Raw genomic sequence first — 57,671 nt, forward strand, 5'->3', positions numbered from 1 at the left:
GCGGGCACCGTCGCCGCGGCCAAGAACGGCAAGGGCGTCGTCGGCGTGGCACCCGGGGTGAAGATCGCCGCGGTCCGGGTCGCCGAGCCGGGCAACTCCTTCTTCTTCGCCGAGAACACCATCTGCGGCTTCGTCTGGGCGGGTGACCACGGCTTCAAGGTCACCAACAACAGCTATTACACGGACCCGTGGCAGTTCAACTGCCCGGACAACATCGACCAGGCCGCCATCATCGAGGGCGTCAAGCGCGCCCAGGAGTACGCCGAGGGCAAGGGCTCCCTCCAGATCGCCGCCGCGGGCAACGAGAACTACGACCTCGCCCACAAGACGACCGACTCCGCGAGCCCGAACGACTCGACGCCGGTCACCCGCACCATCACCAACGCCTGCCTCGACATCCCGACCGAGCTGCCGGGCGTGGTCACGGTCGCGGCCAACGGCACTGGCGTCACCAAGGCCTCGTTCTCCAACTACGGTCAGGGCGTCATCGACGTCGCGGCGCCGGGCAGCAACGTCTACTCCACCGTCCCCGGCGGCGGCTACGGCAGCAAGAGCGGCACCTCGATGGCCAGCCCGCACGTGGCCGGCGTGGCGGCGCTCATCGCCAGCGCCAACCCGGGCATCACCCCGGCGCAGATCCGCGCCAAGCTGGCCACCCAGGCCAACGACATCGCCTGCCCCTCGGACAGCCGCTGCACGGGCACGACGGCCAACAACGCGTTCTTCGGCGAAGGACAGGTCGACGCCCTCAAGGCTGTCGGGGTCACCCCGCCGCCCGGTAAGTACTTCGAGAATCTCGCGGACTTCGCCATCAACGACAACGCGACCGTGGAGAGCCCGATCGCCGTGACCGGTGTGACTGGCAACGCACCTGCCACCCTCAAGGTGGGAGTGGACATCAAGCACACCTACGTCGGTGACCTGAAAGTCGACCTGGTGGCACCGGACGGCACCGTCTACACGCTGCACAACCACGCCGGCGGCAGCGCCGACAACATCGCCCAGACCTACACCGTGAACGCCTCCTCGGAGGTCGCGAACGGCACCTGGAAGCTGCGCGTCAACGACAACGCCGCCTCCGACACAGGCAAGATCGACGCCTGGAACCTGTCTTTCTAAACAGCTGCCGGAACTCAAGGCCGACGGGTCTGGCCTCGAACAGTACGAATCGGACGGTGTCCGCGTGACGTCCGGCTGCGTCGCGCCGCCCCGTGAGGCGCGGGGCATGCCTACTCGTCCTTCTGCAGATGCGCCAGTTCGTCGTCCACATCGACGTTGCCCGTGTCCGCGGCCGTCTCGACCCAGTCGAGCGTAGCCCGGCAACGGGCGACGTTCTCCGGGGCGCGGATCAAGTCCGCGCTTCGCCCCATGTCCCAAGGCCCTGGCCGGTTGCCGAACCGGCCAGGGCCTTGGGACATGGGGCGACCTCCTTGGGCCCTTCCCGCCTACACCTGCAACCAGGGGTCAGCCGCCGTTGAGGCTTGGGTCGAGCATTGCCTCGCGGAGCGCGACGCCGACGGCGTCAAGCGCCTCGGTGACGTCGGCGGGGAGGCGGGTGGCTCGCGCGACGTCGAAGATGCCGAGGACGTGCGTGGCGGCCGTCATCAGCGCGGGATTGTGATCGCGCGCGTAGCAGGCCAAGAGCAGTGTCTCGACCTCGGCCGTGTGAAGCGCCAGTGCGGTCCGCTCGTCGCGAGCCTCACGGTAAGCCGCCTGGGAGAGCCTCCATGTTGACGTACAGGGTGGGGCTTCTCTCAGGTGCTCTCTTCGCTGAGGCGGTCGACTGCCCACGGCATGAGATCCTTGGCCAGCGCAAGGCTGAACGGCCGCACCAGCGAACGGAGTTCGGCGCAGGCGGCAGGACCGATCGTGAGGTAAGGGAGGGCGGCCAGCCTGTCGGTGGTGTGCTCCATCTCCGCCCTGCGCCGCATGCCGTCCTCGGTCAAGGCCAGGTGGGGGCCGTCGTCGAGCCATCCGCGCTCACGCAGGTCCCGCACGGCCTGTTCCCACTGCTCCGGCGTCCATGCCCGCGAGTCGCGCAGCACCCTTGCGTCGATGTCGCCTGTGGCGGCGTGCGTGACGAGAGCCTCGAGCCCGCTCAGTCCGGCAGTCAATAGTGCCGCCACATGACCGTCGCCACGGAACTCCCGCAGCAGGGTCTGCGCGTGCCAGAGCACGAGGTGGGGTGCGCTCGGCCACGGCAGTGCGGCGTGCGCGGCGAAGAGGGGGCGGCCTTGTGGATGACGCACGGTCACTTCAGCCGCGGTGCGGGCCAATTCCGCCGCGCGGGCCATGGCCGGTGAGGCGACGTCCGTGCCGAGGACGCGGCGGAGCGTGGTGTCGATCCCGGTGAGCCGGGCGGCTGCGAACCGCTGCGGCGTGGCGGCTTCCCAGGCTGCGGGTATGGCTCGGCGTACCAGTTGGGGATTGAAGTTGTAGAACGTGGCGATGACCAGATCCGCCGGAGCGGCGCCGAGCGCGGCGGAGCGGGACGCGAAGTACCCCGTCCTGGCGTCCACGCCCAACTCGGTGTACTGGCATGCGGCTTCGGGCGAGAAGTAGACAGCCCCGTGGTAAGGCTCGAGAGTTCTCCAGGTCTGGCGTGCGAAGGCCAGGCTGTCGCGGTCCGTGTTCTGCGTCATGAGGGACTCTCTGTCCTGTGGCGGATGAAACGTTGCGGTTCACCGAGCACACGAGGGTACGTGGGAAACGCCCAGCCGTACCATCTGGTCGGTATGTTATCGGAGGGTGGCTCCAGTGACTACTGCCTGCACCCCGTTGGCCGGTGCCCGGCGACGCGCCGGGTCCGTTGTACAAGGCCGGCCGGCGGCTTTCGGGGGCGCCTAGTTGAGCGGAATCATCGCCGCGCGCGCAGCTCCGAGGGCCCCGTCGTCGGTGCTCCACCTCCAGGTGGGAAGGGAGACGGCAACGTCGGCTGCGGTCATCAGGACCCCTCTGCTGGGGATCAGGAGGGCAGGCATCGGTCTCTCGCAGTAGTGGGGCGCCGGCCGCGCGCCAGGGGGAGGACCACACGCGACCGACCCGTTCCATGCGGGCGGCGTGCCTGTCGCGCTGCCCACGGTCTCGGCGGCGTCCCGCTCCGCCTGCCGACGCCGACCGGCCACGGCGAGCTGGAACACCGCAGCGGGGTCGCCAAGGATGCCGGGGCTGTCCACCGCCACCCACCAGTAACGGCGCGTCCCGCTCGGGTCGATGGCGTCGGGCCGAGGCACGCCGACGACCGCCTCACGTCCGAGGAACGCCGTTCCCGGGAGAGGGCGCTCTCCCGCCACTCCGGACACAGCCCGGCGCTCGCCGGGACGAGGATGTCGTACGACTGGGCGTGCCGGTTCTGAACACCGGGCCGCCGTGCAGCGCCTCCGCGAGGAAGGCGTTGATCTCCTGTTTGGTCTCGGTGGCGGCCGCGGCACGCCCCAGGTCGGCTGTGCTGCACGTCGGCGACCGGTCAGATGCCTTTGCGGGCGAGCGCGGTGAGATACGGTCCGGGGCTCGTCCCAGCCGGTGCGAGGGCGGGGAGATGAAGGTCGACGGCCGCCTCCAGGTAGGCGCAGAAGGTGTCAGTGGCGCGTCGGCCGAGACCAACAGCCACCAGCCACAGCACCGCGCCCGCCACCCCGGCCGGCCACCACAGGGCGCCGGTCGCAACGAACCATGCCGCCCAGGCGCCGAGCAGGAAGGACCGGTGCCAGGACGCACACAGTGAACGCAGATCACAACGGGCGTCGGCGGGGAGAGCAAGCCACACATGAGGGAGCGTCACAGCCAGGTCGAGACCGTGCTCGGACCGCACCCGGCTCTCCAGGGCGGCGACGCGGTCTGCCATCCAGGTGGGCCTTTCCGGCTCGGCCGGGCAGATGGCGTTGCGCCGCCCCGCAAAACGGGCCGTCGCCTCGGAGTCGCCCCTGTCGTGGGCCGCGGCGGCCGCACGGTCCGCCGTGTGCCAGGCACGGCGGCGCCGACGGGTCAGCGCCGGTCCCGCGAGTGGCACCCGGCGCGCGAACCAGACCGAACGGACCAGAGGGGCCCCGGCCCAGGCAGCCAGAGCGGCGACCGCTCCGGAGGCCAGGGCGGCCGAGCCGAGTGTGACCGGACCGTGTCGGCCCAGCCGCCGTATCAGATGCGCCACGCTCTCGGACAGGCCGTCCGGGCCGATCCCGTACCGTGCGCCGACGCTCGCGCCTGCGACGGCTGCCAGCCAGAAGGCGGCGGGCACGGCCAGGGGCACGAACGTCTCCCGCGCGGTCAGGCGTATCGGCAGTCGGATGGTCATCCCTGCCGTCTCCCTGCTCTTCGTCCAGCATTGTCGGACCAAGTCAGGCGGGTCATGTCGGTTCGCTCATGTCCCCTGTGCGGGCTCGGTGGCCCCCCGGCCGGCCGCGGCCGCCGTATCGGACCATCGGCGTGTCGCCGGGCGCGCCCGGATCGCCACAGGGGGCGTCGGCGAGGCCGCACACCGGGCGGGGGCCGCCAGGTGTGCGGCGTTCCCGGCGCCCGCACGGTTCGGCCCGGGGGCAGGCGTGGAACTCACCGGGTCCGGCCACGCCGCGCATGCCGGGGACCCCGAAGCGGGGGAAGGGTTCCGGGCCGCCCAACCGTCGGACCAGGTCGACGTATGCGGCGGACCGGTCCTCGCCCGCGCGCGCCGCGCACAGCAGCGTGCGGATCTCCTCCCGCTCCTCAGGGCCGGCCACGTCCAGCATGTCGGCCAGGTTGGCGCAGAGACCGGCGATCCACGGCTGGGCGGTGGCCGTCCCGGCGGCTCGTGGGGCGGGTACGACGCCCTCCGCGACGCCCGCCGGGGTGATCCCGCGAACGTAGGCGTCAGCCGCGCGCGCGGCCAGTCGGAAGAACCACGGCCGGTCCTCCTCCCGGGTCGATCCTCGGCCGTACAGCACCAGCGCGCACTCCACGAGGGCGAGCCGCCGCTGGTCCTCCCAGAGGAAGTCGAGCGAGGACTCGGTGAGCCACTGCTCGACGGTGCCGTCCACCCGTTCGACGACGGGGCGCAGCCAGCCGGGCAGATCCAGAAGGTCCCGCTCGTCGGCCTGACCTGCCCCCGCGGTCAGCACCCTGAGCAGCGCCTCCCGGCTGGGCGGTGTCAGGTCGCGAAGAGTACGCCCCGCAAGATGCAGCAACAGATGCACCGGGTCATAGGCGAGGGACCCCGCAGGGTCGTACTTGGCGAGGTCGATGAGGACGTGGCGAGTGACGTCGACCATGGGCCGGACCCGGACCAGCACGTTCTCGATGTGCAGGTCGCCGTGGACGGGCCCGGTGGCCACGCGCACCGGCTCCCCGGCGGCCGGCAGCCTGCCGAGAGCCAGGGCGAGCGGGCTGGCCAGCGGGGCGGGTTCGCCGTCCGGCTGGACCGTGGGCCCGGGATACCGGGACACGGCGGCACGCAGGTCACCGCCGGGTCCCAGACGCTTGGCCAGCCGGCTCCCGAGCAGTTTCGCCGCCGTTGTCGTGGTGGTGCGCGGCTTGCTCACCCATCCGGCCAGGATGTTGAGGACGACGGTGTGGCAGGCGTCGGCGAACTCGACGGGCCTGGACGGGCGCAACGAGGCCAACGACGCGTACGAGCGCAGCCCTCCGGCGACCTGTTGGAGCACGATCCAGGTGCCGTCGCCCACCCGTATCGGTCCGTCGTCCAAGGGTTTGGCCAGGTGTTTGGCGGCGAAGTCCGGCGGTGCGTCGCGGTAGGCGCGATGGTGGCGGGCGTACTCGGACCTGGCGAAGTCCGGCTCCTTCGTGGCGGCGCTGCTCGGCACCCGGTCGTGCTTGAGGACGACCGCCCGGTCCGAGCCGCTGAAATCGTCGGCCTCGATCACGGCCGCGACGAAGGCGGTGCTGAGCCCTTCGGAGAATACCTTCACCGTGGTGTAGGTCCGTTCGCGTAAAGCGGCCCATTCCTCCAGTGCGTCGCTCGCACGCTCGCCCAGACCTTTCCTGAGCGCGTCGTCCACCACAGGTGCTCCCGTTGTCCGGATTTTCTCATGTTCCGACTATCTGACAGATGGTGAAATGCCATGATGCGATGCGCCTCTTGGCTCATTTCCGGTAAGGGGCGATCGGTCCAGGTCGTCGGTGGCTTCACAGGGTAGGACAGTATGCGCGACAACGGGGAGTTCGACGTCGGCGGCCGAAACACCGCGGCAGTCCAACCGGCTCTGTCCCTTGAGGAGTTGGACGGCATCGTGTGCGTCCGGGACTTCGGCAGGGCGCTGACGAGACTGCGCCACCGGGCCGGACTGAGCGTGCGTGAAGTGTCGGCCGCGTCAGGTATCGCACTCAGCACGCTCAGCGGATACTTCGCCGGAACCCATCTGCCCGCCGTAGGACAGGAGTTACGTCTGAGCCGGCTCCTCACCGCCTGCCGCGTCGGCGGGTCGGAGCAGGACGGCTGGCACGAGGTGTGGCACCGGCTTCGGGACGGCACCCGGACAGCGCGCCCGCACGGCCCGGTCCTGCCGACACCGGGGGCGACGCCGCCCCAAACCCTTGGAGCGGCCGAACCATCCGCACACCTCGATCCCTTCATAACGGCCGAGCGGCACGCGCACTCCGGGCCCGTGCCGGAGCACGAGCCGGTCGACGTGCCCGCGCGCCACGCCGCCGCCCAGCCCAGCCCAGGCGGACCCACCCCCCGGACCCGGCGGACCGGGAGCGGCGGCGGCCGGGCGGGCCGGGCGATGCTGCGCAGTATCCGGCCGCCGCTCGCCCGGCTGTCGCACGAACCCGTTGTCCGGGGGCGGGACGGACTCGTCGCCCGGCTCGCGGCTGTCCTGGGCGCCGCCCGCGCCCCGCGTGTGCATGTCCTGTGCGGCCTCGCCGGAGTGGGCAAGAGCACCGTCGCTCTCGCACTGGCCCGGGCGGCCGCGGCACGCGGCGCACAGGTCTGGTGGGTGGGCGCCGACAGCGCCGCAGCCACGGCCGACGCGATGTACGCCCTCGCCGCCGAACTGGGCGCCTCCCGCAACCAGTTGGAGCACACCAGTTTGCCCGACCTGGTATGGCGGCTGCTGAGCGCCCAGCGCCGTCCCTGGCTGCTGGTCGTGGACGGCGCGGACGACACCGACGACGTGCTGGCCCCCGGCGGCGGACGGGTGGTGGACGGCACCGGCTGGGTCCGTCCGGTGCCCGGCACACAGGGCATGGTGCTGGTCACCACCCGGGACGGGCGTACCTGGCGCCGTCCGGGTCACAACGCTCCGGCCAGGGGCGCCTGGTTCGCCGCTCACCTGGTGCCGCCGCTGGCCAGCGGGGACGCCGCGCGAGTGCTGCTGGAACTGGCCCCCCGAGCGGGCGGCCCGGCCGAGGCGCTCGCCCTCGCCGAACGGCTCGGTGGTCTTCCACTGGAACTGCGGCTTGCCGGCGGCGTCCTCGCCGCCGCAGCCCGCATACCGGCCGACTTCGCCGACGCGCACACCCCCCGCACCTTCACCGCCTACGCCGCGTCGCTCGACCGGGGCGGCGACCCCACCGCCCTGGCCACGCCCCACCGGCCGGCGTCGATGGGCCGGAGCTGGCCGCTCTCCCTGAACATGCTGGAGCGTTGCGGACTGCAGGCGGCACGTCCCCTGCTGCACCTCGTCGCCTGTCTGGCCCCGGGCCCGTTCCCCTGGACGAGACTGCTGCGCCCCCACGTGCTCGCCGCATCGCCGCTCTTCCCCGGTCTGGGCGCCCTCTCCCTGTGTGAACTGATGGACGCCCTGGTCGACCTGGGCTTCGTCACCCGGCACCGCGAGGGTGACACTGAACTGCTGGCCTTGCCCTCCCCGGTGCGCCGACTCTTCCGGGACATGGCCGAGGTGCGCACGCGGCTGGCGGACTACTTCGAGCTGGTGAACCGGCTTCTGGTGGCCGCCGTCGCCGAGTACGAGGCACGTGACCCGGACACCTGGCCGGCCCTGGAGACCCTCGCGGGCCAGGAAGAGGCGGCCCTCGACCTGGTCGACGAACTAGCCGGCGACACCGGTGTCCCGACGATGCCCGAGGGCCTGCTGCTACCAGTCCGGCTCGCCTCCTGCCACCGGCGGGCGAGCGGACGCCTCCGGGAGGCCGAACGCATCTGCACCGACGCCCTGCCCAAGAGCCGCCGCCTGCTGGGCCCCGACCACCCCGACGTGCTCGCCCTGGAACACGACCTGGGCCGCATCAGACTCGGCCGGGGCGACGCGGCACGCGCCGTACGCGAACTGCGCGCCGTGCTCGACGCCCGGGTGCGCCTGCTCGGTCGGGCCGACCCTGCCACCCTCACCACCCAGCACTACCTCGCCCGGGCCCTGCTGGAACTGGGCCGAGTCCAGGAGGCGCATGTGTGGTTCGCCCGCACCCTGGCGGCCCGCACGCGCGTCCTCGGACCCGACCACCGGGACACCCTGACGAGCCGCAACAACCTGGGCCTGGTCCTGCTGGAGCAGGGCAGGCACGCCGACGCCGCAGAGATACTGCGGACCGTCCTCGCCGAACGCACGGCGCTGCTCGGCGTGGACCATCCGGCCACCCTGGTGACGCGTCAGCACCTGGCCCGGCTCACCCTGCAGACCGGAGGACGCGACTCCGCCCGGGACGCCTACCGTGAACTGGCGGACGACTGCGCACGCGTCCTCGGCCCCGCCCACCCGCGTGCGGTCAGAGCCCGCGCGGTCCTCGAGGACCTCACCGGGAAACCGGCCCTGGAGGAATCCCCTGAGAAACCCGGGCGTCCACCTCAGTCCGCCGGGTCGAACTGAAGCTCCGCCCGTTCCATCGTGAGCACGGTGCGCAGCTTCCCGCGGCCCGACGCGCCGACGAACCGCCTACGGCCCGGCGACACGGCGTGCGCCATCACCGACTCCAGATAGCGCGCCGGCAGCGTGCCCAGCTCCGCTGCGAGCGGACCCGTGAGCCCCGGCGTGTCCAGCGCCCGCGCGGCCCGTGCCGCCCAGGCTCGCGCGACGGCCAACGCCGGAGCCACCCCTGACCGTCGCACGATCCGGTACGCCGCCGCGACCTCCCGCCCCGTGGCCCCCGGCCGCAGCAGCCCGGCGAGCCGCTCCCCGCCCGGGGCACGGGCGGCCAGCAATACCGGGAGTGTGTACACGCCCTGCGGTATGTCGTGCTGCACGGGCTTGCCCCACCGCTCGGACGTGGACAGCACGTCCATGAGGTCGTCGGCGATCTGGAACACCACGCCCAGGCAGGTGCCGTACCGGGCCGCCGCGGCGGAGCCCGCGGCCTGTGGCCGGCCGCGGAGCGCGCCGAGCACGCAGGCGGCGCTGATCAGCGCGGCGGTCTTGCCCCGTACCTGGCGCAGATACTCAGCGGGCGGAACCAGCCGGTGCCGGTGGGCGGTCTCCCGTGCCTGACCGTCGCACATCTCCAGGAACGCCGCGGACCACACCCGGTGCGCCTGCGGCCCGGCGTCCGCGAGGAGCACACCCGCCGCCGCGAGCAGCCGGTCGCCGCCGACGACGGCCCCGGCGGCGAGATGGGTGCGGTGGAGCGTCGGCAGGCCGCCGCGCGTGGCCGCGTCGTCCATCAGGTCGTCGTGCACCAGGGAGGCCAGGTGAAGCAGCTCCACCGCGGCGGCCCGGAGCAGCAGTTCGGGCTCCGCTCCGGTCCCGGCGGCCCGCGCGAACGCCAGCAGCAGTCCCGGCCGCAGCCGTTTGCCGGTGCGGCGCACCGTGCTGCTCAGCGCCGCGCTGAGGGACGGCACCGGGCCGAGAGCCGCGCCCGCCAGGAGCTCCTCCAACGTCTCGGCCTGCGCCCGTGGCAGCGCCAGACACGCCAGCACCTCAGCCGGTGTGTCGCTGTCCGGCGGGGCCAGTAGGGACTGCGTCATGACGAGGCTCCCGTCGCCCCGGCGTCGAGTCCGGCACGCCGCGCCCGCCGGGCCAGCACCGTGCGCAGCCGCGCTACCGCCAGCACCGCCGCGAACCAGCCCGCCACCGCCATGGCCAGCCGGGCCGCGGAGGGCCCGGGCAGCACGGCCGCGCAGCCCAGGAGGAAGGCGAGAGTGTTGCCGAACGACCAGCCCCCGTTGCGCAGCCAGCCGGGCGGCAGCTGCCCCCGCCGTGACGGCGCCGTCAGCTCGGACCGCGACACGTCGGCGAACGGACCGGGCCCGGTGAGCAGCCGCGCCAGTCCCGCCGACGAGGCGAGCGCCAGCACGGCCGCGCCCACGGCGAGCACCGCCTGGCGGACGTCCCAGCCACGCAGCCCGAGCACCACGGCGGCCGCCAGCGTGCACCCGGCGACGCCCGCCTGCGCGGAGAGCACGAACGCGAGATACCGCCGCGGGAAGTGGAACCCGCCCTCGTGACGCGTGTGCACACCGAGCACGATCGCCGTGGTGCGCGACCCTGCGGAGCGGTCCGTGGCAATGTCCTTGAGATTGCCCACCGAGCTGTTGGTGGCGACCATGTGGAACCCGAAACCGATCACCAGCAGGCAGACGGGCAGACCCGCATGTCCGCCCCGGGCGAGCGCCACCAGCGGAAGGGGCGCGGCCATCGCCACTCCGAACAGACAGTCCCAGAGCATGGGAGAGCCCCTCCCCTGGGACTTCTGGAGGATGTTCAGCCAGGCGGTGAGCACCACGACCCCGACCAGCCCGGCCCGGGCGACCGTGCCGTCCGCGAGCGCCCACGCGGCGGCGGCCAGGACCGCGGCCTCGGTCACCGCCCACCCCGCGACCGTCGCCGGGGCCACCGCGCCGCGCACCAGCGGGCTGCGCAGCCGTGCCGGGTTCAGCCGGTCGGAGGCGAGGTCGGTGAGGTCGTTGACGTGGCAGGCGAACGCCTGGAGCAGGGTGCCCGCGCCGATCAGCACCAGCCAGCCGCCGACGCCGAGACCGGGCACGAGCAGTCCGCCCACCACGTACGGGATCCAGGTGAACACCGCGACCGGAACGCGTGACAGCGTCAGGTAGTGGGCGACGGCCCCGAGGGTGGGCGATGCCGTGGCCCGGGTCTCGGTCCAGGCGAGGTCAGCGGTCATGATCGTCCTCCGGTGGGTTGGGGCGGTGCGCCGACCGGCGCGACCTCGAAGAAGGGGACCCGGGCGGCCAGCGTGCGCCGGCCCCGGTCGAGGGCCCTGCGAACCGGGCCCGGCAGACGCCGCTCGACGGTCTGGCAGGCGGCGCCCAGGAGCACTCCGGCATGGAAGAGCGTCAGCCAGGCCAGCAGCATCCGGTGGCGCGCGCCGGGGCCGCGGCCGTAGAAGCCGGCCAGGTCGCGGCGTGCCGCAGCGAACCGGCGGCCCGCCTCGCGGGCGGCACTCAGCCCCGGGCCGACGGGCGAGACACGGCCGTCCGCGCGGTCCTCGAAGCGGTCCTCCAGGTCGTCCATGTACTGGAGGTAGGAGCCGAACGCGCGCAGGGCGGCCTCCTCCGCGGGACCGAACCCGGCGTTGACGGCGGCGAAGTAGAGGCACAGCGAGTGGTGTCCTTTGTCGCTGGTCAGCTGCTCCAGCACGGCCCGTTCCATGGGCTTCGGGCCCATCTGGGCGCGGGAGCGCCGCTGGGTCGCGAGCATCCGGACCAGGTGCGGGCGGACCGCGTCCGGGTCGGCGACCGAGGCCCAGCACCGAGCGGCCAGCTCCCCGAGGACGGTCTGCCAGACGTCGTCGGGATCGGGGGTCCGGGTACCGAGCACCACCTCCTCCAGTGGTCCGGTCCGGGCCGTGGCGCCCGGATGGTCGTAGACGTGGTCCAGCAGATGGGTGACCGTGCCCAGCAGGACTCCGAGCCGGGTGTCGTGCGGGGCCCGGCGCAAGGTCGCGTAGAGGAAGAGCAACGCGTTGATCCGATGGACGGTGTGGGTGAGGTGGCGTCGCTCCGCGAAGCTGATACGGGGGAGCAGGTGGTACAGCAACTCATGGTGCAGAAGGGCGAGTTCGTGTGCGGCGCGGGCACACTCGGCGTTGGCGGTCCGCCAGGGCAGAGCGCGGCGGTGGCGGGTCGTTGTCAACGGATCACCTCACGTCGGGTGAAGAGGGCGGACACGGTCGGCGGTCCGGCGACGCCCGGCCCCGCTGCCGGCGGGGGCCTGCGGCCGCGCACCAGCCGGGTCACTGCGGCCAGGTGCAGCCAGCAGGCCAGCCCGTCAGTGAAGCGCCGGGTGCGGCACGGCCCGTACAGTGCGGCCAACGCGGCCTCCACGCGGGACAGTTCGGCGTACAGCGCGCCCAGCGGAAGGGCGCCGCAGGTGGCCGCGGTGCGCAGCCCCGCGCGGAGGTCGACCGCCAAGTCCTCGTAGTCGTCCACGAGTTGCAGGAAGCCACCCAGCGTCAGCAGCGCCTCCCGTTGGGCCGGCGTCGGGGCGGGCTGCACCAGGCCGCCGAGCACGAGCATGCCGAGGCCGCCCTTGTGGCGCGCGTCCCGCACCAGCTCCGCCGGCCCCCGCCCGCGGTCCCCGGGCGGGCGCAGGGACGCATGCTGGGCAGCGTGCAGCCCGGGAAGGGCACCGTAGGCGACCGGATGGCGGTCGGCGGGGAGCCGGTCGCGGAGCGCGGCGAACAACGCGGCGGCCGTCTCGGCGGGGGTACGAGGCGCGTCCGGGGCGGGTGCCATGGGCTCGGCGACCAGACGGTCGAGGACCCCGAGACCGCCGCCCCCGCGGGCCTCGTCGAAGGCGTCGTCGTACAAGCGGGTGAACGCACCCGCCAGGACGGCTGTCGCCGGATCGGCCGGGCGGCCGGTGAGACGGGCGTAACGGAGCACGAGGAGGCCGCCCTTGACCGCCCAGGGCAGCAGCCGCCGGCCGAGCGACCCATCGGCGTCGCCCGGCAGCAGAGGTGCCACCGTGGACGCGTGGGCCGCGGCGAGGGCCCGGCAGTCGGCGTTCACCGCGGGAACGGTCGGCAGCAGCCGCACCGCCTGCCCGGGAACCCGTAGCGCCTCGCGCAGCGGTCGGCAGCGGCCGAGCGGCAAGGGCGGGGCTGGGGCGGCGGGGGGAACCGAGGTCCTGTCAGCGTCGTTCATACCAGTATCCGCATCGGGTGAAGTCCTTGCGTGCGCTGCGCGAGACCGCCATCAGCGCATACGTGGAGAACATGCCGCCGCGGTGGAATCCGCGGGGCGAGGCGTGCACGGTGATGTCGTCGAGCTGGCTCCAGCGGGCCCGCCCGGCCCGGACGTCCGCACGTAGCCGCTCCAAGAGGGCGACGTCCTCGTAGGCGTAGAGGTCCTGCGGGTAGCCGCCGACCGCGGCGAACCATCGGGCCCGCACGGCCAGCACGCCGAACGACATGTGCTTGACCCTGGTCAGCAGCCGCAGTGCGCCGTGCGCGCACCACCGGGTCACGGGGTCGATCTCGGCGGGCTCCAGTACGACGCGTACCCCGGCCGCGGTGAGCTTTGAGTCGGCGCCGAAGCGGGCGGCCAGGCCGGGGAGGAAGCCCAGGGGGACCCGGTAGTCGGCGTCCGTGAACACCAGCAGGTCACCGTTGGCGGCCCGCGCGCCGGCGTTGCGCGCCCGGCCCACCCCACGCTCCGGCACCGGCACCACCCGGGCGCCGTAGGCGAGGGCGAGGCCGGCGGTGGCGTCGGTGCTGCCGTTGTCCGCGACGACGAACTCACAGCTCACCGGGTAACCGAGGTCGGCGAGGCGGAGTGCGGAGTGGCGCAGTGAACCCAGCGAACGGGGCAGGAACGACTCCTCGTTCCAGGCGGGCACGATCACCGAGATCCGCCGGACGTACGGCGCGGCCCTGTCGGCGTCCGGGGCGGTCACCGGGCGCCCGCCGTACGGACGAGCATCCGATGGTGCCCGGCGAGGGGGACCACCCGGTGCAGGACGGCGGAGGCGGCCTCCAGCGGCAGCGCGAGACACGCCGCGGTGAGCGCGGCCAGCGAGCCCGCGGCCGCCACGGCCGGCCGCAGCCGGCGGCGCTGGTGCGGATGGGGCAGCACCGGCTCGAAGAGCAGCGCGGCCGAGACGGCGTACTCGCCGGGCAGATAGACCGGCCGAGAGCCGTCGACGCGCGCGCTCGGACAGGCGCGGCGCAGGGTCTCGGCGAGCGAGGTACGCGAGGGGATGTGCCGGTGGAACGGCGGCAGCAGCGGGAACCAGCGCGCCCCGTAGAGCCGGCCGGCGAGCCCGCCCGCAACCGGCACTTCCACGCACAGGGCGCCGCCCGGGGCGAGCAGCGACGACGCCCGCCGCAGCACGGCCTCCGGGTCGGGGCAGTGCTCCAGCAGATGGAACAGCGTCACGACGTCGAAGCGCTCGTCGGTTTCGAAACACGCGAAGTCGGCCTCGTGGACGGTGAGTCCGCGCGCCCGGGCCCGCGCCGCGAGCACGGGGTCGGCCTCCACACCGGAGCCGCGGACACCGTGCCGGACCACGACATGCGCGAGGAAACCGCCGGTGCCGCAGCCGACGTCCAGCACCCGGCTGCCCGGGGCGAGGACGCCGTACCGGGCCAGCCAGCGGGCGCGCGGCCGGTAGACGAGCCGCTGGACGGCGGCACTGTCCATCGCCCCGGCGGTGAACGGCGACGCGGGCTCGCACAGCACGTCCGTCACTCCGGCGCCGGTCCGCACCTGGCGGACGTGCCCACAGTGCGGGCAGGAGGCGTAGCGGCTCGGCACACCGCTGCCGAACGCCGCGTCGCGGGCAGTGAACGCCCGGCCGTCGTCAACCGGTCGACGACAGCCGGGGCACGGCTCCCACACGGTCGACGGATCGTGCCGCAGCAGAACCGGCCGGCCGGCCGACGGTCCGGCGACGAGCAGCGCGCCGAGGCGGGCCGGGCGCGCGCGGTCGGCCAGCAGCCCGCGCCACTGAGCCGCGACCAGGTCGCGGGGTCCGCAGCGGCGGAACCCGGCATGCCGGACGAGATGCCGGGCGAACCGTTGCCGGGTCGTGAGCACCAGGCTGGTGCGGGCCCTCGGCAGGGCAGACTCGACCAGCAGACGCGCGATGCCGCTCCCGCGGAACCCGGGGCGGACGTACAGACCGGCGAGTTCCTGGGTGACGCCGTCGGCATGACGGACACACAGCAGCCAGCCGCCGAGTTCACCGCGGTCGGTGACCGCGACCAGGAGCCGCCCCTGGTCGTACGCCCGGCCCAGCTCGCCGTGCGCACGCGGAGCCAGGGACGGATGCGCACGCAAGGTGCGATGCACGAGCGACAGCAGTGCCGTCCTGCCCTCGGGCAGGAGATCGCGGGCGGGTCCGACGTCGAGGGGGGAGGCGAAGGGCTGGTGTGTCATGGGGCGAAGGTCCTTCGGTCGGGGCGGGACGGCAGGCCGCCACAGGCGTCTGCGGCGCCGACGGTCCTGGAGGGGGCGGCCGGTCGGGAAGCGCGAGGCGAACTCAGGGCCACGACGGCCGGGTCGGCGAGGTGGTGCACGGCCGTCGGCCGGAGAAGGCGGGGAGCGTGTCGCTTCGTCATGAGCTCGCGCCTCGGGTCGGCGACGGGCCGTCGGTACCGCCCGGATGCCGGTCCCGGACCGTCAGGACGGTGAGACTGCGGAAGTAGCGCACTCGGTCGGCGCCGAGCAGCACGCGCTCCAGCCGGCGGTCCGGGCTGAAGCGCTCGGTGAGGCCGGCCGGCACCTCCAGTCTGCGGCGGCGCGAGCAGGCCAGCACCCGAGCGCCCGGCGCCGCCGTCCGGGCCACCTCGGACAGCAGGGTGTGCCATCCGGCGGGCGTGAGCCAGTCGGCCACGTTGGACAACGCGAAACGGTCGATGCCGCCCGGTGGTTCGTCGCGCAACATCTGCCGGACGTCGCCGTGCCGCAGCACCAGACGGTCGGCCCGGTTCGCCAGCCCGCCGTAGGCGACGGGGCCCGGACAGCACATGGGCCGGTGTGCCCCGTCGGCCACCCGGCGCAGCAGCAGTGCGGTGCGCTGCGGGGCAGTTCGGGCGAAGGGCAGCCACAGGGGACCCGCGAGCGCCGCGAGCCGGCTGACGGCTCCCTGCCAGAGGAGACCGGCGTCGATCATGTCCAGTCGCTCGTCCCAGAACTGCCGTACGGGGTCCGGCAGTCCAGGCCGGAGCACCCGGTAGGCGGCGGTCGCCGGGGTACCGCCCCGGCCGCGCGAGCCGGGGGACGCGCCGAGCAGGGCGAGATAGCGGTCGTGGGGCAGGAGGGCGACGGCCGTCCGCTTCAACTCGGTGAGGTGCAGCTGAGGAAGGGAGAGGTCCACCGCGGTGACCCGGCCCGGGGCCGCGGTGAGCAGGGAGATCGCGATGTCCCCGGCCGACGCGAGGCACAGGACGTGCTGGCCGGGTTCGACCCGCAGCGCCTCCAGGACGGTCCGGGGGTCTTCCAGGGTGGCGGAGAAGGCGATGGGCCCGAACAGGCGGTTGGCCCGGCGGTATAACCGCCGTGAGACGACGAGCCGGTCGGGCGCAGGGACTGCGGAAGGAGTCGTGTGCGGTGTCATAGCGGATCCCCGGAGTGGGTGAGTCGGCCCGCGGCGGCGGCCGCGGTGTGGGCGGCGAAGGCCGCCAGGGGGCGCGTACCGCCGTACAGGACACGGTGCCCCGCGCGTTCGACGAGTCCCCCGGCCGGGTCGCCGAGGCCGAAGAAGTCGACGTACGCCGGCCCGCTGGGGCGCAGCAGCACATTGGGCAGCAGCAGTCCGTGCCGAGTGGGACGCGGCACGACGTCAAGGCCGATCCCGTCGTCCTCGGCGACGACCTGGGCCAGCCCCAGCAGTACGGCGAGGCGGGCCCCCGCCGCGCCCGGTTCGGCCGGCACCAGGCGGGCGGTTCGCCGGCCCGCGTCCTCCTGGAGCAGGGTGGGCACGTCGCCGACGCCCAGCTCGGGGAAGTCCGCTGTGGTGAGGACGGACGGCTCCGGAGCGAAGCTCACCGTGGCACGGGTGCCGAACGCCCGGTCCACCAGCCGGTGCCGGCGGGCCACCGGTAGCCGGGGGGCGGTCCGGCGCAGCACGGCGTCCGCGGCGTCCGGGGTGAGCGCGCCGATCAGAGCGAGCGCCCGGTCGTGCCGGGACCGCAACCGCGCGGTCCGGGAGCGGTCCGGGCGGAACGGGTTGTCGCGCAGTGGGAGGCGGCGCAGCGGCTCCGCCCACAGCGGCTCGTCCGGTCGGCCGCCCGCGGTCCCGGCGCGCAGCGCCCGGCGCAGGTCGTCGACCTTCAGGAACTTGGCCACCAGCCCGTCGCCGAGCCGTCCCAGGTAGGCGGTCGAACCGGGCTGCCGGTACGGCAGCAGCACCGGGACCGCCCGTGTCCCGTGCGCCCGGATCACCACGGTGAGGCACAGCGCCCGGCCGTCCCCGGAGTCGGTCGCGGTCATGGCCGCCTCCCGGGCCCCAGTACGGAGCCCGCCGACCGCCAGCCGGGGATCGCCCGGTCCGCACCGGCCCGGGCGCTCGCCCACAACTCCCGAATCCGTGCGGCGAGGACGGCCGGCGGCGGCAGCGGATCGCCCGGCGGCAGGAACTCGTCGAGCGGCACCGGCGCGTCGGCGTAGACGTAGGGTCCCGGGTCCGAGACGGCCAGCCGCAGCCGGGCCACCGCGCGCAGCCCCGGGCGGGCTCCGAGCACCCGGGCTGCCAGCAGATGCGCGTCGCGCACCCCGTACACCATCGGCACCAGGTGCACCGACCGCCCGGACGGGTGCGCACGCCGGGCCCGGGCCAGTGACCGGACCAGATGCCCGATCCCTGGCTGCCAGGGCGCCCCGGGGTGCAGGGAGCCGCTGGGGAACACATGCACCCCCGCGCCGTCCGTGCCGATCAGCCGGGCCGCCCGCGTCAGCTGGGCGGCGTTGGCGCGGCGGGCGGCGAAGTCGTCCCGGGCCGGCCACAGCGCCCGCTCCACGGCGTCCAGAGCGCGGGCGCGGGGCCCGGCCGGAGCGGGGCCGGGCGTGTGCGGGCGGGCCAGCGGCAGCACCAGCCGGGCCAGGTTCGGACCGACTCGGGTGACGAAGTCACCGGCCAGGTAGTGGATGTCCGTCCGCGTCAGCAGGGCGTTGAACAGGGCGGGTTCAAGACCGCAGGCATGGTTGCCGAAGGCGAGGAACGGCTCGTGGCCCAGCACCCGCCAGGTTTGCGGATGGAGTTCGCAGCGGGGCCGTAGATCCCACTCCTCCAGCATCGCCCGCGAACCCGGGCCCACTCCCCAGGTGCCGATCGCGGCGTCGTAGCGCAGCAGCGCGGTGCACAGTTCGGTCACCGGCAGCACGCTCTCGACGATCCGCATACCGGTCCGCGAGAGCGGTCCGCGCCGGGTCGCCCTTTGATAGGCGTCCGCCGCTGCCCTCAGCCCGCCGCTGTGGAAGGCATCGATCAGTTCGTCCACGGCCGTTTTCACCGGTTCCCCCCGGGGGCCGTGATCACCGCAGCCGGCCCGCGTCGGAGCAGCGCGGCCAGTGGACGGGCCGGTGCGGTGGCCGGGTCCGTGCGGAGCAGGCCGGCGGCCGCCCGGCCGAGCCCGCTCAGCAAGAGGAAGACATGGGCCTCGTCCAGCAGTCGGCGGGCGGGTCGGCTGCCGTAGAGGTTGGCCAGCCCGGCCTCGGCGGCGGCGAGCCGCGCCACCAGCTCCGTCCGGTCGCAGGCACCGGTGCCGGGCAGGGTCGCGATGCCGAGCGCCGCGTCCCGGGCCCGGTCGTGGTGGTCGTCGCACAGTTGCAGCGCCGCACCCAGTTCGCCGACGGCGGCCGCCTCGGCCGCGTCCATGCCCGGCCGGGCCAGCGCGAACAGCACCACCAGTGTGGCGCCCCCCTTGCCGTAGGTGATCTCCTCCAACTCGGCGAGGGTGACGTCGGGTGCGGCCTGCCGGGCGGAACGGCACTGGTAGCGGTGGACCGCGGCGAGAGCCGAGTACAGGACATCCTCGGGCGGGCGGCCCAGACGCTGTTCGAGGGTCGAGAACAACACACCCGCGAGCGCCTCCAGCGGATCGTGCGGCGCCCAGGGCAGGCCGGCGAACAGACGTCCCGCGCGCTCGGCGAAGCCTGTCCGGCCGGGTTCGTCGAGCAGGTCGTCGTAGAGCCGCGCGAACGCGCAGCCCAGCGCGGAGACGGCCGCGTGCTCCTCGGTGAACCGCCGGCCCGCGGCCCGACAGCAGGCCGCCACCATGTGCCCGCCCTTGGCGCTCCAGGCTCGCAGCGCCGCCACCAGCCGTTCCCGATCCGGCCCCTCCGCCATCTCTGCCACCACCAGCGGCAGCACGGCCTCGTCGAAGGCCGCGCAGCAGAGTGCCGCGTCGCGCCATGCCGCACGCAGCACCGAGGGAGCGGCGTAGAGCGCACGGACTGTGGCCCGCACGGCGCCCGGCGGGCGCCGGGCCCCGTCCCCGGCGGGCCGGTTGCGGAGTTCGGGAACGTGTACGGGAAACGGGTGGCGCACGGCAGCACCTTCTCCGGGGTGTGTGCTCGGCACGGCCCCGCCCTCCCGGCCGCCGAGGCACGGGAGGTCCGGGACCCGGACCGGTCCAGGACAGCGGGCCACGCCCTCGGACGGGAAGTGCGACGATTCCCTCCGGACGCTCTCGGACGCTCTCGGACGCCCGCCCCCCGGCCCTACGCGCCCAGGTGCAGATGGGCCGCCCATAGAAGCGGATTGGCCGGATAGCGCTCCCGCAATTCCCGCTGGCTCCGGTGCAGGGCCTGCGCCGGGGTGACACCGGGCGCGGTGAGCAGCGGATAGAGGACGGCCGCCACCTTGCGCGACCAGTCGTCGCCCACGGGCCAGAGCGTGCCGATGACATGCCGGAAGCCCGCGACCTGGAGCGCGGCGGCGATGGACAGCGACTCGTCCGGCAGCCCGGCACCGCCGTACGCGCTGCGGCATGAGGAGAGACAGGCGAGATACGCGGCGGGCAGGTCGTGGCCGGACAGATCGCGTACGGAGAGCGGACCGTCGTGCAGCAGCAGCGCGCTCGCGGACGGGTCGGCGGGGTCGGTGACACTGTGACCGGCGAAGTGCACCCACCCGGCACATTGCAGGGCCTCGAGCACCGCCGCTCGCGAGGCGTCCCCGTCCAGCAGCGGGGCTGCCGCCGGGTGCCGGGCCGCTGTCAGCAGGGCGTGTACCTCTCGCGCCTCGGGCACGGCATGAGGCAACGGCTGCTCGCCGGGCGTCTCGGTGACGCCGACCGCCAGCACCGGGGGATTCGGTACGACCGTCCGGGCGACGGAGTGTCGGACGAGCCGCCGCGACGGTGTGTAGGACGAGACCACCCGGTCCAGTACGGCGGCACCGGCCTCCCGCCGCCCGGCAGCGTGCAGGGGGAGCAGCGAGAGTGGACCGGTGGGCATCCAGGTGACCCGGGGCCAGGGCGCGTCAGGGGCGGGCGGACCCGTGATGCCGAGCGCCTCCAGCACGGGCTCGGTGACCGCGGTCCATAGGGCCGCGCACACCTCGCGGAGCCGGCGGGCGGTTGACCAGTCGTCAGCCCGCACCGCGTCCAGCATGTCAGTCGCCCAGGCGACCGCGTCGTCGTGGGTGAGGGCGGTCAGCGGCACGGCGACGACCGAGCCGTCCGCACCGACGAGCAGCGCGTCGCACCGGTGCCGCGAGACGTTCACAGCGACGAGGACGCCGTCCGGCGCCGGCCCGTGGGGCGCTGGAGCGGATTCGTCGGTCATCCCGGCCAGCCGCGCCCAGGTCCGGGCCGCCTCCCTACGCGCGGCACGCGGGTCGTGCGGGTGCAGCGGGCCCGCATCCGCACCGTCCGGATCGGCCAGGGGCGGCACATCGGTGCTCAGCACCCGCCGCACCCGTTCCAGGGCGCGTGCGGTGGCAGGGTCGACGGTGGTCCGGGCCCGGTAGTCGAGGCCTTGCCCCAGCAGGACGGCACGGCCGCGCTCCAGCAGATGGAGGGCGCCCTCCGGGTCGCCGAGGGCGACGGCGACTGCCGCGGCATCCGAGCCGAGCCCGGTGAGCCGCCGTAGCTGCGCCTGCGTGCTGATCCGGGCCAGCGCACGATGCGCCACCCGAGGCAACAGCCCGATTGCCGTGCGATACGCGGCGTCCGCTGCCGCCCAGTCACCGCGCCGCACCTCGCAGGCCCCCTGGGCCTGGGCGGCGGCGGCCCGCCACAGCGGTGTGGCGCTCTCGTCGGCGGCGCAGGCCGCATACGCCCCCGCCGCCTCCGCGGAGGCCGGACCACCCGGATCGTCCTGGGCGGCCCGGTCCAGGGCGCGGGCGAGATTCAGCTGGTGCCCGGCCCGCTCGGGGCGCCCAGGCGCCGTGTCGCGCACCGCCGCCCGGGCCAGGTCCAACGCTTCGGCCAGGTCCCCGGGGTCCCCGTCACGCTCGTGACGGGCCAGCAGCGGGGCGACCAGGTTCGAGCGGAAGCCAGGCAGGTCGGCCGCGTCCTCTCCGGCCGCGCTCAGACACGCCTGGCCCACCAGGATCGCGGCCTCCAGGTCCGCACCGTTGTCGTCGGACTCGTGGCGCCGGAAATAGGCCAGGCCGAGGCTCGTGAGATGACCGGGCAGCGCGGGACGGTCCGCGGCGGCTGCCTCGACCGCGCCGCGGTGCGCCGCGATGGCCTCGTCGATGTCCCGGGGGGCGCCGCAGGCCTCGAAGCGGCGGATGAGCAGCGCCCCGAGATTGGCGTAGCGGGCCGCCAGCGCGGCGGCCCGCTCCGGCGTGTCGTCGAGGACCGCCCGCACCAGCCCGATGGCCTCGTCGAGATCACCGACCTCGCGCTGCGCCTCGAAACGCACCCGGAGCGCGTTGGCGAGGTTGTGCAGCCGAGCCGGCCGCGACGTGCTCCCCTCCGGCGTCAGCACGGCGGCCCTGCGCGCGTGACATACCGCCTCGTCAAGCTCCTCCTCGTCGCCCGTGCGGTCGAAAGACCGCAGCAGCGCCAGCCCGAGCAGGGAGGCATGACGGGCCTCCTGCCGGCCACCGGGCGCCGACGCGTCGAGGGCGAGCCGCGCCAGCCGGACCGCCTCGTCGAGGTCCCGGACGTCGCGGTACGCCTCGTACCGCAGACGCAGCACGGAGGAGAGCCGGCCGACGTGGCGGACCCGGTCGGGCCGGTCCCCGGCCAGACGCACGGCATGACGCGCGGCCAGCACCGCTCCCACCAGGTCACGCCGCGCGCCGTCCCGCAGATACCGGCGCCGCAGTGCCTCCGCGAGCCCGGCCCGCGCCCGTGCCCGCATGTCGTCCTCGCGTGCCGCCGCATGGGCCTCTCGCAACCGTCGGACGGACTCCTCCAGTGCCTCGGGGGAGTTCGTCGCCGTGTGGGCGGTGAGCAGCACCCCGGCCAGGTTGTACAGCGCGGTGGCGGCATCGCCGGTGCCCTGCGGTGCGAGGGCGACGGCCCTCCTCGCCCACCGTTCCGCGGCCGTGAGGTCCTGCGGGCGGGACCGGCGGCGGTGACGTTCACGCAGGCACGCGGCGAGGTTGGCGGCCGTCGCGAACCGCACCACGCCGTCAGGTCCGTGCCGCACCGCCCCCTGCAGTTGCCGTAACGCCTCGTCGAGCGCGTCGTCGCCACCGCCTGCCAGATGCAGGTCCACCAGAACCGCGCCCAGGTCCGACGCGATCGACGCCGCATGGGGACGGATCCCCTCGACCCCGCCCAGCGCCCGCAGCGAGTCACGGAGCAACTCGGCGGCCTCGGTGAGATCCCGCCCGGACTGCCGAGGCGCCGCGGCCCGCGCGGCGGCACGCGAGTGCAGAGCCGCCGCCAGCCGCCACTGCGTCAGTGGACGGTCGTCGTCTCCGGGGGCGAGACCGGTCAGCGCGGCCCGGCACTCCGCCACGATCCGCTCGGTGTCAGGGGCGCCCGCGCGCTGCTGCAGCGTGGCCAGCGTCGAGCGGATCGTGCTCAAGTGCGGGCTGCCCGCCGGCGCGCACGCCAATGCCTCCTGGCATACGGCGACTCCGGCGGCCGGGTCGCGCCGCGCGACGGCGACGGCGAGGTCGAGGAGTGTGACACAGCGGTCGGGATCGTTGGTGGACAGCGCGTCACAGCCCGCGCGCAGCCACCGCTCCACCTCGTCGAGCAGTCGGCCGTCCGGGGCGGCACCTCCGAGATCCACGACGGCCAGCAGCGCCAGGCCCAGATTCGTGCACGCCGTGGCATGAGCGTCGCCCTTGTCCGGGAGGGCGTTCGCGGCAGCCCGCCCGGCGTCGACCGCCAAGTCCAGCAGAGCAGCGTCCCCGGTGCCGTGATGGCCGTTCAGCGCGATGCGGGCGAGTTCGGCGAGCAACGCCTTGCGGCTCGCCCGCGGCCCGTCTCCACCCGGATCCGCCCTCGCCAGCAGTTCCAAGGCCCGGCGCATCAGAGGGGGATCCACCGGGTCGGCCCGCCCGGCGCGCAGCAGGGCGAGATAGTCGTACGCCTCCATGGAGCGAAGCGTAGGGCTGTACGGCCCGGCAGAGTGTGTGGTTGCCCTGCTACCCGGGTGGAGGCCCAGGGGCTACAGCTGGGGTGCCGGTGAGCTTCGATCCAGCGGATGGGAGGCGCCGAGTACACCATTCCCGCTGGGGTGTTGCCGACGTGTGTGATGAGACAGCGACCAAGCCCGTGGCGTAGAGGGATGTAGTCGCCGTTGATGCCGATAGCCTGCGCCAGGGGTGGCGGAGGCGCGCCCGGTCCTGGAGCGAGGTCGCCGAAAGCCGGCGCGCCCGGAGAGAGCGACTGCCCCGCATGTTGATGCGGGCCTGGGAGCCGACGGTCGCGCGGATGTCGGGCGGGCGAGTGCGGGCCAGGCATGCCCCGACTTCCAGCTGCCGCGCGCGCCTTCTCCCGCAGCTTGCCGATGCCGCCCTTGACGGTCATCCTGACCGCGTCGACCACGATCCCCCGGCTCCGGATCACGGCTCTTGTAGCCGTTTATCGTGGTCAGGAACTCGGCCGCGGGGCTGCTTCTCCGCGACGCCGAAGTTCGCCATGGTGGCGACGAGAACTGGAAGCGACAAGGCCGGGGGGCTGGCGACAGCCCGACGCCGCCGCCCGCCCCGCCGCCGTACCGGCCGCAGACGTGCCCGCGACGATCACCGAACAGCTGAGCGGACGGGAACGCGACGGGCTGCGACGGGCCGCCCGGATGATGGTGACGGAGGAGGTCGCCGCTGATCTGCTACGTGACGGTGAAAACCCTCAAGACCCACCTGAGAACGCCTGACGGAAGCAGACCGTGAGCCGGCGCAACGACGCCGTACGCCGCGCGCGTGAACTCCGGCTGCTGGGACCCTCGCGTCGTCAGCGTGGCGCGCCGATGACCGGGGTCCGTGTGGTGTGCCCTGAGATCTCGGAACAGCACCCGTGAAGGAGAGACAGGGCATGTTCGGACAATCCCAGGCGTTCAGCGGCTTCGCGGTCGACGACCTCGGCGAGGCCCGCCGGTTCTACGGTGAGACTCTCGGTCTCCGCACGGAGGAGCGGGGGGAGGGGGACATGCGGATGCTGATCCTCACGCTCGGCGGAGGCGCACGGGTCTTCGTCTATCCGAAGGAGTCGCACACCCCCGCGACCTTCACGATCCTCAACTTCCCCGTGGACGACATCGAAGCCGCTGTCGACGAGCTGGAGCGGCGCGGCGTGAGCCTTGAGCGCTATCCCGGGTTCGACCATGACGACAGAGGCATCGTCCGGCCCGGTGACGGCGGCCCCGCCGCCATCGCGTGGTTCACCGACCCCGCGGGGAACGTTCTCTCCGTACTCCAGGAGACATGAGGACAGTGGGCACGCGCGCTGTGGGAGGAGCACGCGTACCCACCGGGGAGGCATCGCCAAAACTCTGGACGGAGCGCAGGGGTTCGATGCTTACGCCCCCTCGTGGACAGGGCAAACGTTCCCTGATGCGGCACTACTGAAGTTGCATGCCTGATGTCGGTGCCCATCCGCTGGCGCTGTTGGTGTCAGGCTCGCGGGAAGCCGGTGAGGCCAGCTTCGTCAGTAGATGATCGAAACGATCTGGCACGCGGCTTCGGCGAGCCGACGATCTCCTTGCACATGGGCACGGGACAGGGCATGGGCAGGATCGATGTTCCGCGTAGACAATCGCCAGACGGTTTCAGTGTCCAGCAGCACGGCTGCGGTTGGTCGGCCGCTCGGCGCTTCGGCCAACGACCATCGGTCCGCAGTAGCAGTCGCCGTCCAAGTGCCGCCGGCGGGGCCCTCGGCGATCACCTGGACCTGCGCGCCGATTGGTGCTGACGTGCGCCGGAGCGTGTGGGATAGGGCCCGCATGAACCCTTTGCACAACCGTCGATCTCACGGACGTCGATCCGCTCGGCGGCAATTCCTCATGTCTGTTTGTCTCGCAGGCGTTGAGCAGCGCGGCGATGCCCATACGCGATGGCCGTGGGCACATCGCCCTGGCCATGTTCGCTTACGCCTGTGTCATCACCAGCGGGGGCTGCACACGATCCAGAGGGCAGCCCAGGAAGGGAACACTGAACTGAAAACGAACTCGTCCAGGCGCCGCGCGTACTGGCGTCGGGCTCGTACCATGCTTGCGGACGTTCGCAGGTGTGGGGACATCCCGAGTGACGTTGCCCGCCCGGTCGCGCTTGGTCGGCCCGCGTCACAGGCGAGGTTGCCCGGAGGCGGAGTCTTCGCGTGGAGTCGGCTGAGAGGGGCGCTGTAGGTGGGCGAGCACGGAACCGGTGATTCTCGGCTCGTCTTCGCGGCGGAACTGACCCGACTGCGTCGCAGGCTGCCGGACGTGCCGGACGAGGCGCTGGCCCGGCGGGCCAGCGCGGTGGTGCTGCCGTCCGGACGCCGGGTCACCGTTGACGCACGTCGGCTCGGCGAATGGACCAGCGGACGGTCGGTGCCCCGCCAGTTCGAGGCCGTAATGGCCCTGGTGCGCGCCGTCGAGCAGGCGACCGGTGGCGTTGCGGCCGACCGGACAGCGGTGGCGCGCTGGCAGGGCCTGTGGCGCGCCGCGCGGGAGCACCGCAGCGACCGCCTCGCCACCGGATTGCGGGAGCGCATCACCGCACGGCCGCAGGGTGTGCAGGCGCCGATCGTCATCGGGCGTCCGCCGAGCGATGCCGCCGCGTTGCGCCGGCGTCAAGAGTTCGTCGAGCGCATCGACGATGGCCTGGCGGACGATTCCGTACGGCGGATCTTGCTCACCGGTGCGGGCGGCGTCGGCAAGTCGCAGCTGGCCGCGGCGGCGTTCCACCGTGCCAAGCGGCGAAGCGGGCTTCTGCTCTGGGTGGCCGCCGACAACCGTGCTTCCGTGCTGGACGGTTATGCCCGCGCCTGGCGCGCGCTCTCGCGGGCGAGCGTCACCGGCGAGGGCGCCACGCCCGGCACCGACCCCGGCAGCGACGACGAAACGCAGGCCGACCTTTTCCTCGCCTGGCTGCGGTCGACCGCGACGTCCTGGCTCGTGGTCCTCGACGACGTCGACGACCTCGGCGAAGTGGCCGGGCTGTGGCCGGAGGGCGACGCCGGCCGGGCCGTGGTCACCACCCGTCGGCGGGACGCCGTACTGCTTCGTCCGGGCGTCCGCGTGATCCCCGTCGGTGTGTTCACCGCTGAGGAGGCCACCGGGTACCTGGCCGACCGGCTGTCGCTGGATCCGGACACTGCCGCCGGGCCGGCCGGACTCCCGGCGCACCGCCCGGAGGACCTGGTCGCCCTCACCTCGGTGCTCGGGCACTTTCCGCTCGCCCTCTCCCAGGCGGCGGCGTTCCTCATCGACACCGGCATGGACCTGCCCTCGTACCTGAACCTCCTGACCGACGAGCGGGAGAATCTCGCCGGTCTGCTCCCGTCGTCGTCCCCCGCCGACGAGCACGGCGGTACGGTGACCAGCACCCTCCAACTCGCCCTGGCGCGAGCGGAGTCACTGGCTCCGCCCGGAGCCGCTCGTGCCCTGCTCGAATTGATCTCGATGCTGGCGCCCGACGGCATTCCGGAGGGGGTCCTGCTCAGTTCAACAGCCCGCGCATGGCTCGACGGTGACCGCTGCTGCGAGCGAGGCGAACCCCCCGAGCGGGGCGCACTGACTGAGCGGGGCGCCCTCCCGCCACGCAGCAACCTGCTCGCCTTGCGTGCCCTGCACCGGTTGAGTCTCGTCACCCACCAGGAACCGTCCGGCACTGCCGTCGTCGAGGTGCACTCGCTGGTCCAGCGGGTGGTCCGCGACGGCGTACGGCCGGACCGCCGCGCGGCGATCGCGAGGGCGGCGGCCGATGCCCTGGAAGAGGTGTGGTCCGCGCCGGACTGCGCGCCCGAAAGGACGGCCGTGCTGTACCGCTGCGCCGAAGCACTGCTGGCCCACGCCGGCGACCACCTCTGGTACGACGCCGGCATGCACCCGTTGCTCCGCAGGCTGGGGACGCACCTGGCCGGCCTGGGCCGTCACGACGCGGCACGGACCATGGCGACGCAGCTCGCCGACCGGGCCCGGCGGCAACTCCCCGCCGGCCATCGGGATCTGCTCACGGTGCGCGCGCAAGTGGCCCAGGCCGAAGGCGACTTGGGGAACACGACGGAGGCTGTACGGCTGCTGGCGGACCTCCGGCGCGAGGCCGAGGACAGTCTGGGTCCGGCCGATCCGGACACGCTGTCCATACGGCTGCACGAGGCCCGCTGGCGGATGGAGACGGGGCTGATCGTAGCCGCCCTGGCCGACCTCGACGCCCTGGCCGCCGAGGCTCGGGCGGTGCTCGCCCCGCACGATTCGTTGGTGACGGCCGCCGAAGAGCATGTCGCCCTGTGCCGCGGCCTGTCCGGGGACGCTGTCGGCGCCCGCGACGCCTATACCGCACTCGCCCGGGACCTGGAGCGCAGCCTGGGGCCACGGCACCCGTCGACGCTGCGAGTCCTGTCCGACCTCAGCCGGTGGATCGGGGAGACGGGCGACGTGCGGACGGCCGTCGCCACCTACCAAAAGGCGGTCGACGGACTGGTCAGTGTTCTCGGCCGACTGCACCACGACACCCTCATCGCCCGGCACAACCTCGCCTACTGGCATGGGATCGCCGGAGACCACGACCTGGCAGTCGAGCAACTCGTCACGGCGGCCGACGACGCGGAAGCCGGGCTTGGCACAGAGCACCCCACCACCCTGACCTGCCAGACCAACCTGGCCTTCTGGCGCGGTGTCGCCGGAGACACCGTCGCGGCAGTGGAAGAACTCGGGCGGCTTCACCAGACGGTGGAGCGGGTGTTCGGCGCCGACCACCCGCGGTCCCTGCGCATCCGCCAGCAGCGGGCCGAACTGCTGTACAGCGGTGGGGACCACACCACCGCCGTAACCCAACTCACCGCCGTGCTCGCCGACATGGTCCGGGTCCAGGGCACCCACCACCCACGTACCCGCGAGACCGAGCGACTGCTGGCCGACTGGTCCCAGGAACCAACCGCCGCTCCCTAGAACCTCGCCCGACCGGGCGGACTTCGGCAGCCCGCCGGCGACGGACGGAAAGGAGCGGCCACGTCGATCGGCCCGTACAGGCCGACGAGGACGGGGCAGAGCCACGCGGTGTGATCGTGACCAGCTCGGATTCCGGGGCACAGCGGACGTCCCGCCTGGCACAGCAGCCTGCCGGAGCCGCTGTCAAGTGCCCGCACGATGCTTGGAACTCCATCTGTCGACCCGGGTTCATGCGCTGCCCTCCTGGTATCGCCCTGGTGCGGCCGGATGCCTCCCTGCCGACGGGCACGTGAGGGTGCCTCGGCAGCACCTGGATGCGGGAGAACGGCCCCGCAGGGCCGGGCCGCCGTCTCCCGCCGAAGCCGGCGGCACTCGGATCGGCCCAGGTCGGACGCCGGACAGCAGATCCCCGCTCCGGCCCGGTCCGGGAATCCGGGAGTCCCTGGTCGGACGGTGAGGCGCCGACGATCGGCGGATTCGGAGCGGCGCGGCTTCGTGCATGGTGCCCTTGGCTTCGCCACGAGCGGGGCGCAGTACGCGGTCGCGGACCCGGAAGGCGAGGAGGCAGATGTCGGTGGCCAAGGCCCTGGAAGGGGCCATCATGCTGGGGCGGTTGCGAGGGCGCGACCCGGTCGCGGCGACCGGCGCGGCCGACGTCGCGTGGTGCGGAAGAATCCTCGCCACCGGCGCGCGTACCTGGCAGGTCGCTCAGGGCCTGTTGCCCTGGGAGCTGACACCTCTGCGTCCCGCTGTCGGCCAAGGAGCGGGCGGCCCCCGCACCACCGTCCACGACGTGCTGTCGGAGGCGACCGAACTCGCCGACCGGATCACTGACCTCGGGACGCGGGCGCCCCGTGGCGCCTCGTCTTGGAGCGGGCGGCGCCTTGAGCATCAAGCAAGCGAAACGGGCGGAGCGACATGGTGACGGACAGCAGGACGTGGGCGCCGACACGGAGAGCTGCCGCTTCTCTTTGGAGGACTGGGATGCGTGAAGCACCTACAGAGTCAGGGCGGAGGAGGCATCGTTGGACTGTGCCCCTCCTCGTAGGAGCTCTCGCCGTAGCGGGCTGCTCGACGGCCGGACCCGGCGGCCCTTCGAGTCAGGAGGGTTCGTCGAAGGCCGTGTCCACTCAGCAGGCGAGCGCGTGTTCGCTGATGGACACGGAAGAACTACGGGGGATCTTCGGTCGCTATGGCAAGTACGAGGCCTTCGTGGGCACGCGTCCCGACCCCATCGACGGCAAGCGCCCATGGGGGTGCACGTGGGGCAACCCGACCTCCTATGCGAGCGTCCAGGAAGTCAGCCGAGAGGACTACCGGAACCGCCTGGGGGCACCGGGCGTGCAGTTGATCCCTCAAGGCATGGCAAAAGGAGAGTCGTTCGCAGTCCGGTCCGCTGACGACGAACCCATGATGTTCGCTTTCACGGTGGGTGCCCGGCACTTCCTCTTTGACGTGGTCCCTTCCCGCGACGGCGACTACCCGCAGTTCGCGCAGGACGAAATCGGTCAGAACCTGCTCCGACTCCTCATCCCGGCCATGGAAGACGCCCTTACGTGATCGCGTTCCTGCGTCGGTCGAGGCCGACCCGCACCTGCGAGGAGCCCGTATGACAGCCCCTTCGGATCAGCTGCGTCCTGCTCTCCTGCCCGCCCGTGAGCGTTCCCGCGCGGTACTTGTCGGTTCCAGCTTCGGCCTGGGCTCTTCTGAGGCGGCGGACGTGACCCGCCGCTTGGCAACGGAGGCGCTCACCAGTGAGGGGTCCGGTGGTGGCGCGTTCCGCCGGGAAAACACCACGCTGCTCCTGGACCCGGAGCGCCCAGCCGATGTCCTCGGTGCCGTCCGGCACGCCGCAGAAGCGGCATCAGACGTGCTGCTGTTCCAGTTCGCCGGGAAGGGCTTCTACCACGAGGAACGTCTGTTCCTCGGCGTCGGGGGCACCGACCCGTACCGTCTGGAAGACACCGGTGTCAGCCTGGAAGCGGTTGCCGACATCATGAGTGCCAGTCAGGCGGCCCGCCTCGTCGTCGTCCTTGAGTGCGGCTACCCGGACGTAGCCGCGTCGGCGTTGGCCACGACGGCCCCCAGGGTGTCCGTGCTGGCCGGACCGTTGAGTTTCGGGTTCAGCGATGATCCCTTCACCGAGACCCTTGTGTGCGGGCTGGTGAAGGGAGTTCAAGGGGGGCCCGAGGTACTGGACCTGCTCACCCTCAAGAACGCGATGGAGGGCGCCTATACCGAGACCCGCTATTGCGTGGAGAACGAATACATCGGAGCACCGTCTCGTGTGGTGCTGCGCGGCGGCGGGGACGTTGCCCTGGGCGTCAATCCGGCCTTCGGAGCCCCGGAGGGCAACGGCGCGCTGCCCCCGCATCCGGATGCCGTCGACGACTGGTGGCTGGGAGAGTGAAAGACCTGTTGGCGGCAGCGACCCCCGACCCGGCCCTGGTCGGGGCGGCCCGCCGCAGCTACCAGCCGTGCGGCAGCCTGCGGGTGCACGGCGTCTGCCGGGAGCCGGTCATCAGCGCCACTGGTCTCCACTGACGCTGATCCAGCCGCCGTCGCCCAGCCTTTGGACGCATCACCTGACGCCACGGTGATGAGGGTCGAGAGGTTGACGGTAGGTCAAAAGCCTTGCGCTTCGGGGCGCGGCTGCTGATCGTCCGCCGCTCTGCCGTGGTGCCGGCTCTTCCCGCCGTCGAGGTCACCGAGGTGGCGGCGGACGGGTCGGGTGAGGCCCCCCGTAAAGGACGCTTCCGCCCCTGGCAAGGCGGCCTCCGCTGCCCCGGCCAGGACGAGGACGGTACGACGTGAGCTCAGGAGAGTTGACCATGCGGGGTGCCGTACGGCGGCTGGCGCGGGGCGCGGCCGCGAGCGGAGGGGTGGTGAGCCTGGCCCTCGCCGGGTGGCTGGTCTGGCTGGTGCCCGGACCGCAGCTGTCCGCGGTGCTCGGCTTCGGGCCCGTGGACGGTGTCGTGTTGATCACCGAGTGCCATGACTCCCACGATGTGGACGGGAACGTGTCCGGCACGGACTGTACGGGCTCGTACGCCTCGCGCGGAGCGGATGAGCCGGCCCGCGGGATCCTGCTGCAGTCGGCCGCCGAGAAATACCCGTCCGGTACGGCCGTGGAGGTCCGGACTGCGAGGGGACGGGCGTACGAACTGTCGAGCTCCGCCGTCCAGGATTTCGGTACCGTCGCCGGGCTCCTGCTTGTCCCGTTCCTCACGCTGTCGGCCTGGCTGTTCGCCTGCGCGCGGCACGCCAGGCTCGAGAACGCGGAGGGATACCTGTTCGCGGGGCTGGGCGGGCTCGTCGCCGTCCTGGTGCTGAGTCTCGTGACCGCCTTCCTGGTGGGCCTCGTCACCGCCGTCCTCTGACGAGTGCCCGGCCTGGCCGATCGACGGCGCGCGGATCGACGCGGATCCTGTCCGATCCGCCGGGAAAGTGATGCTGCAGCAGTTGCTGGGCCGGGGCGGGATGGGGGAGGTGTGGGCGGCCCGCGACAGCGTGATGGAACGTCCCTTCGCGATCAAACTGCTCCAGCCGCATATCGGGACGGCCGAGGATGAGGAACTGTTCTTCCGCGAGGCCGGCACGGCGGGGGGCGTTAAGCCATCCAGGGATCGTCACCGTCCACGATCTCGGACGGGACGGCGACGGCACGCTCCACCTGGTGATGGAGAACGTTCCCGGCCGGAACCTGGGCATTGTGCTGCAAGACGGCCTGCCGCCGGTCGCGGACGTCCTGACGTGGACCGCGCAGGTCGCGACGCGCTGCACGCTGCGCACAGCGTCCGCATCCTGCACCGCGACCTCAAGCCCGCCAACCTGATGCTCACCCCGGCGGGCAGTGTGAAGATCCTCGACTTCGGCATCGCCCGCTACATCTCCACCCAGACCCTGGCCAGCCGCGTCGTGTCGAGGCAGAGTCGACGGGGCCGAGGTCGTATGACGGCCGGCGCGGGGCCGGCTCGGTGGCCGTCCAGGACGATGTCGACTCCCACGGTCCGGACCAGGCTCCGCGGCCGGTCGCGGTGATCAGTCCGCCTGCGGCAATGCCCCCCTGCCTCACTCCGCGAGATCATGCCGGCCCCGGACACGATCACACGGGAGTGGGCCAGGAACCTGCTGGTGCACAGTGCTGGGCAGAGGTGCATTCTGGAAGTTGGCCATTCCGGTCATCGCGGACCGGCGGCGGCGAAGTGAGCCAGGTACGCGAGAGATGAACGCCGACGACGCCGACAGGCAAGGGTCATCGCGAACCAGGGAGCCGATCATGCCATCCCTACACTTCCACGTGAACTCCTCGTTGAGCCCGGACGAGGTGATGGGCGTGCTGACGAACTTCAGCCCGTCCCGTGTCGAGGAGTGGTCGTCCATCGATGCCGAGCACTTCCAGGTTCACGAGCGGGGTGACACCTGGGCGGAGGTGACCGAGGGGAACGACAAGTCATGGGAGCGCGCACGCTACGAATGGGACCCCTCGACGAACAGGGTCACCGTCACCACTCGTGACTCGGTGCCGTTCGGCTCGGGGGGCTGGCGGTTTCAGATGACTCCCACGGACGACGGCACCAGCGTCGACGTCAGACTCGAGCGGCACCCCACCACGTTGAAGTCGAAGGTGATGTCCACGATCATCCCCTTCGCCGGGCCGGTGTTCCGTAAATCCTTCAGGGAACCTCTGCGCACGAGGTAGTCGTGTGGTCGCTGAAGACGCACCCTTGTCGAAGTCTCCGAGGGGAGCCCTGCATGACCACGGCGAAAGACCTGTTCATGATCGCCATCGACCCGGAGCGTGCCGTGGGACAGGGCGACCTGTCCCTCGCCCTCGCGGGAGCCGAGCTGATCGATCTCATCCGTGCGGGGACGGTCGGCCTGGACGGCGACCACATCGTGCCAGGTGGGCCGCCGCCGCTCGACGACGGGTTTCTGGGTGAAGCTGCGGCAGGTCTCACTCGGCAGCAGCCCTACGAGCGGGTCGAGGACTGGCTGTGGCGTCGGGGCCGAGACCTCTCGGCCACGTACCAGGCCGCACTGGAAGAGAGCGGTGAGCTGACTCCGCAGCGACGCAGCCGGTGGCCCTTCGGCTCGAAAAGCCTGCAGCCGGTCGATACGCCCGCCCGCCGCCGCGCAGCAGACCGCTGGAAACACAGGGAACCCGTGCTGACCGCCCTCGCCGCGGCCGTGGGCATCGACGACGAACGATCCGATGACGGGACCGGCCTCGACGACGAGGCGGTGACGCGTGTGGTGGCCGCCGTCCACGACGCGGTGAGGGAGCTGGAGGCCGTGCGCCAGAGGCGGACCATCGAGAACGCGGCCTTCGCCAACATCTGGCGCGGGCCATGAGCCGAGCCCCGTGCCAGGAACACTCAGAAGGCGGTCAGCCTTCGCTGTCGAGAGTTCGTGACCCCTGCAAAGGTGCGAAGTCAAGACCTACGGACCGACGCGCCAAGAGGACGGTCCGGAAGCCGTCCACCTTCCGCTCCGCGATCCAGTACGTGGCAGAGCCTCGTCCTGAGGCACGGATCGTCGTGCTTTGGCGAGTGTCGGCTCGATCGGGGGGCGGCGCCATTCCGTCACGTAGGCCATCTGGCGGTCGACGCTTGCCCCTAGTGCGGGCATGCGTTCGGCTGGCAAGCGGATGTCCGAGCACCCCTCTTCCGCCCGGCCTGCCCAGATACCCGGCCGGAGCTGCGTCAACGGAGGCCACATGCCCATCTGCACTACCCGCGACGGTGTCGAGATCTTCTACAAAGACTGGGGCCAGGGACGTCCCGTGGTGTTCATCCACGGGTGGCCGCTCAACGGCGACGCCTGGCAGGACCAGCTCAAGGCCGTCGTCGACGCCGGATACCGCGGAATCGCGCACGACCGCCGCGGCCACGGACACTCCACGCCCGTCTGGGACGGTTACGACTTCGACACTTTCGCCGACGACCTCAACGACCTGCTCACCGACCTCGACCTGCGGGATGTCACTCTGGTCGCGCATTCCATGGGTGGCGGCGAGCTCGCGCGCTACGTCGGCCGACACGGCACGGGGCGGTTGCGTTCGGCGGTGCTGCTGTCCGCCATCCCGCCAGTGATGATCAAATCTGACAAAAATCCCGAGGGGGTGCCGGAGGAGGTGTTCGACGCACTCAAGAACGGCGTCCTCACCGAGCGCTCCCAGTTTTGGAAGGACACTGCGGAGGGCTTCTTCTCGGCCAACCGCCCCGGCAGCAAAGCCACCCAGGGCAACAAGGATGCCTTCTGGTACATGGCGATGGCGCAGACCATCGAAGGGGGCGTGCGATGCGTGGACGCCTTCGGTTACACCGACTTCACCGAAGACCTGAAGAAGTTCGACATTCCCACCCTGGTGGTGCACGGCGACGACGACCAGGTCGTGCCCATCGACGCCACCGGCCGCAAGTCCGCCCAGATCATCCCGAACGCCGAGCTGAAGGTGTACGAGGGCAGCTCCCACGGCATCGCGATGGTGCCGGGCGACAAGGAGAAGTTCAACCGGGACCTGCTGGAATTCCTCCACAAGTAGAAAGCCCAGGCCAAGCAGCCGCCTCGGACAGCCGCAGGGCAGCGGATCGAGGCGACAGCGAACGCCGCCGTGTCGTGATCGGTGCCGATGGTGACCCAGCCTGGGCGCGGCCACGTCGTAGATCCCGTACGGAATCGCCTCTTCGGCTTGGCCGGGGAAGTCGTGCGTATTGACCTTCACGGGTTGCTGGGCGGGCCGCCACTCTTGCCCGGCATTCTTGTAGTCGCCGATCAGCTCCTTCTTCTTGGTGTCCACGCTGAATACCGGCTCACCAGCGGCCCTGCGATCTCGTGCCTGCTCGTCGAGGTAGCGGAACTGGGCGTCTCGGTCCGGGTGCTGAGCGCCTTCGATGGTCTTGGCGTTGGCCGGTAGACTGAAGCCTTCCTCCCGCAGCAGGGCGGCGACGGTGTCGGCGGAGACCCGGTGGCCGTGCCGGGTCAACTCCGCTGCCAGCTTCCGGGTCGACTTCGTCGTCCACCGCAGCGGCGACATCGGATCGCCCGCTCGTCGGGCTCGACCAACCCGCGCCCTCGCCCGGCAGCTCGACAAGGTGAATCTCGAAGGAGTCGTCCTGGCGGAGGCCGGAAGAAGGCGGGCGAGCTCGTTCTGACGGACTGTTCGCAGGAGGAGATCGAGCGGGTGGTGCGGGCGCCGGATGCCGCCGACGCTGATCAGAGCGGCGGTCGGTGAATGTGCGGCGGATCCGGCGGCCTCGCGGGCGGTCCTGGTGGGCGGCCGCCAGGAGCATCTGGAGCCGTTGCCGGCTGTTTCGAACAATCTGCAGGCTCTCGCGCGCCTCTTGTGCGGCCCGTTGTCTGTGCGGCTGCCCGCCCGGCATGTGACCGTTGTCGAGGATCCGGTGGCCGCGCACACCGTGGTGGGCGCGATGAGAGCGGCGGCTGCCGAAGCCACCGACACGCTGATCGTCTACTTCGCCACTCCTGGACTGCTGCTTCAGTGGCCTGGCCCTGGGAAGGATGAGCGCCCAGTCACCGTTTGCGGACCAGGCTGCGGTGGAGGGCAGCTTCCTGCTGGCGGCCGCGGCTGAGACCCGTCCTGTCCTGGCGCCGTTGGGGTAGACGCGCGTACGGCCTTTCATGGGAGTGCTGCTCGACACGCTGCGCAGTGGGATACCCGGCGGTCCACGCTGCTGGATCTCGCGGCTGTCGCCCGACACGTGCGTCTGCATCCGGAGGCCAGGGGGCACCCTGTTCCGCAGGCGAGGGACCGCAACAGCGGCGCTCAGGTCGCGCTCGGACGCAATCACGCGGTTCTCCCCGCGGCGCCCGTCCCCGCTATGCCCGGTGGGGACACCGGGGAGCGGTCGTGGCCGGATCCGCGTGCGGTCCGTACCGTCACGGGATTTCGCCGCTCTCGCGGAAGTGCGTGTGGTCAGTGGTCCGACTCACCAGGCGGTCAGTGAGCGCTCGGCCGGACGCATAGCGGCCGACACCGGCAGCAGGCTGCTCAACCGCAGCACAGTTCCCGCCATGGGGAGTACAACGTCCGCTGCCTGCGGTGCTGCGGATGTTCGCGCCGACGCACCTGGACCGAGGCGGTGAGGCGGCCCGCGCACCTCGCCCGAAGCCGGCTCGCCCCGGCCGGACATGACGGTGGGGCGGCACCAGGCCGCCCCACCGAACCCCCGTTGCCCGATCGGCTCGCTCAGCGCAGGAGCGTGCCGAAGCGGGCGCCCGTGGCGGGCGCCGAGAGGTCGCCGGCGCCGAACGCGAGGGACGACGTGGCCGTGAGCCCGGTCGCCGTGCCGCGCAGCACCCAGACCGCACCGTTCCAGTTGTTCTCGGCCAGGGAACCGGCCGCGAGGTCGGCGTGGCCGTCACCGTCGACGTCCAGCAGCGCGCTGCTCGCGCCGAACTGGTCGTCGTTCTCGGCGACTCCGGGTACCCCGGCGGTGTCCTGGTGGAAGGTCTGCGTACCGGCGCCCGTGACACCGGAGGCGCTTCCGGGGACCAGGGCGACGGACCCGGCGTCGGTGATGTCGCCGATGTCCTCGCCCGGGATGCCGAGCGCGATGTCGCCGAAGCCGTCACCGTTGACGTCCGCCACCGAGACCGTGGAGCCGATCCCGTCGCCCTCCTCCTCCACGCCGGGGAAGCCGGGCAGGTCCTGGTCGAATATCTGTACGCGCTCCTCGGACAGGCCGGAGGCCGATCCGAACGCGATCTGGACCTTGCCGCCGTTCCAGGAGTTGCCCACCACGACGTCGTCGAACCCGTCGTTGTTCACGTCCCCGATGCCGGTGCCCGTACCGGTCGCCGTGCCGTCCGCGGGGACCCAGCCGCTGGTGAAGCCCGTGCTGCCGCCGCCGAGGAACAGACGGTTGCCCCACTGGCCGTCGCCCGCGTACTTCCAGGCGACGATGTCGTCCTTGCCGTCACCGTTGACGTCGCCGGTCCGGGTGGAGCGGATGGGTCCGCTGATCGAGTCGCCGTCCTCCTGGCAGCCGCCGTTGGTGGCGCAGGACGCGTCGCCTGCGTCGTAGCCCCACCAGTCGGCCTTGTCCAGCAGCGGGAGGGTGGCGGTGGGCTGTCCGGCACGGGTGACCGGGCCCTTCCACACGGTGGCGTCGCCGCTCGCCGGGTCGTCGCCCGCGCCGGACAGGTAGGAGAACAGGGCGAGGTCCGTCTTGCCGTCGCCGTCGAAGTCGCCGGTCGTGGGGGACTGCCCGTACCCGGGTATGGCCGTGCCGCCGGTGAGTCCGGAGGCGGAGCCCCAGAGGATGACGGAGCCGGGGCTGCCGCCCGAGATCACCAGGTCGCTGTAGCCGTCGCCGTCCAGGTCGCCCTTGGTGAAGTTGGTCCCGAAGCGCTGGTTCGCGGTGGCGGAGCCGGGAACGCCGCTGGTGGAGCGGCTGATGAGCTTCTTGTTCGCGGCGGAGACCCCATTGGCGGAGCCGTACGTGACGGCCACGTAGCCGGCTTTGGCCTTGCCGGAGATCGTGGCGTCCGGAGCCGACACGACCAGGTCGGCGTATCCGTCGCCGTTGAAGTCGTCCTGCGTGTCCGCGGACCCGGTGGCCGCCAGCGCCGGGCCCCCGGTGAGAGCCATGGCGCCGAATCCTCCGGCGAGCAGCACCGCGGCTGCCAGAGGTGCGGTGAGCGCGGTACGGGTTCGGCGGTGTGCTCGGGACATACGTGAGCCTTTCGAGTCGGTCGGTCTGTACGCGGAAGGCCGCGTTCAGTGGGTACGACTCGAGCCGGGCGCTCCCAGTTGTACGTCCCAATGTCATGGATTCGTAACCGAGGAGACAGGCGTGGCGCTGAACTCCCTTGTTATCGCGGGGAGTTCAGCGCATGTCACCGTCGGTCCACAAGATCGCCTCGACCCGCTCGGGGTGATCGATGAACGGGTTCTGAGAGGGCGTTTATGCAGGTCAAGCCCTGTGTGCGGCTCTCGCTCCTGCCCCACTTTGAGGGTCTTCATGCCATAGGCGACGAATGGCGCTCCCCAGGTCGGATGCTCGGCCATCCATCTCGTTCGCTTCCGCACCTGCAAGTCCGTCTGGTTTGAAGTTGCCGCGGAATCGCCCAATGAACAGCGGAACCGAGCCCTCCGCCTTGCCCGTGATCACGCTACGCCGTGAGCGAGCACAAGCCGTACCCCAGCGACCTGTCCGACGCCCGACAGGCCCTGAACGAGCCGACGTTGACGGCCTGGAGAAAGGCCCGACTCGACCGCAGACCAACCGGACAGCCGGCCAAGGTCGATTTACGGGACGTCTTCAACGCGATCCTCTACGTGAACCGCACCGGAATCCCCTGGAAACATCTCCCGCACGACTTCCCGAACCACGGCACCGTTTACGCCTACTACGCCGCCTGACGCGATGAGGGAATCTTCGCCCAGCTCAACGATGACCTGACCGGACTGGCGCGCGTGAAAGAGGGGCGCAAGCCCGAGCCGACCGCATCCGTGATCGACACCCAGAGCGTGAAGACTTCCACCAGCGTGCCCGTGACCAGCCAGGGAACGGACGCCGCGAAGATACCCGACCATCTCCAAGAGCTGGGCGGACACCGGCTTCAAGAATGCCGTCGTCGGGCACGGCGCCACCCTCGGAACGACGTCGAAGTCGTCAACCGGAATCGGGAGACCCGCGGCTTTCAGGTCGTGGAGACGTCGCGCGCCCGCGGCCTCGACGCCGTACTCGTACGCGCCACGCGAGCCTCCGCACCGTGCCGTGCCAGAACAAGGCGGGCCGTACGGGCCATGGCCTCGTCAACCATCTCACCTTCGAAGACAACGGCGCCCGTGCCTTCTCGCTGTGCCGCCTCGACCGCCGCGATCAGCTCTGCGCAGCGGGCGAGTTCGTCGGGGCCGGGGGAGAACACCTCATTGATCACGGGGACATGGGAGGGATGGATCGCCATCATGCCCTCGTAGCCCAGGGAGCGGTTCTGTTCGGCGAAGGCACGCAATCCCGGCAGGTCGCCGATGCGCGTCCACAGTCCGCCGACCGGGCACGGCACTCCGGCTGCTCTGGCGTCCAACAGAACACGGGAGCGCAAGTCCACCGTTTCGGTTCCCTCAGGGCTCCAGCGGTAGCCGACGGCGCGCTCCACATCGCCGCCGGGGGCTGTGAGAGCGCCCAAGTAGGCGATGCGTGAGGCGGCTCGGGCGATGTCGTAGGCCTCGCGCAGACCGCGCGCCGTCTCCAGCAGCGGCACCAGGGCGACCCCTCCCCGTGGCAGGCCCTGTTCCTGTTCGCACCAGCCCAGCAGCCGGTCGGCAAGCCTCACGTCCTGAGCGGAGCGGACCTTGGGAAGGACGACACCGGCGAGCCCGGGCCGTACGACCGCGCGTAGTTCCTCGGCCCCCGCCCAGTCGTCCAGCGGGTTGACACGGACGAACAGCGCCATCCGTCCCGCCTGCTCGGCCGGCGTGGCTCCGGCCTGTGCGACGGCGTCGGCCACCTGTGAGCGGGCGGCGAGCCTGCCCGCGGCGGGCACCGCGTCCTCCAGGTCGAGGATGGCCGCGTCGGCGCCCGCCGCCCGGGCCTTGGGCAGCCAGTCGGTTCTGGTGCCGGGGACGAAGAGCAGGGAGCGCAGCGGGGGCCGTTCTACCACTCCCTCGTCCAGCTCGGCAGAGCTCTCCGAGGACCCCCTAGATGACATTGCTCTTCTTCAGGTCGGCCAGTTCTTCCGCGCTGAGTCCGAGCCACTGCCCGTAGACCAGGTGGTTGTCCTGCCCGAGGGCGGGCCCCGTCCGCCAGACCCGCCCGGGGCGCTGCCGGAAGTGCGGGATCACCGCCTGCATACGTACCGGACCGAGATCGGGGTCTTGGACGGTGACGATGTCCTCGCGTTCGGCGTACACGGGGTCGGCGGCGATGTCCGCGGCGTCGAACACCCGTGAGGCCACGACTTCGGCGCGAGCGAACTCCTTCAGGCACTCGCCGGTGACGCGCTCCGCCACCCAGTTCCGCAGGTTCTCGTCCAACTCTTCGCGTCGGTCGTACTGTTGCCGGGCCGTGGTGAACTCCTCCTCGGGGAGGCCCAGCAGGCGGGCGATGTTGCGGACCGATCGCAGCGTCGCGGAGGTCACCGTGATCCACTCGCCGTCGCGGGAGCGGTAGGTGTTGATCACGGCCCCTGGGGCGACCGCCAGCTGGTTGCCGGAGCGCTCGGGTACGCGTCCCAACTGGTCGTGGACGATCACCTGCCACTCGACCAGACGGAACAGGGACTCGAAGAGAGCGAGGTCGATCCACTCGCCGTCGAACCCGGGGTCGTGGTCGCGGCGGTGAAGTGCGGCGAGGACGGCGTAGGCGCCCATCAGGCCGGTCACGGCGTCGCCGTGCGAGAAGCCGGTGTGCACGGGCGGGCCGTCGGGAAAGCCGGTCAGGTGGACGACACCGCTGCGCGCCTCACCCACCTTGCCGAAGCCGGGGGCGTCCGCCTGTGACGAGGTGGCGCCGAAGCCGGAGATCTGCAGCAACACGGCCCGGGGGTTGATCCGGTGCACGGAGTCCCAGTCGAGACCCCAGCGGCGCAGGCGTCCCGCGCGCAGGGTGACGATGACGACGTCCGCCCAGGCGACGAGCCGGTGGGCGACGAGCCGGCCGGCCTCGTGGTGCAGATCGAGGGTGACCGAGCGCTTGTTGCGGCCGGCGACCTTGAACCACAGCGGAACACCGTCACGTTGGGGCCCCATGGCGCGGGCCGCGTCGCCGGCGCCGGGGGGCTCTACGTGTACGACGTCGGCCCCTTGGTCGGCGAGCATCGAGCCGGCCAGCGGACCGGCCACCACATGGGCGAACTCGACCACCTTCAGCCCGTGTAACTGCCCGCTTCCGGTGGTGTTCCGCTCGTCGTCCGACACCGCTGAGCTCCCTTGCCCTGCTGTTCCGCGTGGGTCCCCGACAGCGTCGTCCGCGTGGGTGCGGCACGGCCGTCGCCGTGTCCTCAGACTGCCGGAGCGGAGAAATGCCTGTCGAGCAACAGAAGGCCATCAATCAATGCGGAAAACGCATGAATCGGGGGAGCCGGTACCAGTACGCGGCTTCAAGCCCACGAAACACCGGGCGGAAGTGGACGCCCCCGGAGGCGGAACTCCTCGAGCGTCTCCAGGAACCGCTCCGTCACGGTGGGGAGCGTTCGTCGGGCGCGCAGCGCGATGTCCAGGCGCCGGTCCACCACAGGGTCCACCAGAGGACGGCAGACGACGGGTCCGGCACCCATCAGCGGAAGCACGAGGGCTGGCATCGCCGACACCCCGAGGCCGGCGGTCACCAGTCCCCCCACGGTCGCGATACTGCCCGCCTCGGCCGCCGGCACCGCGTGCACGTCGATCTGGGCGAACGCCGCGTCGGTGAGCCGGCGCACGCTCGAGTCGCGCCCGACGGCCAGGAACGGCTGACGAGCCAGGTCGTCCCAGGCGATCTCGTGGCGGTCGGCCAGCGGGTGGCCCTCCGGCAGCACCGCGACGAAGCGGTCCCTGACCAGGGGGCGGTGCTCCAACTGCTCCGGCGGGTTACCGACGGTGGTGATCGCGAAGTCGGCGTCGCCGGACAGGACCCGGACCAGTACCGACCGCTCCAGGCCGTCGAGGAGTCGGACCGCCACCCGGGGCCGCCGCTCGCGGAAGTCGGAAATCACCTGTGGCAGGAGCACCGCCGCGACGGAGGGAAGAGTGGCCACGGCGACCGTTCCCGACTCGCCGAGCAGGTATCGCCTGAGCTCCTTCATGCCCGCCCGGTGAGCGGTGACGATCTGCTCAGCGACCCGCAGGGCCTCGACTCCCGCCGCGGTCAACTGCACGTTGCGGGTGTCCCGTTCCAGGAGCTGAACGCCCAGTTGTCGCTCCAGATCCGCGACCGCGCGGCTGAGCGAGGACTGGGACACATGCATCTCCGCGGCGGCCGCGGTGAAGCTCGCGGCCCGTGCGACGGCCGCGTATGCCGCCAGTTGACGCAGGGTGGTGGCCTCCATGGCCGACGAGCATAGGCTCACCCGCCCGGATTGATGTGCTTATCGCATGGACAGATCTCGGTTTGATGCTGGACACCGATCCGGTAGTGCTCCGAAACTCTCGCGTAACACCTCGGCCTGCCCCCGCCCGGCTCCGGCCCACCGCCGCCGAGGGCCGTCCCCGAGAAAGCGAGCGCCGTCATGCTGGCAGCCCTGGGCTTCGCCACGATCGCCGTCCTCCTGCTGCTCACCATGACCAAACGCGCCTCGGTACTGGTCGCTCTGATCCTGCTTCCGGTGCTGGCGGCGCTCATCGGCGGTTTCGCGGGCGATCTGGGCGAGTTGATTCTCGGTGGGCTGTCCAAGGTGGCCCCCACCGGCATCATGATCGCCTTCGCGGTCCTGTACTTCAGCCTCATGGTGGACGCCGGGCTCTTCGACCCTCTGATCCGCGGGCTGTTGCGCGTGGCGCGTGGTGATCCGTTGCGGATCACCGTCGCCACGGCCGTCCTCACGCTGTGCGTGGCCCTGGACGGAGACGGCGCCTCCACCTTCCTCATCACCGTCTCCGCCCTGCTGCCGGTCTACAAGAGACTCGGTATGAACCCCCTGGTGCTGTCCGGAGTGGTCTGCCTGGGCGCGGGCGTGATGAACATGGTCCCCTGGGGTGGCCCGACCGTACGCGCCATGGCTGCGCTGAAGCTGGACAGTTCCGAGGTCTTCACCCCCGTGCTTCCCGCGATGGGCTTCGGCGTCGCCTGGGTGCTGGTGGCGTCCTACCTGCTCGGCCGCCGGGAACGCAAGCGTCTTGCCGCGCTGCCCCCGCAGGGTCCGGCCACGGACGTGCGCGAGGGCGAGGACGGGTGGGGCGACCCTGAACCCGCCGCTTCGACGACGGTCACGGCGACCACGGAACCCGAGTCGAGCCGGCACGCCACTACGGCGACGGCTGACGGGGAGTGTCAGGCCCTCCGGGCTCCCGGCGACGGGCCCGGCACCGTCCGGGTCCCGCCGCTGCCGCGGACCTGGCTGACCGTCTTCAATCTCCTGCTCACCGTCGCGCTCGTGGTCTGCCTGATCCAGGAAGTGATGCCGCTCCCGGTGCTGTTCGTCCTCGGGTTCGCGATCGCGCTGCTGGTCAACCACCCCACCTGGGAACAGCAACAGGCGCTGCTCGACAAGCACGCCAGGAGCGTGGTCCTGGTCACCACGATGATCTTTGCGGCCGGCGTCCTCACCGGGATCCTCACCGGCACCCGGATGATCGACGAGATGGCCGAGACGCTCGTCTCCGTCGTCCCCGACTCCTTCGGCTCGCACCTGCCCGTCGCGGTGGCCGTCACCGGCATGCCGCTGAGCCTGGTCTTCACTCCGGACGCCTACTACTTCGGCGTACTGCCCGTACTCGCCGAGACGGCGCAGGGCTTCGGCACGGACCCGGCCGAGGTCGCCAGGGCCGCCATTCTCGGCCAGATGACCACGGGGTTCCCGCTCAGTCCGCTCACCGCGTCCACGTTCATCCTGGTCGGCATGAGCGGTGTGTCGCTCGGCGAACACCAGCGCTTCATCTTCCGCTGGGCCCTCGCCACCACCCTGGTCATGGCCGCCGGTGCCCTGCTGACCGGTGCGTTCCCCCTGTGACCGGTGGCCCCGGCCTGAGCGGAGTCCCCGCCGGCCGCGGGCCCCCGACAGCCACCGCACATGCCGCTCAACCTCAACGTGCCGTCGTGTTCCGGGAGTTGGAGCAGCGCGAACGGAGCCATGCACACCAGACACCCGGTCCGGGTGCCCCCACAAGAGCGAGACGAGGACGCATGAGACGGATCACCAGACGTACGGCGCTCGCAGTGACAGCAGGTGCGCTCGCGGCGCCGGCCGTGAGCACGGCAGCCGCCGCGGCCGCCGACACCACGACAGCCACATCCGAAAGACGAAAAGCGGCCCCCGAGCGCAACCCGGTCCTGCGAACGGACCTCGTCACGCGGGTCACGCCGAGGAACAACTGGCTGGTGACAGCCGTCGCCCTCCAGTACGCGCATCGCATCGACCTACGCGGTGGGGTGATCCCGCCCTCGGCCTTCCAGGTGAAGGCCACGGTAGGCGGACAAACGGCGGCTCGCACGGTGACCCGGGTCTACTCCAGCACCACCGCCGAACCGGACGACCGGTCTCGCCCCGGACGCCCGGGGGACCGCCTGATCATCGAACTCGATCCGAACGACTCCAACGCGCGGGCCGCGGGCACCGACCCCTTTCCGCTCGACCGCGCGTACTCCGTCACACAGGTGGCGGACGTGCACACCCCGGATGGCGAAACCCTGCTCAGGGCCGGTCCGTTCGCGAGCCGCAACGACGACGTCATCACTCCCGTGGTGGACGACTTCACCGCCGGTTCCTTCACCGACTCCGCAGGTTTCGAACTGGGCTTCCGGCTGTACCGACCCGAGGGATTCGTACGGAACCCGCGGACACGTACGCGGTATCCGCTCGTCGTCACGCTGCACGGCGGTGGCGAAATCGCGGACAACAACATGACCCAGCTCACGTCCAACCGGATCGCGGTCACGTTCGCCAAACCGGAACGACAGCGCCGTAACCCCGCGTTCGTCCTCTCTCCGCAGATCCCCCTGCCCCGTCCCATGGACGGACCCGACGGCACGGACTGGACCGACGCCAAGGTCCAGGCCGCTCTGATCGAACTCATCGACACTTTCGTGAGCGAGCACCCCCGCAACATGGACACAGCCCGGCTCTACCTCGTCGGCCTGTCCTCCGGTGGGCGCGGTATCTACAGCCTGCTGGCGAAGCGACCCGACATGTTCGCGGCCGCCCTGCCCACGGCCGGCTGGGGCGAGACGGCCACCATGGACAGGATCACGCATATCCCGATCTGGGCCGACCACTCCGTCGACGACCCGGTCGTCCCCTACCGGGAGGGCAGGTTCGGCAAGCCCGGCACCTGGACACTGATGAACGCGCTGGAGGCCGCCGGTGCCCGGGTCAGCCGGGGGGAGTGGGCCAACGATCTGCCCAAGGCGCAGTTCGAGGCCCGGTCCCGGGCGCTCCTACGACAGGCCCGGGCGACGCGCAGTCACGTACTGTTCACAAGCTACGCGGCCGGAACGACACCGGTGAACCCACACCTCTCATGGGCCCAGACGTATGAGAACGACGTGGTCATCGACTGGCTCTTCGAACAGTCCCGGTAGCCGCCGCACGCGGCGCCCCTTCCTGTCCGGTTACCGCGCTCTCACCGCTATCCGGAGGTAAAGCAATGCGTTCGTACAGTCGTTCCGCTCCTGCGACCGCGCCGTTACGGACCCGTCCCCGGCCCATCACGGCACTGATCTCTCTGGCAGCCACCCTCGGCTTGGCGCTGACCCTGCTGGCAGCCGCCGCCCCGCCGGCCGCCGCGGCCGACCTGCTGTCCCAGGGCAAACCCGCGACCTCCTCGTCCAGCGAGAACGCTTCCACTCCTGCGTCGGCGGCGGTGGACGGCAACACCGGGACGCGCTGGTCGAGCACGTTCGGCGATCCGCAGTGGCTCGGAGTCGATCTGGGCGCCACCGCCACCATCAGCCGAGTCGTGCTGCGCTGGGAGGCCGCGTACGCGCGCGCGTTCCAGATCCAGACCTCCGACAACGGCACCACCTGGACCACCATCTACTCGACGACGTCCGGCACCGGCGGCGTGCAGACCCTCGACGTCAACGGCACCGGCCGGTACGTCCGCTTCCACGGCACCCAGCGCGGCACCGCCTACGGCTATTCGCTGTGGGAGTTCCAGGTGTACGGCTCCGGTGGCGGCACCCCTCCGGGCAACGAAATCCCCGACCCGACGACTGCCTCCCTGGAGGCCACCGACGGGCCGCTGACCACCGCCACCTACACCGTTCCCAACCCGACGGGGTACGGCTCCGGCACGGTCACGTACCCCACGAACAGTGGCTCGTATCCGGGCGTCGTCCTGATGCCCGGCTATCAGGGCACACAGCAGAATCTGCAGTGGCTCGCCCCCCGCCTCGCCTCCTGGGGCTTCGTCGTCATCAACGTCGGCACCAACACACTCACCGACGATCCAGAATCCCGCGGCCGCCAGATCACCGCCGCCGGCACCCAGTTGCTCGCGCTCGGCAACGCGGCCGGCAACCCTCTGTCCGGGAAGCTCAACGGCACGCTCGGCGCGGTCGGTCACTCCATGGGCGGCGGTGGCGTCATGGCAGCGCTCCGGGACGACCCGCGCTTCCGGGCGGGCGTGCCGACGGCCCCGTACCACCCGAACGCGAACTTCTCCGCAGTCACGGAGCCCACACTCTTCCTGACCTGTCAACGCGACCCGGTCGCCCACGGCAACACCTACGCGGTGCCCTGGTACAACTCCATGTCCCAGGCCGAGAAGCTCTACATCGAGGTTCCAGGCGACCATCTGTGTCCGATGACGGGCTACGGCAACAAGGCCAAACAGGGCAAGTGGACCGTGTCGTTCCTCAGCCGCTGGCTGCGCGCCGACACCCGATTCAGCCCGTTCCTGTGCGGTCCCGTACGTGACGCCGACAAGAACGACACATCCCTGGTCACCCGCTGGATGGACACCTGCCCGTACTGACCGGGGCGGCCCTCGTCCCGGGCCCGCTGCCGGCTGGAACCACTGGTGTACCGGTCCCGCCCGGTCGTGGACCTCCGGGCTGTTCGGCTTCAGAGCGTCGGCACGCGTTCGGGCTGTGGTTCGCCGGTGGCCTTCCCACTGGCCACCGTCATCCTCAGCAGGGGCAGCGAGGCGACGAAGGTGCCGATGGCCAGATCGACGAGGACGCGATTCGGGCCGCAGCCGAGCGCCGCACCGCTGGCGCAATCCCGTCTGGCGCGACACGGGCGGCTCACTGGCCTCCTGGTAGCCCGGCAGGGGCTCCGGCCGGACATCGGGTGGTTCCTGCTGCCAAGGGCACTGATTCGCACGGCCCTACGCGCCCCGGGTCCCCCAAGCGGGGAGGGGGCGCGGCCGGGAGGGGTGGCGCGGTGACGGCCCGCACCGCCGCGAGACCCCCTCGCTGTCGCGACCGACCTGGCGAGGGGGCCTCCTTTCATGCGGGGTGTCCTCACTCGTGCGGGTGGAGCACGACCTTGGTGTAGCCCTCGACCCGCTTGTCGAACTTCTCGTAGGCCGACGGCGCCTGGTCGAGGGGCAGTTCGTGCGACACCACGAAGCTGGGCGTCGCGCGGCCCTCGATGATCAGGTCACGCAGCTGGCGGTTGTAGCGCTTGACGTTGCACTGACCGGTGCCCATCCGCAGCCCCTTCTCGAAGGCGCGTCCGATGGAGACCAGCAGCATGCCCTGCTTGGCCTGCTCGTCCGGCCCGCCCGGGTCGCGCGGGACGTACAGTCCCGGTATGCCGAGGGCGCCCGTCGGCCGGACCGTCTCGACGAGGGAGTTCAGCACGATCGCCGGCTCCTCGCGGTCCGCCTCGTGCGCCTGGGCCTGGTAGCCGACGGCGTCGATGCCCTTGTCAGTGCCTTCTCCTCCGGTCTGTTCCTTGATCTGCTGCGCCGCGTCGCCCTCGGTGAAGTTGATCGGTACGGCGCCGATCTCCTCGGCCTTCTGCAGCCGCTCCGCGACCCGGTCGACCACGAACACCTTGCTCGCGCCGCGCACCATCGCCGAGTAGGCCGCCATCAGGCCGACAGGGCCACCGCCGTACACGGCGACACTCTCGCCCGGACGCACGTCGGCCAGTTCGTTGCCGTGATAGCCGGTCGGGAAGATGTCGGCGAGCAGGACGAAGTCGGTCTCCTTCTCGGTGCCCTCCGGCAACTTCAGACAGTTGAAGTCGGCGTACGGCACCCGTACGTACTCGGCTTGCCCGCCCACGAACGGGCCCATCGCGACGTAGCCGTAGGCGCCGCCGGCGAAGCCCGGGTTCACCGTCACGCAGAAACCCGTGTAGCCGGCCGTGCAGTTCTTGCAGAAGCCGCATGCCACGTTGAAGGGCATGACCACCCGGTCCCCGCGGCTGAGCGACGTCACGCCCTCGCCGGCATCCTCGATGACACCGAGGTTCTCGTGGCCGAACACGATGCCCGGCTCGGCGGCGGTACGGCCCTCGTACATGTGCAGATCCGAGCCGCAGATCGCGGTGGACGTGACCCGTACGATCACGTCGTTCGGGTGCTGGATCCGGGGATCCTCCACCTGCTCGACCGCTACTTCGAACGGTCCCTTGTACACAACGGCCCTCATCCTTGAGCACCTCCACTGTCCGTGATGGATCGGTCATGCTCTGGAGCGGCAGTGCCGGGACCCGCTGCATTCACCGCGAGAAAGGCCCCGGCCCGCAGCTCGGCCGGTCTTGTGTGGTATGCCTCATAGTCCAGACTGGTGCAGGATGCGAAGATTTGCACCCAGGGCTTCTTTCGCCTGTTCGTGCTCCTCAGAAGGATCGACCGTCTTGTCACGACGTCTAGGCTCATTGCTCGTCCCGGTCCGTGGCCTTTCCGGCACCACGTATCCGGTGGGAACCCGCGTGGCCATACGCGGCAATGGAGGGTCCGTCGACGGCTTCGTCGACGGAGACTGGCTGCCGCTCGCCTGGTGGGAGTTCACGGACATCCGGGAGGACTCCCGGGAGGGGTGATGCGGATGTCGGCGGCCGCGCGTCCGTCAGGACTGTGCCGCACCGCGCCGCCGCTGCGGGAGCACCACGTACTTCGGGTCCTGAGCGGACGCGACACCGGCCTCGAAGACGCCGAAGCGCGTGCACAGGCCCGCCACCAGGTACGCCGTGCCGGCCAGGGCCGATGCCACGGGGCTGCGGCGGCCGAGCAGTGAGAGCCCCGTCCCCACCGCGGTCAGGGCCTTGCTCAGTTTCAGCAGCCGCCCTGGCCGGCCCGTGACGTACGGTTCGCCGGCCAGCCCGAGCCGCTGCTCCATCCCGCGCAGGGCGGCGAGCTCCATGCCGGCGCCCAGAAGTCCCATCCGGGTGGGGGGCCGGTGGTCGACGCCGGGCACGCACAGCGCGGCGCCCGCACCGCAGGCCAGCGCGCTGCCCCCGAAGACGAGGGGCAGCTCGGGATAGGCCTCGTGCCACGCCGGTACCGCGGTGTCGGCGAGCAGCACCGCGGTGTAGGTGCACATCGCCGGTCCCAGCACGCCCGAGCCGACCCCCGCCAGCCGGCCCGGCCGCGAGAACGTCCCGGTCAGCTCGGCGGCCGCCGAGGCGGTGGCCAGCGCGGAGAACGGCCCGATGATCCAGGACCCCACCGACAGCGGAGAGGTCGGTTTGAAGACCCTGAGCATGTTGAGGAAGCGTTCGGGTCGGCCGAGGTCGTGGATCAGCGCGGCCACGCTGGCGAGCGCACCCACCGCGGCCACACTCCGGCCCACCCTGGCCAGGTCCGGGCGCGAGGTCAGGTCGGCGAGGACCGCCATGGTCGCCGAGGCGCCCGCCGTCCCGCCCAGGAACAGGTAGCCGGGCACGTCCGGCACCTTCCAGGTGGGACGCTTCAGGATCGGACGGCCGTAGTAGGAACGGAACTCCGCCTCAGGAACCACGGTGCCCTCCCGGCGGCCATGTCGCGTCACGGCATCCTCCTCTTCTCCGGCTCCCCCCACCCCACGGTCACCGGCGCCGCCCGGCGAAGGACAGTGCCACGCTCGCCGCCACGCCGAGTGCCGCCACCGCCGCGTGCCGCCACATCGACGGCAGGTCATGGGTGGTGACCACCGGGTCCGGCGGCAGTCCGTACACCTCCGGCTCGTCCAGCAGCAGGAAGAACGCCCCGTCACCACCCACGCCGTCCTGCGGATCCCGGCCGTACAGCCGCGCCTCGGGCACGCCGCGTCCGTGCAGCTGGGCCACGCGCTGATCGGCCCGCTCGCGCAGCTCTTCCAGCGGGCCGAACTGGATCGAATCGGTCGGGCAGGCCTGGGCACAGGCCGGTTCCTGGCCGGCGCCGAGACGGTCGTAGCAGAGCGTGCACTTGAACGCCCGGCCGTCACCGGGCCGGAGGTCGAGCACCCCGTACGGGCAGGCGGTCACGCAGTAGCCGCAGCCGTTGCAGATGTCCTCCTGCACCACGACGGTGCCGAACTCGGTGCGGAACAGCGACCCGGTGGGACACACGTCCAGGCAGGCCGCGTGGGTGCAGTGCTTGCACACGTCGCTCGCCATCAGCCAGCGCACCCCGGCCTCCCCGGGCGTGTCCGGCTCCGGCGGGCCGAATGCCGGCATGCCCAGGTCGACCGGCTGCCGGGCGGGCACCTTCTGCTCGATGAACGCCACATGCCGCCACGTGTCGGCCGACAGCGCGCCCGTGTTGTCGAACGAGTCCCCGAGCAGATCCGGGCCGTCCGGCTCGGGCGGGAGGAGATTCCACTCCTTGCACGCCACCTGGCACGCCTTGCAGCCGATGCAGACCGAGGTGTCGGTGAAGAACCCCATCCGGGGCGGATGCGACTCCGGGTAGCCGGCGTCCAAGCTTGGGTCGGCCAGTGGGCCGGACAAGCGATTGGCGTCGGTCGTCATGGCTGCGTGTCTCCTCCCGCACGGGGGTCTGCGTCCTCCGAGGTGCCCGGCGGCCGGGCGTCCTCGGGGAGACCGGCGCGCTGCCGGTAGCGCGCCACGTAATCCAGCAGTTCCGGACCGCGAGGGCGCCGGCCCGGACGGATGTCGCAGGTCGCCGCCTTGGATTCCTGGATGTGCACGTTCGGGTCGAGTACCACGGCAAGCAGTTCGTTCGCCGCGTCACCGGTGGACAGGCCGTTGGGGCCCCAGTGGTACGGAAGTCCCACCTGATGGATGGTCCGGCCCCGGACCCGCAGCGGCTTGATCCGGTCGGTCACCAGCACTCTCGCCTCGATCGCCGTGCGCGCCGTGACGATGGTGGCCCAGCCCCGGTGCTCCAGGCCTCGTTCCGCCGCCAGTTCGGGGGAGACCTCGCAGAAGAACTCCGGCTGGAGCTCGGCCAGGTAGGGCAGGGTACGGCTCATGCCGCCGGCGGTGTGGTGCTCGGTGAGCCGGTACGTGGTGAACACGTAGGGGAACACCTCGCTGCGGCTGGGGTTGTAGCGGTTGTCCCGGCGGTCGTACGCCTGGAGCGTCGGGTTGGTCTGCTGCCGGTACAGCGGGTTGTCCACCGGTGACTCGAACGGCTCGTAGTGCACGGGCAGCGGGCCGTCGGCCAGGCCGGCCGGGACGAACAGCCAGGCTCGCCCGTCGCTCTGCATGATGAAGGGATCGGTGCCGGCCAGCGCGGCCTGGGCCCGGGCCTCCGGCGGCGGCCGGTAGTCCGGCGGCTTGTCGGCCTCGAAGTCCGGGACGTCCTCGCCGGTCCACCGACGCTGCTCGGAGTCCCACCACACACAGCGCTTGCGGTCGCTCCAGGGCCTGCCCTCCGGGTCGGCCGATGCCCGGTTGTAGAGGATGCGCCGGTTGGCGGGCCACGCCCAGGCCCATTCGGCGGCGACCCAGCTCTGTTCGCCGCGTGGCCGACGGTTGGCCGCCTGGTTGTGTCCTCCGGCACGGATCCCGCAGTAGATCCAGGTTCCGCAGGCTGTGGAGCCGTCGTCCCTCAGCTGGGTGGAGGTCGACAGCGGGCCGTCGGGTCCGTAACCGTTGATCTCGGCGAGCACCGCGTCGGCGCTCGGTTCGTCCAGTGGTCCCTCGGTGGGGTAGTCCCAGGTCAGGGCGAGCAGCGGGCGGTCGCGCGGATCGGTGGAACGGGCGAGCTTCGCGCGGATGATGCGGCCGAGGTGGTAGTAGAACCACAGGTCGCTGCGCGCGTCGCCCGGCGGTTCGACGGCCGCGTGGTGCCACTGCACCAGCCGCTGCGTGTTGGTGAAACTGCCGTCCTTCTCCGTGTGGGCGGCAGCCGGCATGAAGAACACCTCGGTCGGGATCTCCTCGGTGCGCAGCTCACCGGTCTCGATCTCCGGGCCGTCCTTCCAGAACGTCGCGCTCTCGATGAGCCGCAGGTCCCGCACCACGAGCCAGTCCAGGTTGGCCATGCCGAGCCGTTGCAGCTTGGCGTTGGCGGAGCCGACCGCCGGGTTCTCCCCGACGAGGAAGTAGCCCTTGCACTCTCCGGCCATCTGATTGAGCACCGTCTGATAGGAGCCGTGGTCCCCGGTGAGGCGCGGCAGCCAGTCGAAGCGGAAGTCGTTCTCGGCGGTGGCCGCCTCGCCCCACCAGGCCTTGAGCAGGCTGACGACGTACGCGCGCATGTTGCCCCAGAAGCCCGTCGTCGCGGCGTCGGCGGCCACGAATCCGTCCAGGTCCTGGTGCTGGTGCGCGTGCGGCATGGGGATGTAGCCGGGCAGCAGGTCGAACAGTGTGGGGATGTCCGTGGAGCCCTGGATGCTGGCATGCCCGCGCAGGGCGAGGATGCCGCCCCCCGGCCTGCCGATGTTGCCCAGCAGCGCCTGCAGGATGGACGCGGTGCGGATGTACTGGGCGCCCACCGTGTGCTGGGTCCAGCCGACCGAGTAGCACAGCGCGGTGGTGCGCTCACGGCCGGAGTTGGCGGTGATCGCCTCGGCCACCTTCTCGAACAGCTCCGCCGGAACGCCGCACACGTCCTCGACCATCGCCGGTGTGTAGCGGGAGAAGTGCCGCTTGAGCACCTGGTAGACGCACCGTGGGTGCCGCAGCGTCGGGTCCGTCCTCGGCTTGACGCCCAGGCCGGGGCCGCCGCTGCCGTAGGTCTCCGACCGGGCGGTCTCCCGGTGTTCCGCACCGCCGTGCTGCTCGGCCGTCGGCATGTCGTCACGCGCCGCCCAGCGTTCCCGGGCACCGGCCGCCGCCGCATGGTCCGCGCCCTCGTACATCCACGTCGTGGGGTCGTAGAATCCGCCGTCCGGGTCGAGCCCGGAGAACAGCCCGTCCAGGTCCTCCGTGTCGGCGAAGTCCTCGCGCAGGATCGCCGCCGCGTTGGTGTACGCCACTACGTACTCGCGGAAGTCCTTCCCGTTGGTCAGCACGTGGTTGACCAGGGCGCCGAGGAACGCGATGTCCGTCCCAGGCCGCAGCGGCACGTACAGGTCCGCCAGCGCGCTGGTCCGCGTGAACCTGGGGTCGACGTGAATGATCGTCGCGCCCCGCTGCTTGGCCTCCATCACCCACTGGAAGCCGACCGGATGGCACTCGGCCATGTTCGAGCCCTCGATGAGGACGCAGTCCGCGTTGGCGAGATCCTGCTGGAACGTCGTGGCTCCGCCACGGCCGAACGAGGTTCCCAGACCGGGAACGGTGGAGGAGTGTCAAATACGGGCCTGGTTCTCGATCTGGATCGCTCCCAGCGCCGTGTAGAGCTTCTTCATCAAGTAGTTCTCTTCGTTGTCCAGCGTCGCTCCGCCGAGACTGGCGATACCGAGCGTGCGCCGGACCGGGGCGCCGTGGAAGGACTCCTGCCAGGTCCGCCGACGGGTGTCGATCACCCGGTCGGCGATCATGTCCATGGCCCGGTCGAGCGGGAGCCGCTCCCACTCCGTGCCGTGCCCACGCCGGTGGAGCACCGTGTGGACCCGGTCGGGGCCCGTCACCAGCTGCTTGCTCGCCGACCCCTTCGGGCACAGCCGGCCCCGCGAGACCGGAGAGTCGGGGTCGCCCTCGATCTGGACGACTTCCTCGTCCTTCACGTAGACCCGCTGGCCGCAGCCGACGGCGCAGTACGGGCACACGGAGCGGACGACCCGGTCGGCCTCCTGGGTACGGGCGCGCAGCTGTTCGGTACGGGGGGAGCGCGCGGCCGCCCCCCGGCCGAGGTCGTCTTCACCGGCGAGCTGCCGGTACACCGGCCAGCCCTCGATCCACTGCCGCAGGCCCATGGCGATCTCCCGCCTCCGCGGTACTACGCCCGACCAACGTAACGCCCGGTGCCCAGGGGCGCATGCGGTCCCACCCGCTCCCCGGCTGGGGCCGTGTCCCGCCGCAGGTCACAGGGGTCGGCCGGTGCGCACCCGGCGGGTGCTGTCCGGGAGCCGCTCGGTGATCCCCTCACGGTCCAGCAACTCCAACAGCGGCACCGCCACCCGCCGCGTGGTGCCTAGAGCCTGGCGGGCCTGGCTGAGGGTGAACGGCTGGCGCAGCCCGGAGAGGAGTTCACCGGCCCGCCGCTCGCACCCGGGGAGGAGAAAGACACCGTCGGCCACCTTGAGCAGGCGACCGGCCCGCACCGCCGCGGCCAGCTCCCTGGTGCCCAGTCGCAGCGCCGTCAGCCGGCCGGCGTCCGGCGCCGCGAACGGAGTCCGGCTCAACTCGGCGGCCAGTTCGTCCACCGCCGCCTCGACCGATGCGGGGAGTACCGCGCGCTGACCGGGCGCGCAGACCCGCCCGTCCACCACCACGAGCGAGGCGGCCTCGGCGAGCAGTTTCACCACCCCCGTCCCGGGCAGCCGCAGCCGTTGCCGCACCGCGTCCACCGGGACGCCGGGCTCCAGCGGGTGGTCGCCGCGCCAGCCGTCGACCAGCCGGCGCAGTTCGCCCGTCAGCTCACGCCACACCCCGGGGTGTACGCGCCAGCCGTCGCCGACCGGCCGGCCCACCACCGGCAGTCCCATCGCGCGCAGTTCCCCGGCGGTGGCGAACCCCCGGCGACGCAGCACCGAGTCAGCCACCGGCAGCCGCCGCGGCCCGGCCAGGGCGGCCAGCTCCGCGCCGCGCCGCCGGGCCGTCCCCCGGCGGACCAGCTCGGGCGGGCACACGTCGAGCACGTCGACACCGGCCGCAACTCGGTGCCGTCCCGCGTCGCGCAGCAAGGCCCGGTCACCGGTGCGCAGCGGCAACGGCCGGGCCAGCCGGAGCCGGGCGGTGTCCGGGCCCAGGGGCCTGACCCGGACGGGGACGGCGGCGGATCCGATGTGCAGCACGAGCTCGCGGGGCAGTTCGCCGGTGTCGTCCCCACGCAGTGCCACGTCGGCCTCGACAGTGGTCAGCCACCTGTCCGGCGTGAGCAGAGCGTCGCCGCGGGTGAGGGCGTCGCGTTCGACACCGCGCAGGTTGACCGCGGCCCGGGCGACCGCGCGTACCGTGCCGGCGTCCTGGCCCAGCGTCTGCAGGCCTCGTACCCGCGCTGCCGTACCGGAAGAGGCGAGCACCAGCCGGTCACCCACCCGCAGGGTCCCGGCCGTCAGGGTGCCGGTGACCACGGTGCCCGCGCCGGTGATGCTGAAGGAACGGTCCACCCACAGCCGGACGTCGGCCTCGGGATCGGCCGGCGGCAACGCACTGACCAACCGGTCCAGAGCGGCGCGCAGCCGGTCCAGGCCCTCGCCGGTCCGCCCGCTCACCGTCACCGAGTCGATCCGCCCGAGGCTGGTGCGGGCGACCCGGGCGAGAGCCTGGTTCCTGGCCGGCTCCGGGTCCGCAAGGTCACATCGGGTGACGGCGAGCAGCCCGTGCCGGACGCCCAGCGCGTCCAGCGCCTGGAGGTGTTCGGTGGACTGCGGCATCCACCCCTCGTCGGCGGCCACCACGAACAGCACGGCGGGGACCGGGCCGACGCCCGCGAGCATGTTGGGGACGAACCGTTCGTGGCCGGGCACGTCGACGAACGCGACCTGCTCGCCGCCCGGCAGGGTGGTCCAGCCGAAGCCCAGGTCGATGGTCAGGCCGCGGTCGCGCTCCTCCGCCCAGCGGTCGGGCTCCATTCCCGTGAGCAGCCGGACAAGGGTGGACTTGCCGTGGTCGACATGGCCGGCGGTGGCGATCACGTGCACTGCGGGTCGCCTCCGTCGCCGCTTCTCCGAATCGTGGTGCCGGTCCGTCCCTCGCAGTGGCTCGCGTCCGCACGGCTCGCGTCGTCGGCCCGGCCGTCGCCGCCCTCCGGCCGGTCCGCCGACGGCCGCGCCGACCGATGGGCCGCGAGGACCGCGTCCAGCAGGGCCCGGTCCTCGGCCTCGGGGACGGTACGCAGGTCCAGCAGGCACCGGCCGTGTTCCATCCGGCCCACCACCGCGACCGTGCCGGTGCGCAGGAGGCGGCCGAACTCCTCGGGCAGGCCGACCGCCACGCTGGGCAGCCGTACTCCTGGTGCTCCGCCCCCTCCCACGGCCGCGGCGGTGTGCACGACCCCGGCCCGGACGTGCTCGTCCCGCAGCCGCCGCACCAGCGCGGACGCGCGGTCGTACAGGGCGCTCGCGGTGGTGGCGAGTGCGACGCGCACCGGCGGCTCCGGGCCGCGCAACGTGGCCTCCAGCGCGGCGAGGGTCAGCTTGTCCACTCGCAGCGCACGCGCCGCCGGATGCCGCCGTAGCCGCTCGACGATGTCGGCATCGCCGAGCAGCAGACCGGCCTGCGGGCCGCCGAGCAGCTTGTCCCCGCTGGCGGTCACCAACGCGGCACCCGCCCGTAGGGCCGTGGCGGCGTCCGGTTCTTCGGGGAGCAGCGGATGCGGCGTCAGCAGACCGGAACCGATGTCCACGATCACCGGTGGTCCGAGCGCCGCCAGTTCGGCGACACCGGCGGCGGTCGTGAAGCCGGTCACCCGGTAGTTGGACGTGTGCACCTTGAGCAGGAACGCGGTGTCGGGACCGAGGGCCTCGGCGTAGTCCCGCACCCGGGTGCGATTGGTGGTGCCCACCTCGCGCAGTCGGGCGCCGGTGCTCGCCAGCAGTTCGGGGATGCGGAAGCCGTCACCGATCTCGACCAGCTCGCCGCGGCTGATCACGATCTCGCGGTCGCCGGCCAGCGCGATGGCGCACAGCAGCAGAGCGGCCGCGTTGTTGTTCACCACATGCACCGCCCCGGCGTCCGGCACGGCCTCGGAGAGCGCGGCCGTCACCCCTCGCCCGCGTCGGGCCCGGCGGCCCGCCACCAGATCGAACTCGACGTCGGTGCAGCCGGCCGTGGCCCGCACCGCGTCCTGGGCGGCGTCCGACAGCGGCGCCCGGCCAAGGTTGGTGTGCACCAGCACGCCGGTGGCGTTGATCACCGGTCGAAGGCTGCCTACCCGCTCCGGGAGGCTCTCCACGGCCGCCTCGGCCACGTCCTCCGGGGCGATCTCACCCGCCCTGGCCCTTTGCTGCGCCCGGGTGATGGCCGCCTTCACCAGCGGGCGTCCCAGCGTCCGCGTCGCCCTGGCCAGCCGCGGCTCGGCCAGCAGGGCGTCGGTGCTGGGGATGCGGCGCCGGGGATCGCTCACCGCAGCACCTCCCGGACCCGGGGTGGCGGAGGCGGACGGGAATCGAACCCGCCGACGGCAGCTCCTGCCGTCCGACGGTTTTGAAGACCGCGCCGGTCACCAGGCCGGATACGCCTCCTCGTACCACACGGTCATCTCACCTCGCGGTCCGCTTCGCAAACGCGCCGGAGGAATGCCGACCCGCACGATGGGTACCCCGGTGGCTGTGAGCACCACGAGTTCCGGGAATCGCATCCGGCTCACCCAGTACGCGCACGGCGGCGGCTG

General features: G+C 71.9%; 46 protein-coding genes, 1 tRNA gene and 4 pseudogenes (2 of these 51 running past the window's edge). 20 read left to right on the forward strand and 31 right to left on the reverse strand.

Annotation, left to right across the window (positions count from 1 at the left end; all coding sequences use genetic code 11):
• A protein-coding gene (locus ACZ4Z3_RS27010) for a S8 family peptidase (RefSeq protein ID WP_468503493.1) crosses the window boundary here: on the forward strand, window positions 1–1,119 show its 3' portion. It extends 642 nt beyond the left edge of the window; 1,119 of the gene's 1,761 nt are visible here — the last part of the coding sequence; the start codon falls outside the window, past its left edge; the stop codon is at window positions 1,117–1,119.
• On the opposite strand, the pseudogene ACZ4Z3_RS27015 reads toward ACZ4Z3_RS27010, so the two are convergent.
• The 6 genes and pseudogenes from ACZ4Z3_RS27015 to ACZ4Z3_RS27040 all read right to left on the reverse strand — a co-directional run.
• Window positions 1,115–1,227, reverse strand: a pseudogene (locus ACZ4Z3_RS27015) (RacP protein); the annotation flags it as partial. The gene ACZ4Z3_RS27010 and the pseudogene ACZ4Z3_RS27015 sit on opposite strands and share 5 nt — an antisense overlap.
• A 2-nt stretch (window positions 1,228–1,229) precedes the next feature.
• Entirely contained in the window at window positions 1,230–1,370 is a 141-nt protein-coding gene (locus tag ACZ4Z3_RS27020; RefSeq protein WP_468503431.1) for a DUF6192 family protein, read from the reverse strand.
• 94 nt (window positions 1,371–1,464) lie between these two features.
• Window positions 1,465–1,641: a hypothetical protein gene (locus ACZ4Z3_RS27025; RefSeq protein ID WP_468503432.1), complete on the reverse strand. Its 177-nt coding sequence runs from the start codon at window positions 1,639–1,641 to the stop codon at window positions 1,465–1,467.
• A 113-nt stretch (window positions 1,642–1,754) separates the two neighbouring features.
• Window positions 1,755–2,642 (reverse strand): SCO6745 family protein, encoded by an 888-nt coding sequence (locus ACZ4Z3_RS27030; protein WP_468503433.1) that lies wholly within the window; start codon window positions 2,640–2,642, stop codon window positions 1,755–1,757.
• 824 nt (window positions 2,643–3,466) lie between these two features.
• Window positions 3,467–4,291: a hypothetical protein gene (locus tag ACZ4Z3_RS27035; protein WP_468503434.1), complete on the reverse strand. Its 825-nt coding sequence runs from the start codon at window positions 4,289–4,291 to the stop codon at window positions 3,467–3,469.
• 52 nt (window positions 4,292–4,343) lie between these two features.
• Window positions 4,344–5,987 (reverse strand): hypothetical protein, encoded by a 1,644-nt coding sequence (locus tag ACZ4Z3_RS27040; RefSeq protein WP_468503435.1) that lies wholly within the window; start codon window positions 5,985–5,987, stop codon window positions 4,344–4,346.
• Window positions 5,988–6,131: 144 nt separating this feature from the next.
• Here ACZ4Z3_RS27040 and ACZ4Z3_RS27045 point away from each other — a divergent pair, with 144 nt between their 5' ends.
• Window positions 6,132–8,756, forward strand: coding sequence for a tetratricopeptide repeat protein (locus tag ACZ4Z3_RS27045; RefSeq protein ID WP_468503436.1), 2,625 nt, complete (start codon window positions 6,132–6,134; stop codon window positions 8,754–8,756).
• Here ACZ4Z3_RS27045 and ACZ4Z3_RS27050 read toward each other — a convergent pair.
• The 11 genes from ACZ4Z3_RS27050 to ACZ4Z3_RS27100 all read right to left on the reverse strand — a co-directional run bounded on the left by ACZ4Z3_RS27050 (window position 8,735) and on the right by ACZ4Z3_RS27100 (window position 23,299).
• The gene (locus ACZ4Z3_RS27050) at window positions 8,735–9,847 is read right to left on the reverse strand and encodes a polyprenyl synthetase family protein (protein ID WP_468503437.1); all 1,113 of its coding nucleotides are present in this window, start codon (window positions 9,845–9,847) and stop codon (window positions 8,735–8,737) included. The genes ACZ4Z3_RS27045 and ACZ4Z3_RS27050 overlap by 22 nt on opposite strands.
• On the reverse strand, window positions 9,844–11,004 hold the full coding sequence (locus ACZ4Z3_RS27055) for a UbiA family prenyltransferase (protein WP_468503438.1): 1,161 nt from the start codon (window positions 11,002–11,004) through the stop codon (window positions 9,844–9,846). The genes ACZ4Z3_RS27050 and ACZ4Z3_RS27055 overlap by 4 nt, the downstream gene beginning before the upstream one ends.
• A complete protein-coding gene (locus ACZ4Z3_RS27060; protein WP_468503439.1) occupies window positions 11,001–11,975 on the reverse strand; it encodes a hypothetical protein in 975 nt (324 codons plus the stop codon). Before ACZ4Z3_RS27060 ends, ACZ4Z3_RS27055 begins: the two co-directional genes overlap by 4 nt.
• Window positions 11,972–12,988 (reverse strand): hypothetical protein, encoded by a 1,017-nt coding sequence (locus ACZ4Z3_RS27065; RefSeq protein WP_468503440.1) that lies wholly within the window; start codon window positions 12,986–12,988, stop codon window positions 11,972–11,974. The genes ACZ4Z3_RS27060 and ACZ4Z3_RS27065 overlap by 4 nt, the downstream gene beginning before the upstream one ends.
• Window positions 12,975–13,739 carry a glycosyltransferase gene (locus tag ACZ4Z3_RS27070; RefSeq protein WP_468503441.1) on the reverse strand — a complete coding sequence of 255 codons (765 nt, stop codon included), beginning with the start codon at window positions 13,737–13,739 and terminating at the stop codon, window positions 12,975–12,977. The genes ACZ4Z3_RS27065 and ACZ4Z3_RS27070 overlap by 14 nt, the downstream gene beginning before the upstream one ends.
• Window positions 13,736–15,223: a GNAT family N-acetyltransferase gene (locus ACZ4Z3_RS27075; RefSeq protein WP_468503442.1), complete on the reverse strand. Its 1,488-nt coding sequence runs from the start codon at window positions 15,221–15,223 to the stop codon at window positions 13,736–13,738. Before ACZ4Z3_RS27075 ends, ACZ4Z3_RS27070 begins: the two co-directional genes overlap by 4 nt.
• Window positions 15,224–15,401: 178 nt before the next feature.
• On the reverse strand, window positions 15,402–16,403 hold the full coding sequence (locus ACZ4Z3_RS27080; protein ID WP_468503443.1) for a DUF3419 family protein: 1,002 nt from the start codon (window positions 16,401–16,403) through the stop codon (window positions 15,402–15,404).
• Window positions 16,400–17,278: a hypothetical protein gene (locus tag ACZ4Z3_RS27085; RefSeq protein WP_468503444.1), complete on the reverse strand. Its 879-nt coding sequence runs from the start codon at window positions 17,276–17,278 to the stop codon at window positions 16,400–16,402. Before ACZ4Z3_RS27085 ends, ACZ4Z3_RS27080 begins: the two co-directional genes overlap by 4 nt.
• Window positions 17,275–18,285, reverse strand: coding sequence for a hypothetical protein (locus tag ACZ4Z3_RS27090; RefSeq protein ID WP_468503445.1), 1,011 nt, complete (start codon window positions 18,283–18,285; stop codon window positions 17,275–17,277). The genes ACZ4Z3_RS27085 and ACZ4Z3_RS27090 overlap by 4 nt, the downstream gene beginning before the upstream one ends.
• Window positions 18,286–18,293: 8 nt before the next feature.
• Entirely contained in the window at window positions 18,294–19,334 is a 1,041-nt protein-coding gene (locus ACZ4Z3_RS27095; RefSeq protein WP_468503446.1) for a hypothetical protein, read from the reverse strand.
• Between the two features lie 173 nt (window positions 19,335–19,507).
• Window positions 19,508–23,299 (reverse strand): CHAT domain-containing protein, encoded by a 3,792-nt coding sequence (locus ACZ4Z3_RS27100; protein WP_468503447.1) that lies wholly within the window; start codon window positions 23,297–23,299, stop codon window positions 19,508–19,510.
• A gap of 938 nt (window positions 23,300–24,237) precedes the next feature.
• Between ACZ4Z3_RS27100 and ACZ4Z3_RS27105 the strand changes: the two genes are divergently transcribed.
• Complete coding sequence (locus ACZ4Z3_RS27105) at window positions 24,238–24,630, forward strand: VOC family protein (protein ID WP_468503448.1); 393 nt, start codon at window positions 24,238–24,240, stop codon at window positions 24,628–24,630.
• 219 nt (window positions 24,631–24,849) lie between these two features.
• Here the strand turns inward: ACZ4Z3_RS27105 and ACZ4Z3_RS27110 are convergent.
• Window positions 24,850–25,149 (reverse strand): annotated as a pseudogene (locus ACZ4Z3_RS27110) (maleylpyruvate isomerase family mycothiol-dependent enzyme); the annotation flags it as partial.
• A gap of 397 nt (window positions 25,150–25,546) precedes the next feature.
• Between ACZ4Z3_RS27110 and ACZ4Z3_RS27115 the strand changes: the two are divergent.
• The 11 genes from ACZ4Z3_RS27115 to ACZ4Z3_RS27165 all read left to right on the forward strand — a co-directional run bounded on the left by ACZ4Z3_RS27115 (window position 25,547) and on the right by ACZ4Z3_RS27165 (window position 34,841).
• Window positions 25,547–28,294 carry a tetratricopeptide repeat protein gene (locus tag ACZ4Z3_RS27115; RefSeq protein ID WP_468503449.1) on the forward strand — a complete coding sequence of 916 codons (2,748 nt, stop codon included), beginning with the start codon at window positions 25,547–25,549 and terminating at the stop codon, window positions 28,292–28,294.
• Window positions 28,295–28,862: 568 nt separating this feature from the next.
• Complete coding sequence (locus tag ACZ4Z3_RS27120; protein WP_468503450.1) at window positions 28,863–29,219, forward strand: hypothetical protein; 357 nt, start codon at window positions 28,863–28,865, stop codon at window positions 29,217–29,219.
• Window positions 29,220–29,416: 197 nt separating this feature from the next.
• The gene (locus tag ACZ4Z3_RS27125; protein ID WP_468503451.1) at window positions 29,417–29,854 is read left to right on the forward strand and encodes a hypothetical protein; all 438 of its coding nucleotides are present in this window, start codon (window positions 29,417–29,419) and stop codon (window positions 29,852–29,854) included.
• A 49-nt stretch (window positions 29,855–29,903) separates the two neighbouring features.
• Complete coding sequence (locus ACZ4Z3_RS27130) at window positions 29,904–30,704, forward strand: hypothetical protein (RefSeq protein WP_468503452.1); 801 nt, start codon at window positions 29,904–29,906, stop codon at window positions 30,702–30,704.
• An 8-nt stretch (window positions 30,705–30,712) separates the two neighbouring features.
• A complete protein-coding gene (locus ACZ4Z3_RS27135) occupies window positions 30,713–30,838 on the forward strand; it encodes a hypothetical protein (protein WP_468503453.1) in 126 nt (41 codons plus the stop codon).
• Window positions 30,839–30,928: 90 nt separating this feature from the next.
• The gene (locus tag ACZ4Z3_RS27140) at window positions 30,929–31,108 is read left to right on the forward strand and encodes a hypothetical protein (RefSeq protein WP_468503454.1); all 180 of its coding nucleotides are present in this window, start codon (window positions 30,929–30,931) and stop codon (window positions 31,106–31,108) included.
• Complete coding sequence (locus ACZ4Z3_RS27145; RefSeq protein ID WP_468503455.1) at window positions 31,105–31,674, forward strand: hypothetical protein; 570 nt, start codon at window positions 31,105–31,107, stop codon at window positions 31,672–31,674. The genes ACZ4Z3_RS27140 and ACZ4Z3_RS27145 overlap by 4 nt, the downstream gene beginning before the upstream one ends.
• A gap of 373 nt (window positions 31,675–32,047) precedes the next feature.
• Window positions 32,048–32,335 carry a protein kinase domain-containing protein gene (locus ACZ4Z3_RS27150; protein WP_468503456.1) on the forward strand — a complete coding sequence of 96 codons (288 nt, stop codon included), beginning with the start codon at window positions 32,048–32,050 and terminating at the stop codon, window positions 32,333–32,335.
• 184 nt (window positions 32,336–32,519) lie between these two features.
• On the forward strand, window positions 32,520–32,996 hold the full coding sequence (locus ACZ4Z3_RS27155) for an SRPBCC family protein (RefSeq protein ID WP_468503457.1): 477 nt from the start codon (window positions 32,520–32,522) through the stop codon (window positions 32,994–32,996).
• A 53-nt stretch (window positions 32,997–33,049) separates the two neighbouring features.
• Window positions 33,050–33,649: a GOLPH3/VPS74 family protein gene (locus ACZ4Z3_RS27160; protein WP_468503458.1), complete on the forward strand. Its 600-nt coding sequence runs from the start codon at window positions 33,050–33,052 to the stop codon at window positions 33,647–33,649.
• Window positions 33,650–34,013: 364 nt separating this feature from the next.
• Window positions 34,014–34,841 (forward strand): alpha/beta fold hydrolase, encoded by an 828-nt coding sequence (locus tag ACZ4Z3_RS27165; protein ID WP_468503459.1) that lies wholly within the window; start codon window positions 34,014–34,016, stop codon window positions 34,839–34,841.
• Window positions 34,842–34,882: 41 nt separating this feature from the next.
• Here the strand turns inward: ACZ4Z3_RS27165 and ACZ4Z3_RS27170 are convergent.
• Window positions 34,883–35,362: pseudogene (locus ACZ4Z3_RS27170) on the reverse strand (ISAzo13 family transposase); the annotation flags it as partial.
• Window positions 35,363–36,506: 1,144 nt separating this feature from the next.
• A complete protein-coding gene (locus ACZ4Z3_RS27175) occupies window positions 36,507–37,994 on the reverse strand; it encodes an FG-GAP and VCBS repeat-containing protein (protein WP_468503460.1) in 1,488 nt (495 codons plus the stop codon).
• 447 nt (window positions 37,995–38,441) lie between these two features.
• On the opposite strand from ACZ4Z3_RS27175, the pseudogene ACZ4Z3_RS27180 reads away from it, so the two are divergent.
• A pseudogene (locus tag ACZ4Z3_RS27180) lies at window positions 38,442–38,978 on the forward strand (transposase); the annotation flags it as partial.
• Here the strand turns inward: ACZ4Z3_RS27180 and ACZ4Z3_RS27185 are convergent.
• From ACZ4Z3_RS27185 to ACZ4Z3_RS27195, 3 genes are all read right to left on the reverse strand, one after another.
• Entirely contained in the window at window positions 38,966–39,976 is a 1,011-nt protein-coding gene (locus ACZ4Z3_RS27185; RefSeq protein ID WP_468503461.1) for an HpcH/HpaI aldolase/citrate lyase family protein, read from the reverse strand. The pseudogene ACZ4Z3_RS27180 and the gene ACZ4Z3_RS27185 sit on opposite strands and share 13 nt — an antisense overlap.
• Window positions 39,966–41,183 (reverse strand): CaiB/BaiF CoA transferase family protein, encoded by a 1,218-nt coding sequence (locus ACZ4Z3_RS27190; protein WP_468503462.1) that lies wholly within the window; start codon window positions 41,181–41,183, stop codon window positions 39,966–39,968. Before ACZ4Z3_RS27190 ends, ACZ4Z3_RS27185 begins: the two co-directional genes overlap by 11 nt.
• Window positions 41,184–41,365: 182 nt before the next feature.
• Window positions 41,366–42,292, reverse strand: coding sequence for a LysR family transcriptional regulator (locus tag ACZ4Z3_RS27195; RefSeq protein ID WP_468503463.1), 927 nt, complete (start codon window positions 42,290–42,292; stop codon window positions 41,366–41,368).
• A 180-nt stretch (window positions 42,293–42,472) separates the two neighbouring features.
• Here ACZ4Z3_RS27195 and ACZ4Z3_RS27200 point away from each other — a divergent pair, with 180 nt between their 5' ends.
• From ACZ4Z3_RS27200 to ACZ4Z3_RS27210, 3 genes are all read left to right on the forward strand, one after another.
• Entirely contained in the window at window positions 42,473–43,912 is a 1,440-nt protein-coding gene (locus ACZ4Z3_RS27200; RefSeq protein WP_468503464.1) for a CitMHS family transporter, read from the forward strand.
• A 236-nt stretch (window positions 43,913–44,148) separates the two neighbouring features.
• Window positions 44,149–45,480 carry a prolyl oligopeptidase family serine peptidase gene (locus ACZ4Z3_RS27205; protein ID WP_468503465.1) on the forward strand — a complete coding sequence of 444 codons (1,332 nt, stop codon included), beginning with the start codon at window positions 44,149–44,151 and terminating at the stop codon, window positions 45,478–45,480.
• Between the two features lie 161 nt (window positions 45,481–45,641).
• Complete coding sequence (locus ACZ4Z3_RS27210; protein ID WP_468503466.1) at window positions 45,642–46,877, forward strand: poly(ethylene terephthalate) hydrolase family protein; 1,236 nt, start codon at window positions 45,642–45,644, stop codon at window positions 46,875–46,877.
• Window positions 46,878–46,966: 89 nt separating this feature from the next.
• On the opposite strand, the gene ACZ4Z3_RS27215 is transcribed toward ACZ4Z3_RS27210, so the two are convergent.
• Both ACZ4Z3_RS27215 and ACZ4Z3_RS27220 read right to left on the reverse strand, forming a co-directional pair.
• Window positions 46,967–47,152, reverse strand: a complete 186-nt coding sequence (locus tag ACZ4Z3_RS27215; protein WP_468503467.1) for a hypothetical protein — start codon at window positions 47,150–47,152, stop codon at window positions 46,967–46,969.
• A gap of 215 nt (window positions 47,153–47,367) precedes the next feature.
• The gene (locus ACZ4Z3_RS27220; protein WP_468503468.1) at window positions 47,368–48,507 is read right to left on the reverse strand and encodes a glutathione-independent formaldehyde dehydrogenase; all 1,140 of its coding nucleotides are present in this window, start codon (window positions 48,505–48,507) and stop codon (window positions 47,368–47,370) included.
• Window positions 48,508–48,715: 208 nt separating this feature from the next.
• Between ACZ4Z3_RS27220 and ACZ4Z3_RS27225 the strand changes: the two genes are divergently transcribed.
• On the forward strand, window positions 48,716–48,901 hold the full coding sequence (locus ACZ4Z3_RS27225) for a hypothetical protein (RefSeq protein WP_468503469.1): 186 nt from the start codon (window positions 48,716–48,718) through the stop codon (window positions 48,899–48,901).
• 26 nt (window positions 48,902–48,927) lie between these two features.
• Here the strand turns inward: ACZ4Z3_RS27225 and nrfD are convergent, their stop codons facing one another.
• From nrfD to ACZ4Z3_RS27255, 6 genes are all read right to left on the reverse strand, one after another.
• Window positions 48,928–49,848 carry an NrfD/PsrC family molybdoenzyme membrane anchor subunit gene (nrfD, locus tag ACZ4Z3_RS27230; protein ID WP_468503470.1) on the reverse strand — a complete coding sequence of 307 codons (921 nt, stop codon included), beginning with the start codon at window positions 49,846–49,848 and terminating at the stop codon, window positions 48,928–48,930.
• A gap of 37 nt (window positions 49,849–49,885) precedes the next feature.
• Window positions 49,886–50,791, reverse strand: coding sequence for a 4Fe-4S dicluster domain-containing protein (locus tag ACZ4Z3_RS27235; protein ID WP_468503471.1), 906 nt, complete (start codon window positions 50,789–50,791; stop codon window positions 49,886–49,888).
• On the reverse strand, window positions 50,788–54,090 hold the full coding sequence (fdh, locus tag ACZ4Z3_RS27240) for a formate dehydrogenase (protein WP_468503472.1): 3,303 nt from the start codon (window positions 54,088–54,090) through the stop codon (window positions 50,788–50,790). The genes ACZ4Z3_RS27235 and fdh overlap by 4 nt, the downstream gene beginning before the upstream one ends.
• A 108-nt stretch (window positions 54,091–54,198) precedes the next feature.
• On the reverse strand, window positions 54,199–55,980 hold the full coding sequence (selB, locus tag ACZ4Z3_RS27245; protein ID WP_468503473.1) for a selenocysteine-specific translation elongation factor: 1,782 nt from the start codon (window positions 55,978–55,980) through the stop codon (window positions 54,199–54,201).
• Window positions 55,971–57,404, reverse strand: a complete 1,434-nt coding sequence (selA, locus tag ACZ4Z3_RS27250) for an L-seryl-tRNA(Sec) selenium transferase (RefSeq protein ID WP_468503474.1) — start codon at window positions 57,402–57,404, stop codon at window positions 55,971–55,973. The genes selB and selA overlap by 10 nt, the downstream gene beginning before the upstream one ends.
• Before the next feature lie 23 nt (window positions 57,405–57,427).
• Window positions 57,428–57,522: transfer RNA gene (locus ACZ4Z3_RS27255), tRNA-Sec, on the reverse strand.
• A 69-nt stretch (window positions 57,523–57,591) separates the two neighbouring features.
• Between ACZ4Z3_RS27255 and selD the strand changes: the two genes are divergently transcribed.
• Window positions 57,592–57,671, forward strand: partial view of a selenide, water dikinase SelD gene (gene selD / locus ACZ4Z3_RS27260; protein WP_468503475.1) — the start only. The gene runs 955 nt beyond the window's last position; the window shows 80 of its 1,035 coding nt (coding positions 1–80); it begins with the start codon at window positions 57,592–57,594; its stop codon lies off the right edge, out of view.

Source organism: Streptomyces sp. NPDC030296 (assembly GCF_055572815.1).

Coding starts and splice junctions, on each gene's coding strand:
- ACZ4Z3_RS27020 (WP_468503431.1), bottom strand. CDS start 1,370: ATGGGGCGAAGCGCGGACTTGATCCGCGCCCCGGAGAACGTCGCCCGT.
- ACZ4Z3_RS27030 (WP_468503433.1), bottom strand. CDS start 2,642: ATGACGCAGAACACGGACCGCGACAGCCTGGCCTTCGCACGCCAGACC.
- ACZ4Z3_RS27035 (WP_468503434.1), bottom strand. CDS start 4,291: ATGACCATCCGACTGCCGATACGCCTGACCGCGCGGGAGACGTTCGTG.
- ACZ4Z3_RS27045 (WP_468503436.1), top strand. CDS start 6,132: ATGCGCGACAACGGGGAGTTCGACGTCGGCGGCCGAAACACCGCGGCA.
- ACZ4Z3_RS27050 (WP_468503437.1), bottom strand. CDS start 9,847: ATGACGCAGTCCCTACTGGCCCCGCCGGACAGCGACACACCGGCTGAG.
- ACZ4Z3_RS27055 (WP_468503438.1), bottom strand. CDS start 11,004: ATGACCGCTGACCTCGCCTGGACCGAGACCCGGGCCACGGCATCGCCC.
- ACZ4Z3_RS27065 (WP_468503440.1), bottom strand. CDS start 12,988: ATGAACGACGCTGACAGGACCTCGGTTCCCCCCGCCGCCCCAGCCCCG.
- ACZ4Z3_RS27075 (WP_468503442.1), bottom strand. CDS start 15,223: ATGACACACCAGCCCTTCGCCTCCCCCCTCGACGTCGGACCCGCCCGC.
- ACZ4Z3_RS27080 (WP_468503443.1), bottom strand. CDS start 16,403: ATGACACCGCACACGACTCCTTCCGCAGTCCCTGCGCCCGACCGGCTC.
- ACZ4Z3_RS27085 (WP_468503444.1), bottom strand. CDS start 17,278: ATGACCGCGACCGACTCCGGGGACGGCCGGGCGCTGTGCCTCACCGTG.
- ACZ4Z3_RS27100 (WP_468503447.1), bottom strand. CDS start 23,299: ATGGAGGCGTACGACTATCTCGCCCTGCTGCGCGCCGGGCGGGCCGAC.
- ACZ4Z3_RS27105 (WP_468503448.1), top strand. CDS start 24,238: ATGTTCGGACAATCCCAGGCGTTCAGCGGCTTCGCGGTCGACGACCTC.
- ACZ4Z3_RS27120 (WP_468503450.1), top strand. CDS start 28,863: ATGTCGGTGGCCAAGGCCCTGGAAGGGGCCATCATGCTGGGGCGGTTG.
- ACZ4Z3_RS27130 (WP_468503452.1), top strand. CDS start 29,904: ATGACAGCCCCTTCGGATCAGCTGCGTCCTGCTCTCCTGCCCGCCCGT.
- ACZ4Z3_RS27155 (WP_468503457.1), top strand. CDS start 32,520: ATGAACGCCGACGACGCCGACAGGCAAGGGTCATCGCGAACCAGGGAG.
- ACZ4Z3_RS27160 (WP_468503458.1), top strand. CDS start 33,050: ATGACCACGGCGAAAGACCTGTTCATGATCGCCATCGACCCGGAGCGT.
- ACZ4Z3_RS27165 (WP_468503459.1), top strand. CDS start 34,014: ATGCCCATCTGCACTACCCGCGACGGTGTCGAGATCTTCTACAAAGAC.
- ACZ4Z3_RS27175 (WP_468503460.1), bottom strand. CDS start 37,994: ATGTCCCGAGCACACCGCCGAACCCGTACCGCGCTCACCGCACCTCTG.
- ACZ4Z3_RS27185 (WP_468503461.1), bottom strand. CDS start 39,976: ATGTCATCTAGGGGGTCCTCGGAGAGCTCTGCCGAGCTGGACGAGGGA.
- ACZ4Z3_RS27195 (WP_468503463.1), bottom strand. CDS start 42,292: ATGGAGGCCACCACCCTGCGTCAACTGGCGGCATACGCGGCCGTCGCA.
- ACZ4Z3_RS27200 (WP_468503464.1), top strand. CDS start 42,473: ATGCTGGCAGCCCTGGGCTTCGCCACGATCGCCGTCCTCCTGCTGCTC.
- ACZ4Z3_RS27220 (WP_468503468.1), bottom strand. CDS start 48,507: ATGAGGGCCGTTGTGTACAAGGGACCGTTCGAAGTAGCGGTCGAGCAG.
- ACZ4Z3_RS27235 (WP_468503471.1), bottom strand. CDS start 50,791: ATGACGACCGACGCCAATCGCTTGTCCGGCCCACTGGCCGACCCAAGC.